Origin of the sequence: Micromonospora mangrovicola, from assembly GCF_047200535.1 — a bacterium.
Classification (GTDB): Bacteria; Actinomycetota; Actinomycetes; order Mycobacteriales; family Micromonosporaceae; genus Micromonospora.
On sequence record NZ_JBJZOG010000025.1, the window covers coordinates 1 to 56,134 of the forward strand.

The 56,134-nt window shown below is 72.5% G+C and carries 53 protein-coding genes (1 of these 53 cut by a window edge); 24 read left to right on the forward strand and 29 right to left on the reverse strand.

The features are described from left to right. Window positions 1–167: 167 nt before the first annotated feature. Both ACL02O_RS12775 and ACL02O_RS12780 read right to left on the reverse strand, forming a co-directional pair. Window positions 168–608: a hypothetical protein gene (locus tag ACL02O_RS12775; protein WP_412818248.1), complete on the reverse strand. Its 441-nt coding sequence runs from the start codon at window positions 606–608 to the stop codon at window positions 168–170. A gap of 34 nt (window positions 609–642) precedes the next feature. Then, complete coding sequence (locus tag ACL02O_RS12780) at window positions 643–984, reverse strand: hypothetical protein (protein WP_412818249.1); 342 nt, start codon at window positions 982–984, stop codon at window positions 643–645. Between the two features lie 264 nt (window positions 985–1,248). Between ACL02O_RS12780 and ACL02O_RS12785 the strand changes: the two genes are divergently transcribed. The 3 genes from ACL02O_RS12785 (at window position 1,249) to otsB (ending at window position 3,101) form a co-directional block, all read left to right on the forward strand. Continuing rightward, complete coding sequence (locus tag ACL02O_RS12785; RefSeq protein WP_412818250.1) at window positions 1,249–1,689, forward strand: helix-turn-helix domain-containing protein; 441 nt, start codon at window positions 1,249–1,251, stop codon at window positions 1,687–1,689. A gap of 163 nt (window positions 1,690–1,852) precedes the next feature. Beyond that, the gene (locus ACL02O_RS12790) at window positions 1,853–2,206 is read left to right on the forward strand and encodes a hypothetical protein (protein WP_412818251.1); all 354 of its coding nucleotides are present in this window, start codon (window positions 1,853–1,855) and stop codon (window positions 2,204–2,206) included. 70 nt (window positions 2,207–2,276) lie between these two features. Further along, window positions 2,277–3,101, forward strand: coding sequence for a trehalose-phosphatase (gene otsB, locus ACL02O_RS12795; RefSeq protein WP_412818252.1), 825 nt, complete (start codon window positions 2,277–2,279; stop codon window positions 3,099–3,101). Window positions 3,102–3,130: 29 nt separating this feature from the next. On the opposite strand, the gene ACL02O_RS12800 is transcribed toward otsB, so the two are convergent. From ACL02O_RS12800 to ACL02O_RS12815, 4 genes are read right to left on the reverse strand one after another with little or no spacing between them, the layout of a single operon-like run. After that, entirely contained in the window at window positions 3,131–3,901 is a 771-nt protein-coding gene (locus ACL02O_RS12800) for an isoprenyl transferase (RefSeq protein WP_412818253.1), read from the reverse strand. Window positions 3,902–3,932: 31 nt separating this feature from the next. Continuing rightward, window positions 3,933–5,072 carry a geranylgeranyl reductase family protein gene (locus tag ACL02O_RS12805; protein WP_412818254.1) on the reverse strand — a complete coding sequence of 380 codons (1,140 nt, stop codon included), beginning with the start codon at window positions 5,070–5,072 and terminating at the stop codon, window positions 3,933–3,935. Continuing rightward, window positions 5,054–5,938, reverse strand: a complete 885-nt coding sequence (locus ACL02O_RS12810; RefSeq protein WP_412818255.1) for a hypothetical protein — start codon at window positions 5,936–5,938, stop codon at window positions 5,054–5,056. The genes ACL02O_RS12805 and ACL02O_RS12810 overlap by 19 nt, the downstream gene beginning before the upstream one ends. Before the next feature lie 39 nt (window positions 5,939–5,977). Continuing rightward, the gene (locus tag ACL02O_RS12815; protein WP_412818256.1) at window positions 5,978–7,819 is read right to left on the reverse strand and encodes a phosphoenolpyruvate carboxykinase (GTP); all 1,842 of its coding nucleotides are present in this window, start codon (window positions 7,817–7,819) and stop codon (window positions 5,978–5,980) included. Between the two features lie 479 nt (window positions 7,820–8,298). On the opposite strand from ACL02O_RS12815, the gene ACL02O_RS12820 reads away from it, so the two are divergent. Together ACL02O_RS12820 and ACL02O_RS12825 are read left to right on the forward strand one after the other, a co-directional pair. After that, complete coding sequence (locus ACL02O_RS12820; protein WP_412818310.1) at window positions 8,299–8,835, forward strand: GtrA family protein; 537 nt, start codon at window positions 8,299–8,301, stop codon at window positions 8,833–8,835. Window positions 8,836–8,898: 63 nt separating this feature from the next. Then, window positions 8,899–9,609 carry a GtrA family protein gene (locus tag ACL02O_RS12825; RefSeq protein ID WP_412818257.1) on the forward strand — a complete coding sequence of 237 codons (711 nt, stop codon included), beginning with the start codon at window positions 8,899–8,901 and terminating at the stop codon, window positions 9,607–9,609. 100 nt (window positions 9,610–9,709) lie between these two features. Here ACL02O_RS12825 and ACL02O_RS12830 read toward each other — a convergent pair whose 3' ends face one another. Next, window positions 9,710–10,285: a PH domain-containing protein gene (locus ACL02O_RS12830; protein WP_412818258.1), complete on the reverse strand. Its 576-nt coding sequence runs from the start codon at window positions 10,283–10,285 to the stop codon at window positions 9,710–9,712. 79 nt (window positions 10,286–10,364) lie between these two features. After that, entirely contained in the window at window positions 10,365–11,240 is an 876-nt protein-coding gene (locus tag ACL02O_RS12835) for a biotin--[acetyl-CoA-carboxylase] ligase (protein ID WP_412818259.1), read from the reverse strand. Between the two features lie 105 nt (window positions 11,241–11,345). On the opposite strand from ACL02O_RS12835, the gene ACL02O_RS12840 reads away from it, so the two are divergent. Further along, entirely contained in the window at window positions 11,346–12,929 is a 1,584-nt protein-coding gene (locus tag ACL02O_RS12840) for an acyl-CoA carboxylase subunit beta (protein WP_412818260.1), read from the forward strand. 47 nt (window positions 12,930–12,976) lie between these two features. On the opposite strand, the gene ACL02O_RS12845 is transcribed toward ACL02O_RS12840, so the two are convergent. From ACL02O_RS12845 to ACL02O_RS12865, 5 genes are all read right to left on the reverse strand, one after another. After that, window positions 12,977–13,894, reverse strand: a complete 918-nt coding sequence (locus ACL02O_RS12845; RefSeq protein WP_412818261.1) for a hypothetical protein — start codon at window positions 13,892–13,894, stop codon at window positions 12,977–12,979. Then, complete coding sequence (locus ACL02O_RS12850) at window positions 13,887–14,387, reverse strand: SigE family RNA polymerase sigma factor (protein ID WP_412818262.1); 501 nt, start codon at window positions 14,385–14,387, stop codon at window positions 13,887–13,889. Before ACL02O_RS12850 ends, ACL02O_RS12845 begins: the two co-directional genes overlap by 8 nt. Before the next feature lie 63 nt (window positions 14,388–14,450). Next, the gene (locus ACL02O_RS12855; RefSeq protein ID WP_412818263.1) at window positions 14,451–15,434 is read right to left on the reverse strand and encodes a ketopantoate reductase family protein; all 984 of its coding nucleotides are present in this window, start codon (window positions 15,432–15,434) and stop codon (window positions 14,451–14,453) included. A gap of 25 nt (window positions 15,435–15,459) precedes the next feature. Beyond that, window positions 15,460–16,062, reverse strand: coding sequence for a class I SAM-dependent methyltransferase (locus ACL02O_RS12860; protein WP_412818264.1), 603 nt, complete (start codon window positions 16,060–16,062; stop codon window positions 15,460–15,462). Between the two features lie 60 nt (window positions 16,063–16,122). After that, complete coding sequence (locus ACL02O_RS12865; protein WP_412818265.1) at window positions 16,123–16,866, reverse strand: M50 family metallopeptidase; 744 nt, start codon at window positions 16,864–16,866, stop codon at window positions 16,123–16,125. A 313-nt stretch (window positions 16,867–17,179) separates the two neighbouring features. On the opposite strand from ACL02O_RS12865, the gene ACL02O_RS12870 reads away from it, so the two are divergent. Continuing rightward, entirely contained in the window at window positions 17,180–17,932 is a 753-nt protein-coding gene (locus ACL02O_RS12870; RefSeq protein ID WP_412818266.1) for a GH25 family lysozyme, read from the forward strand. 71 nt (window positions 17,933–18,003) lie between these two features. Here ACL02O_RS12870 and ACL02O_RS12875 read toward each other — a convergent pair whose 3' ends face one another. Beyond that, a complete protein-coding gene (locus tag ACL02O_RS12875) occupies window positions 18,004–18,234 on the reverse strand; it encodes a hypothetical protein (protein ID WP_412818267.1) in 231 nt (76 codons plus the stop codon). Between the two features lie 89 nt (window positions 18,235–18,323). Continuing rightward, window positions 18,324–20,285 (reverse strand): serine/threonine-protein kinase, encoded by a 1,962-nt coding sequence (locus ACL02O_RS12880; RefSeq protein ID WP_412818268.1) that lies wholly within the window; start codon window positions 20,283–20,285, stop codon window positions 18,324–18,326. A gap of 91 nt (window positions 20,286–20,376) precedes the next feature. On the opposite strand from ACL02O_RS12880, the gene ACL02O_RS12885 reads away from it, so the two are divergent. From ACL02O_RS12885 to ACL02O_RS12905, 5 genes are all read left to right on the forward strand, one after another. Then, window positions 20,377–20,589, forward strand: coding sequence for an acyl-CoA carboxylase subunit epsilon (locus ACL02O_RS12885; RefSeq protein ID WP_412818269.1), 213 nt, complete (start codon window positions 20,377–20,379; stop codon window positions 20,587–20,589). Window positions 20,590–20,705: 116 nt separating this feature from the next. Beyond that, window positions 20,706–21,158, forward strand: coding sequence for a hypothetical protein (locus ACL02O_RS12890; protein ID WP_412818270.1), 453 nt, complete (start codon window positions 20,706–20,708; stop codon window positions 21,156–21,158). A gap of 1,387 nt (window positions 21,159–22,545) precedes the next feature. Continuing rightward, window positions 22,546–23,661, forward strand: a complete 1,116-nt coding sequence (gene mycP / locus ACL02O_RS12895; RefSeq protein WP_412818311.1) for a type VII secretion-associated serine protease mycosin — start codon at window positions 22,546–22,548, stop codon at window positions 23,659–23,661. 10 nt (window positions 23,662–23,671) lie between these two features. After that, window positions 23,672–24,328 (forward strand): Maf family protein, encoded by a 657-nt coding sequence (locus ACL02O_RS12900; protein ID WP_412818271.1) that lies wholly within the window; start codon window positions 23,672–23,674, stop codon window positions 24,326–24,328. A gap of 9 nt (window positions 24,329–24,337) precedes the next feature. Further along, window positions 24,338–24,991: an O-methyltransferase gene (locus ACL02O_RS12905; RefSeq protein WP_412818272.1), complete on the forward strand. Its 654-nt coding sequence runs from the start codon at window positions 24,338–24,340 to the stop codon at window positions 24,989–24,991. Between the two features lie 155 nt (window positions 24,992–25,146). Here the strand turns inward: ACL02O_RS12905 and ACL02O_RS12910 are convergent, their stop codons facing one another. From ACL02O_RS12910 to ACL02O_RS12925, 4 genes are all read right to left on the reverse strand, one after another. Continuing rightward, entirely contained in the window at window positions 25,147–26,364 is a 1,218-nt protein-coding gene (locus tag ACL02O_RS12910; protein ID WP_412818273.1) for an MFS transporter, read from the reverse strand. A gap of 63 nt (window positions 26,365–26,427) precedes the next feature. Further along, window positions 26,428–27,183, reverse strand: coding sequence for an ABC transporter permease (locus ACL02O_RS12915; RefSeq protein ID WP_412818274.1), 756 nt, complete (start codon window positions 27,181–27,183; stop codon window positions 26,428–26,430). A 23-nt stretch (window positions 27,184–27,206) separates the two neighbouring features. Continuing rightward, window positions 27,207–28,166, reverse strand: coding sequence for an ATP-binding cassette domain-containing protein (locus tag ACL02O_RS12920; RefSeq protein ID WP_412818275.1), 960 nt, complete (start codon window positions 28,164–28,166; stop codon window positions 27,207–27,209). Window positions 28,167–28,287: 121 nt separating this feature from the next. Continuing rightward, on the reverse strand, window positions 28,288–28,899 hold the full coding sequence (locus ACL02O_RS12925; RefSeq protein ID WP_412818312.1) for a PadR family transcriptional regulator: 612 nt from the start codon (window positions 28,897–28,899) through the stop codon (window positions 28,288–28,290). Between the two features lie 145 nt (window positions 28,900–29,044). Here ACL02O_RS12925 and ACL02O_RS12930 point away from each other — a divergent pair, with 145 nt between their 5' ends. Together ACL02O_RS12930 and ACL02O_RS12935 are read left to right on the forward strand one after the other, a co-directional pair. Further along, window positions 29,045–30,796, forward strand: a complete 1,752-nt coding sequence (locus tag ACL02O_RS12930; RefSeq protein WP_412818276.1) for an acetyl/propionyl/methylcrotonyl-CoA carboxylase subunit alpha — start codon at window positions 29,045–29,047, stop codon at window positions 30,794–30,796. Between the two features lie 326 nt (window positions 30,797–31,122). Then, window positions 31,123–32,562, forward strand: a complete 1,440-nt coding sequence (locus ACL02O_RS12935) for a GuaB1 family IMP dehydrogenase-related protein (protein ID WP_412818277.1) — start codon at window positions 31,123–31,125, stop codon at window positions 32,560–32,562. Between the two features lie 32 nt (window positions 32,563–32,594). Here the strand turns inward: ACL02O_RS12935 and ACL02O_RS12940 are convergent, their stop codons facing one another. After that, a complete protein-coding gene (locus ACL02O_RS12940; protein ID WP_412818278.1) occupies window positions 32,595–33,149 on the reverse strand; it encodes a TetR/AcrR family transcriptional regulator in 555 nt (184 codons plus the stop codon). A gap of 92 nt (window positions 33,150–33,241) precedes the next feature. Here ACL02O_RS12940 and ACL02O_RS12945 point away from each other — a divergent pair, with 92 nt between their 5' ends. The 3 genes from ACL02O_RS12945 to ACL02O_RS12955 all read left to right on the forward strand — a co-directional run bounded on the left by ACL02O_RS12945 (window position 33,242) and on the right by ACL02O_RS12955 (window position 37,553). Further along, complete coding sequence (locus ACL02O_RS12945) at window positions 33,242–33,763, forward strand: MarR family winged helix-turn-helix transcriptional regulator (RefSeq protein WP_412818313.1); 522 nt, start codon at window positions 33,242–33,244, stop codon at window positions 33,761–33,763. Then, window positions 33,757–35,490: an ABC transporter ATP-binding protein gene (locus ACL02O_RS12950; RefSeq protein WP_412818279.1), complete on the forward strand. Its 1,734-nt coding sequence runs from the start codon at window positions 33,757–33,759 to the stop codon at window positions 35,488–35,490. Before ACL02O_RS12945 ends, ACL02O_RS12950 begins: the two co-directional genes overlap by 7 nt. Before the next feature lie 116 nt (window positions 35,491–35,606). Then, complete coding sequence (locus ACL02O_RS12955) at window positions 35,607–37,553, forward strand: ABC transporter ATP-binding protein (protein ID WP_412818314.1); 1,947 nt, start codon at window positions 35,607–35,609, stop codon at window positions 37,551–37,553. 103 nt (window positions 37,554–37,656) lie between these two features. On the opposite strand, the gene thrS is transcribed toward ACL02O_RS12955, so the two are convergent. Then, on the reverse strand, window positions 37,657–38,889 hold the full coding sequence (gene thrS / locus ACL02O_RS12960; protein WP_412818315.1) for a threonine--tRNA ligase: 1,233 nt from the start codon (window positions 38,887–38,889) through the stop codon (window positions 37,657–37,659). A 532-nt stretch (window positions 38,890–39,421) separates the two neighbouring features. Here thrS and ACL02O_RS12965 point away from each other — a divergent pair. From ACL02O_RS12965 to ACL02O_RS12975, 3 genes are all read left to right on the forward strand, one after another. After that, window positions 39,422–40,045, forward strand: a complete 624-nt coding sequence (locus ACL02O_RS12965; protein ID WP_412818280.1) for a DedA family protein — start codon at window positions 39,422–39,424, stop codon at window positions 40,043–40,045. 85 nt (window positions 40,046–40,130) lie between these two features. After that, window positions 40,131–40,796 carry a DUF998 domain-containing protein gene (locus ACL02O_RS12970; RefSeq protein WP_412818281.1) on the forward strand — a complete coding sequence of 222 codons (666 nt, stop codon included), beginning with the start codon at window positions 40,131–40,133 and terminating at the stop codon, window positions 40,794–40,796. Between the two features lie 15 nt (window positions 40,797–40,811). Next, window positions 40,812–41,645: an NAD(P)H-binding protein gene (locus ACL02O_RS12975; RefSeq protein WP_412818282.1), complete on the forward strand. Its 834-nt coding sequence runs from the start codon at window positions 40,812–40,814 to the stop codon at window positions 41,643–41,645. Window positions 41,646–41,696: 51 nt separating this feature from the next. On the opposite strand, the gene ACL02O_RS12980 is transcribed toward ACL02O_RS12975, so the two are convergent. After that, complete coding sequence (locus ACL02O_RS12980) at window positions 41,697–43,100, reverse strand: NAD(P)H-quinone dehydrogenase (protein WP_412818283.1); 1,404 nt, start codon at window positions 43,098–43,100, stop codon at window positions 41,697–41,699. 106 nt (window positions 43,101–43,206) lie between these two features. On the opposite strand from ACL02O_RS12980, the gene ACL02O_RS12985 reads away from it, so the two are divergent. Then, window positions 43,207–43,662 carry a gamma-glutamylcyclotransferase gene (locus ACL02O_RS12985; RefSeq protein WP_412818284.1) on the forward strand — a complete coding sequence of 152 codons (456 nt, stop codon included), beginning with the start codon at window positions 43,207–43,209 and terminating at the stop codon, window positions 43,660–43,662. Window positions 43,663–43,734: 72 nt separating this feature from the next. On the opposite strand, the gene ACL02O_RS12990 is transcribed toward ACL02O_RS12985, so the two are convergent. The 4 genes from ACL02O_RS12990 to ACL02O_RS13005 are packed head-to-tail and all read right to left on the reverse strand — an operon-like array spanning window position 43,735 to window position 47,099. Further along, complete coding sequence (locus ACL02O_RS12990) at window positions 43,735–44,697, reverse strand: GNAT family N-acetyltransferase (RefSeq protein ID WP_412818285.1); 963 nt, start codon at window positions 44,695–44,697, stop codon at window positions 43,735–43,737. Between the two features lie 40 nt (window positions 44,698–44,737). Beyond that, window positions 44,738–45,493: an SCO6745 family protein gene (locus ACL02O_RS12995; RefSeq protein ID WP_412818286.1), complete on the reverse strand. Its 756-nt coding sequence runs from the start codon at window positions 45,491–45,493 to the stop codon at window positions 44,738–44,740. A gap of 43 nt (window positions 45,494–45,536) precedes the next feature. Next, a complete protein-coding gene (locus tag ACL02O_RS13000) occupies window positions 45,537–46,466 on the reverse strand; it encodes a hypothetical protein (protein ID WP_412818287.1) in 930 nt (309 codons plus the stop codon). Between the two features lie 3 nt (window positions 46,467–46,469). Next, the gene (locus tag ACL02O_RS13005; protein WP_412818288.1) at window positions 46,470–47,099 is read right to left on the reverse strand and encodes an MBL fold metallo-hydrolase; all 630 of its coding nucleotides are present in this window, start codon (window positions 47,097–47,099) and stop codon (window positions 46,470–46,472) included. A 124-nt stretch (window positions 47,100–47,223) separates the two neighbouring features. Between ACL02O_RS13005 and ACL02O_RS13010 the strand changes: the two genes are divergently transcribed. Further along, window positions 47,224–48,210, forward strand: coding sequence for a DUF4349 domain-containing protein (locus tag ACL02O_RS13010; RefSeq protein WP_412818289.1), 987 nt, complete (start codon window positions 47,224–47,226; stop codon window positions 48,208–48,210). Here the strand turns inward: ACL02O_RS13010 and ACL02O_RS13015 are convergent. Both ACL02O_RS13015 and ACL02O_RS13020 read right to left on the reverse strand, forming a co-directional pair. Continuing rightward, window positions 48,167–49,426: an amidohydrolase gene (locus ACL02O_RS13015; RefSeq protein WP_412818290.1), complete on the reverse strand. Its 1,260-nt coding sequence runs from the start codon at window positions 49,424–49,426 to the stop codon at window positions 48,167–48,169. The two genes, ACL02O_RS13010 and ACL02O_RS13015, sit on opposite strands and share 44 nt — an antisense overlap. A 653-nt stretch (window positions 49,427–50,079) precedes the next feature. Next, entirely contained in the window at window positions 50,080–51,663 is a 1,584-nt protein-coding gene (locus ACL02O_RS13020) for an acyl-CoA mutase large subunit family protein (protein ID WP_412818291.1), read from the reverse strand. A gap of 208 nt (window positions 51,664–51,871) precedes the next feature. On the opposite strand from ACL02O_RS13020, the gene ACL02O_RS13025 reads away from it, so the two are divergent. Both ACL02O_RS13025 and ACL02O_RS13030 read left to right on the forward strand, forming a co-directional pair. After that, a complete protein-coding gene (locus ACL02O_RS13025) occupies window positions 51,872–53,956 on the forward strand; it encodes a serine/threonine-protein kinase (protein ID WP_412818292.1) in 2,085 nt (694 codons plus the stop codon). A gap of 49 nt (window positions 53,957–54,005) precedes the next feature. Beyond that, entirely contained in the window at window positions 54,006–55,685 is a 1,680-nt protein-coding gene (locus tag ACL02O_RS13030) for a phospho-sugar mutase (RefSeq protein WP_412818293.1), read from the forward strand. A 70-nt stretch (window positions 55,686–55,755) separates the two neighbouring features. Here the strand turns inward: ACL02O_RS13030 and ACL02O_RS13035 are convergent, their stop codons facing one another. Continuing rightward, window positions 55,756–56,134, reverse strand: the 3' portion of a protein-coding gene (locus ACL02O_RS13035) for a GOLPH3/VPS74 family protein (RefSeq protein ID WP_412818294.1). It continues 296 nt past the right edge of the window; 379 of the gene's 675 nt are visible here — the last part of the coding sequence; its start codon lies beyond the right edge, outside the window; it ends in the stop codon at window positions 55,756–55,758.

Here is a 56,134-nt window from a genome sequence, read left to right on the forward strand (position 1 = left end):
TGGTCGAAGTGGCTCGCACCCGGCCGGGAGGTGAACGGCGCGGCGAAGCCGGCCGGGATGCATGCCCCCTGCGCGCATCCCGGCCGGCGGGAGCCACCGTCACCGGTCTGACGTGACTCCGACGGTGCGGGTCCGCCGCGGACGCCGCACCGTGTCCAGGTGGGTTGTCAGCCCTGCCGCCGCACCAACGTCCCGGTCTGCGGACCGCCGGCCGACGGGGTGGCGGTGCCGAACGAGGACCCGGTGTAGGTGGTGCCCGTCCGGATGGCCAGCCCGCCGTGCCGCGCGGTCGCGCTGGCCCGCGGGGACGGGCCGGGCGCCGGCCGGGCGGTGACCGCAGCGGGGACCGCCGTACCGGCGAAGGGCGCCGTGGTACGGGTCGCCGGGCTGCTCACCGTCGCTGCGGCGGGACGAACCAGCCCCGAGGCGATCGCGGCCTGCGCGTCACGCCGCCGCCGGTTCCAGGCCCCCCGATCACCGTCGAAGTACCCCTGCCGGTAGCCGAACCGGTAGCCGATCCGGTAGCTGAGCTGCCCGTGCAGCCGACCCGCGGCATAGCAGGTCGAGCCGAGCACGAGCACGAGCACGACGGCGAGGAACGGGCTCATCCGGCCACCCCCGTCGACATGGTGGCCCGCCGGCTCATCGCTCCTCCGGCTCGGCCAGGGGATCGACCACCAGCAGCCGCTCCAGGTCGTCGGTGCTGACCTCCTCGACCAGCTCCACACTGATCCGGCAGCCGTCCAGCATCACCTCGGCGACCGAGGCCCGCCGGATATCGCCGCCGGCGTCGTAGACCCGGACGCTCAGCTCCGGGCAGTTGAGGTGGGTACGCCAGGCGTTCCACTCCGCCCGGTCGCCGACGCTCAGCGACAGGTACCGGCAGCCCCGGGCGAGGTAGAGACGCCACGGGGCGCTGAGTCCTGCGGCCACCCCGTCCGCGATCAGGCCGAATGCCTGGGCACGGGTCGCGAGCTCGGTCACGAGACCCCCTCGGCACCCGCGGAGTGACGCATGTGAGCACTGATCGTCTCATGCACGTGACACACCGTAAGTTGTCTCATGAGCGTGACAGTATCAGCTTTTCGTTTGTTTACCGCCATCCTGGCGTCCATCTATTCTGCCCGGGTGGCACCCCTCAGAAGCAGCGGAGAATCGTTTACCGGAAATCCGGGCCCAGCGTCACGTCAGCGTGACAACAGCGTGCCGGGCCGCCCCGGCGCGGAAGAGTGGTCGTACCGTCACGGGGTGACCGAGACGGCCAACGCACGGAAGATCGCCTTCGCCACCTTCGTCCGGCGCGCCCTGGACGAGGCGCGCGCCATGCGGGCCTGGAGCGGCACCGAGGTCTCCCGGCGCACCGGCGTCTCCCGGCAGACCGTCAACCGTTGGGTACGCGGCGACTGGGCGAGCGATCCCGAGGTCGAACGCGTGGTCGCGTTCTGCGAGGGACTCGGCCTCAACCCGGCGGCGGCGTTCGCCGCGCTGGGCTGGGACCGGGCCACCGCGCCGCGCACCGCCCCCACCCCGCCCCCGATGGACCCGGACGTCGAGGCGCTGCTGCGCCGGCTGGTGGACCCGAACGTTTCCGACGCGGAGAAGTTCCACATCCGGGAAACGATCCGGTATCTCGCCTATCGACCGACCCTTCCGGTTGATGTCCGAAATAGAGGTAAACAAGTCGGGTAGTTCCTCAGATGGCGAAAGAACGGAGGGGCAGACCCGATCGTTTCGCCTCGGGGCCGGATCGGACACGCTAGCGTCCACGTTTGTACTGCTAAGGGCTCGTCATCGGCGGGGGGACGGGACACAGCCGAACTCAGCCCTGCGGGACAGAAGGAGGGGTCTGTCCATGACCCTGAAATGGTGGGCGGTCGTGGTCGCGGTGGTGTCGGTGACATCGTGCGTGACCGGCAACGTGGTGGTCGGCGTGATGAACGGCGGGCAGCTTCCCGTGGTCGCCAATCTCTTCGCCCTCACCACCGCCGGCACCGCGGTGGTTCTCGCCGTCGTCGCCGAGCTGCACGACCGGCTCAACGACCGGGTCAGCGCGCTCACGGAATTCCTGGTGGCGCGGCTCAACGAGATCGAGGCGCAGACCGGCGACCGGAACACCGGCTTCGTGGAGGGCTACCTGCTCAGCCACGGCCAGGATGCGGCCGTGGTGCCGTTCGGGCGTCGGGGACGGGGAGCCGCCGAACGCTGACCCACGCTCTTTGCACGACGTCACATCTCGGCCACGAATACGCCGCCGGGACCGGGGTACGCTGTCGCGCGTGCCGCCGTTGAATCTGGGCAACCAGCAGCCGAAGACCCCGTTGGACGCCGAGCATGCATGGCGTGCCACCGCAACCCGCGCCGCCGACGTGGTGCTCTTCTTCGACTTCGACGGCACGCTCGCGCCGGTCGACGACGACCCCACCGCCGTCCAGCTCGCCCCGAAGGTGCTGGCCGCGCTGGAGGCGCTCGCCCCGCGCGTACGCCGGATCGCCATCGTCTCGGCCCGCCCGGTGGAGTTCCTCCGCGACCACCTCGGCGGCCTCGCCGGGATCGACCTGTACGGGCTCTACGGCCTGGAGCACAGCCACTCCGGCGGCGGGACCGTCACCGAGCCGGCCGCCCTGCCCTGGGTACCCACCATGGCCGAGCTTGCCGAGCAGGCCCGGGCCGAGCTGCCGCCCGGGGCGCTGGTCGAGTTCAAGCGGCTCTCCGTCGCCCTGCACTGGCGGACCGCCCCGCAGCTCGGCGACCTGGTGCAGGAGTGGGGCCGGGCCCAGGCCGACCGGCTGGGCCTGCGCTGCCAGGCCGGGCGGATGGTGCTGGAGCTGAAGCCTCCGGTCGACCGGGACAAGGGCATGGTCATCGGCGAGGTGGTCCGGGATGCCGGCGGCGCCTGGTACTTCGGTGATGACGTCTCCGACATCAAGGCCTTCGCGGCGCTGCGCGCCCGGGCCGCCGCCGATCCGGACTTCTTCGGCGTCTGCGTCGCCGTCGCCAACCCGGAGACCGGGCACGAGGTCGCCGACGCCGCCGACCTCACCCTCGACTCGCCCGCCGCCCTCGCCGCCTTCCTCACCGACGCCCTGCCCCATTTGAGCTGACCCCACGGGTCGGCACGGGAGGCGAGGGATCAGACGCCGTAGCGGCGCTGGCGGGTGGCGTAGGAGCGCAGGGCGCGGAGGAAGTCGACCCGGCGGAAGTCGGGCCAGTTGAGTTCGCAGAAGTAGAACTCGGAATGGGCGCTCTGCCAGAGCATGAAGCCGGAGAGGCGCTGCTCGCCACTGGTCCGGATGATCAGGTCCGGGTCGGGCAGACCCTTGGTGTAGAGGTGCTCGGAGATGTGGTCGACGTCGATCGAGTTGGCCAGCTCCTCGATGGTGCCACCGGCCGCGGCGTGCTCCAGCAGCAGCGAGCGCACCGCGTCCGCGATCTCGCGCCGGCCGCCGTACCCGACGGCGATGTTGACCTGCGCGCCGCCGCTACGGGCGCGGGTGCGTTCCTCGGCCGCCTTGAGGGCGGCGGCGTGCTGCGCGGGCAGCACGTCGAGCGCGCCGACCATCCGCAGTCGCCAGGGGTTGCCCTCCTCGGCGAGCTCGGTGGTGAGGTCCTCGATGATCTGGAGCAGCGGATCCAGCTCGGCGGCCGGCCGGGAGAGGTTGTCGGTGGAGAGCAGCCAGAGCGTCACGTGCCCGACGCCGGCGGCGTCGCACCAGCGCAGCAGCTCCTTGATCCGCTCGGCGCCCATCCGATGGCCGTCGTTCGGGTCGACGAAGCCCATCTCCCGGGCCCATCTGCGGTTGCCGTCGCACATCACGCCGACGTGCCGGGGCACCGGCCTGCCCGCGAGCTTCGCCGTCAGCCGGCGCTCGTACACGGAGTAGAGGAGTTTCCGCAGAGTCATCACCTTGCAGAGTAGCGACCCGGGCTGAAGATCAGTGCCGCGGTGGCCGATCGCGCACCGCGAGTCCCGCTCCGATCCTGGCGAGAGTGCGTGCGTCGAGACGTCCGTCACCCAGTCCCAGCTCCACCACGGTCCGGTAGACCCGGTCGTCCCGATCGGCCGCCCGGACCGCCCCGTCCACCACCCGCCGCCGCCGGGCCAGCCAGGCCGCGACCGAGCTGTGCCGCAGGTGCGTGCCGAGCCGGCCGCGCAGGCCGTCGGCGTACCGGCGGGCGGCCCGGTCCGGCGCGCCCGCGGCCGCGGCGCCGGCCAGCGCGCCGGACCGCAGCGCGTAGAAGATCCCCTCACCGGTGAACGGGTTGATCAACGAGAGCGCGTCGCCGGCCAGCACCACCCGGCCCCGGCCCGGGGCCGGCCGGTGCGTGGAGAGCGGCAGGTGGTGGGCCCGCAGGTCGGTCACCGTGGCCGGGTCGACGCCGGGGAGCAGGGCGGCCAGCCGGTCCAGCAGGTGGGCACGGGTCAACGGTTCGCCGCGCAGCACCTCCCCGTACCCGACGTTCGCCCGGCCGTCGCCGATCGGAAAGGACCAGGCGTACGCCGGCCAGCGCGGCGACGAGGTCACGATGAGCTGCTCGGGCGGCCCGGGGAGGGCCGGGGCGTAGCCCCGGATGGCGAGCGCGAGGTGGCGGTCCGGGTTCACCGGGTGGCCGAGCGCCCGGCGCAGCACCGAGCCGGCCCCGTCCGCCCCGACGACCGCCCGGGCGGCCAGCTCCTCGTCGAGCACCACCCGGTCGGCGCGCAGCTCCACCCGGCGTACGGTGTGCCGCCGCAGCTCCGCGCCGGCCGCGACCGCCGCCGCCACGAGCCGGGCGTCGAACACCCGACGGGGCACCGTGTACGCGGGCCGGGGCAGCGCCCGGGCCACCGAGCCGCCGCCGGGGCCGACGAGGCGCAGCCCGGGCAGCGGGGCGTATCCGTCGACCGCCCCGGTCACCCCCAGCTCGGCGAGGACATCGAGGGCGTGCGCCGCGATCCCGTCACCGCACGCCTTGTCGCGGGGGAAGTCGTACCGGTCCACCAGCAGCACCCGGGCCCCGCCGCGCCGCGCGGCCAACGCCGCCGCGGCCCCGGCCGGCCCGGCCCCGACCACGATCACGTCCCACTCACCCACCCCCTCATCCTCCCCCTCTCCCACCCGTCGGTGGGGCTGGCGCGGTGGAGGGAGAAGAGGGCGAGCAGGGCGGCGGCCAGGAGGGGGCCGCCGTCGCGGATCAGGCCGTCGACGCCGAGGAGCCACCAGCAGAGCGGAAGGTCGACGGCGAGGGTGCCGAGGGTGATGACGACCAGCAGCCGGCGGGCCCAGTGGCGGCCCTGCATCAGGAACGCGGTGCAGAACAGGACCAGCCAGCTGACGGCGATGCCGGCGGCGAACCAGAACAGCACCGCCGGCAGGGCGCCGAGCCGGCCGTCCAGCACGGAGCCGACCGCGATCAGAGCCGGGACCAGCATCAGCGGGCTGTAGGTGAACGCGGCGACCCGGGCGGTGAGCAGCCAGCCGGTCACCGGGCGCTTCGGCGTCACCTCCCGCCAGGAGATCACGCCACCTTCGACGACCAGGCCCTTGCGCTGCCGGACCAGGTGCCCACCGACCGCGTCCGAGCGGTAGAGCAACACCACCACAGCCACGCAGAGCGCGGTGAGCAGCGCGAACCCGAGCAGTCCGGGCAGCGGCGGCACCCCCGCCCGGGGTACCACCAGCCGGCCGATCGCGAAGACCGTGGTGACCGCGAGGATCAACCCGAACGGCTTCGCCACGGCACGGCCACGGTTGACGTGCCCGACCAGCACCAGGAAGCCCAGCGAGCGGAGCATCGCCCAGCCGGTGCGTACCGCGAGCCCGAACTCCTGGGCCGGGGCGTACCAGTAGTTGAGCAGCTCGACCACGACGGTCGCCGCCGCCGTGACGGCGAGCAGGGTGGTGAGCGCCCGGACGGCGGACGGCCGCCGTACCTCGACGGGTTCGGCGGCCGTCCTCATGGGATCCGGTGTTGCCCGGTACGGGCAACCGTCACACCTCTACTTCTGCGGCTCCGCGTCGAGCCGGGCGCGCAGCGCGTCCAGCTCGGCCCAGAGGACGCCGGGGAGCTTGTCCCCGAACTTCTCGAACCACTCGGTGACCAGCGGCAGCTCGTTGCGCCACTCCTCCGGGTCGACCTTGAGCGCGATCCGGACGTCCTCCGGGGTCATGTCCAGGCCCTCGACGTCCAGCGCGTCCTGGGCCGGCACCATGCCGATCGGGGTCTCGACGGCCTCGGCCCGACCCTCGATCCGCTCGATGACCCACTTCAGCACGCGCGAGTTCTCGCCGAAGCCCGGCCAGAGGAAGTTGCCCTCGGCGTCCTTGCGGAACCAGTTGACGTAGTAGATCTTGGGCAGCTTGGCCTCGTCGCCGTCCGCGCCCTTGCCCATCTCGATCCAGTGCCGGAAGTAGTCACCGCCGTGGTAGCCGATGAACGGCAGCATGGCCATCGGGTCGCGGCGGACCACACCGACCGCGCCGGACGCGGCGGCGGTGGTCTCCGACGACAGGGTCGCGCCCATGTAGACGCCGTGCACCCAGTCGCGGGCCTCGGTCACCAGCGGGATGGTGTCCCGGCGACGGCCGCCGAACAGGATCGCGTCGATCGGTACGCCGTTCGGGTCGTAGTAGTCGTCGGCCAGGATCGGGCACTGGGTGATCGGGGTGCAGAACCGGCTGTTCGCGTGCGAGGAGAGGTTCTCGCTCTCCGGCGTCCAGTCGTTGCCCTTCCAGTCGATCAGGTGCGCCGGCGGCTCACCCATGCCCTCCCACCAGATGTCGCCGTCGTCGGTGAGGGCCACGTTGGTGAAGATGGAGTTGCCGCGGTCCAGCGTCCGCATGGCGTTGGCGTTGGTCTTCCAGTCGGTGCCCGGGGCGACGCCGAACAGGCCGTACTCCGGGTTGACCGCGTAGAGCCGGCCGTCCGGGCCGAAGCGCATCCAGGCGATGTCGTCGCCGATGGTCTCGACCTTCCAGCCCGGGATGGTCGGCTCCAGCATGGCGAGGTTGGTCTTGCCGCAGGCGGACGGGAAGGCGCCGGCGACGTGGTAGACCTTGCCCTCGGGCGAGGTGATCTTGAGGATCAGCATGTGCTCGGCGAGCCAGCCCTCGTCCCGACCCATGACGCTGGCGATCCGCAGCGAGTAGCACTTCTTGCCCAGCAGCGAGTTGCCGCCGTAGCCCGAGCCGTACGACCAGATCTCCCGCGTCTCGGGGAAGTGCGAGATGTACTTGGTCTCGTTGCAGGGCCACGCCACGTCCTGCTGGCCCGGGGCGAGCGGGGCGCCGATCGAGTGCAGCGCGTGCACGAAGTCGATGTCGTCGCCCATCGCCTCCAGGACCTTCGACCCCATCCGGGTCATGATCCGCATCGAGGCGACCACGTACGGGCTGTCGGTGATCTCGACGCCGAACATCGGGTTCTCCGCCTCGACCGGGCCCATGCAGAACGGGATGACATACATGGTGCGCCCACGCATGCTGCCGCGGTACAGCTCGGTCATCGTCCGCTTCATCTCGGCCGGCGCCATCCAGTTGTTGGTGGGGCCGGCGTCCGCCTCGTCGACGGAGCAGATGAAGGTGCGCTCCTCGACCCGGGCGACGTCCGTCGGGTCGGTCCGCGCGTAGAACGAGTTGGGCTTCTTCTCGGGGTTCAGCCGGATCAGGGTGCCGCTCTCGACGAGCTCGTCGGTGAGGCGGCGCCACTCCTCATCGGACCCGTCCACCCAGACCACCCGGTCGGGGGTGGTCAGTTCCGCGACCTCACGTACCCAGGCGAGCAGTTTGGGGTGGGACGTCGGGGCCTGATCGATACCCCGAACAGTAGCCGGAGCAACCATGTCACATCTCCTTGTGGTCGACGCTGACCGATGTATGGGATGCACGAGTTCTGGCGAGCGAGTACGTCGCCTTCGTGGAAACCTGGGATTGGGCTCAGCGTAAACCGGGCTGCCTCGCGAGTCAGTGGGACTGGTTGTGAAGAACTGCACAAGGTGCGGCCACGCTGCGGCATCGCGATCTGATACCCGCTTTCGCGCGCAGTTTCACGCAAATCTTGCGGAGAACCTTCGACGAGTCCCGTCGGCGACGACCGCCCACGGGTGCACGATGCGCGGAAGCGAACGCCGGTACCACGAACGACGATTCTGTGATCCCGTCCACAATTCCACGACAGTCGGTTACGCTCCGCTCACCGAGATCGGAAACGGAGGTCGACCACCGGAGGGGGCCGGGGTTGCCGGGCCCGCGCGGTCCCACTCCTTGCTTGTCACCGCTCCCAGGTAGCCGGAACCGGTACTCTCGGCGAGTGGCCGCCACCATGACCCGGGACGCGAAGGGGTCGACGAACACCCGCCCGGGTCCGCTCGGAGGGCTCGTCGACCGCTTCGGGCACCTGATCCACGAGCTGAGCAAGTTCGCCACGGTGGGCGGGTTCGCGTTCCTCGTCGACCTGGTGCTCTTCAACTACCTGGCCAGCGGCCGGCACGTGCCACCGGTGGCGGCGAAGACCATCTCCACGGTCGTCGCGGCGACCCTGGCCTTCCTGGGCAACCGGTTCTGGACCTGGCGGCACCGCCAGCGCTCCCACCCCGCCCGGGAGTACGCGCTCTTCTTCTTCTTCAACGGCGTGGGCCTGGGGATCGCGGTCGCCTGCCTCGCGATCAGCCGCTACGGGCTGGGCGCTGTCTGGCCGGAGGTGTTCCAGACCCCGCTGGCCGACAACGTCGCCAGCTTCGTCGTCGGCACCGGCCTCGGGACGTTGTTCCGATTCTGGTCGTACCGGCGGTTCGTTTTCGTGGAGGCGGGAACTCCCTCCGTTCAGGGAACGAGCCACGACCGAGAGACCGGGGCGTGACCTACCGCCCACCCCGTCCCGCCGGGCCGAGTCGGCCCTGCCCACTGCCCTAAGGTGTTCCGCATGCCTCTTGTCCGTCTACTGCCCGAGCGCTGGCAGAAGTTCGTCCATGAGGCGCTCAAATTCGGCGTCGTCGGCGGCATCAACACCGTCATCAATTACGCGGTGTTCAACGCGCTGGCGCTCACGGCTTTCCGCGACGGCCAGCTCAAGGCGACGGTGATCGCGACCATCGTGGCGACGATCACGTCGTACCTGATGAATCGCCACTGGACGTACCGGGATCGACCCAGTTCGGCACTCAAGCGCGAATATGCCCTGTTTTTCCTGTTCAACGCGACCGGCCTGCTCATCGAACTCGGCGTCCTGGCGGCGGCGAAGTACGGCCTGGGCGTGACGAGCCTGCTGACGCTGAACTTCGCGAAGACCGGCGGCGTCCTGCTGGCCACCCTGTTCCGGTTCTGGTCGTACCGGACCTTCGTCTTCCAGCCGGTCCCGCAGCACGCCGAGGAGAACTGGCACGCCATTCCCCGGGACGAATGGGACAACGTGGCCGAGCTGGACCCAGTGGCCGAGCTGGCCGAGTCGGTCAGCGAGCTGGAGGAGACCGAGCCCCTGCACGGCGAGTGGGCCGGGCAGGCGGCGGACCGGCAGGCCGACTACGCCCCGCCGCAGGGTCGCCCCACGCCGGCGGACGCCGGCCTCGCCAGCAGCCTGGAAGCCGAACTGGCCGCCGAACTCCAGCCCACCCCGCGCCGCTTCCCTCGCCGCTGACCGCACCACGCCCTCGGGCCCGTAGGCGGGTCGAGCGGGGAGTGGGTCGGAACCGGCTCAACGGCCCGCCGCACCCTCCCCGCTCAACCGGGGCCCGGGGTCAGTTGTTGGGCTGGTCGCGGAGCGACTTGCCCTCGGTCATGTCGGCCAGGATCTCGCGCATCTCGTCGTCGCCCAGGCTGTGCTTGTCGTGGTGCGCCTCGACCAGCTCATAGAGCTTCGTCTGCACCTTGTCGACGTGCGGCACGTCGCTGAGCACCGACTGGCCGCGCTCACCCGCCGACTCGATGGTCAGGGTGCCGCAGCCGAGCAGCCGCTCGACGAACTTCTGGTGCATGGAGTGGTCGTTGATCCGGGTCAGCGGCAGGTCCCGGCGGTTGCGGGAGAAGACGCCCTCCTGGAGCAGCACCCGCTCGTTGGTGAAGAGGTAGTGGGTGGTGCGCCAGATCAGGAACGGCCACAGGCCCAGCCAGAGCACCAGCGCCAGGCCGAGCGCGGCGATCACGTAGAGCGCGATGGTGCCGCCGCCGCCTTCGGGCAGCAGGACCCAGCCCGCGACCACCGCCGCGACGGCGAGCACCAGCACCAGGATCGGCCGGATCAGGGCCTTCCAGTGCGGATGCAGGTGCAGCACGACGTGCTCGTCTTCGGTGAGCACGTCTTCGGGGAACGCCACGGGAACCTCCTCGCAGAACAGGACGCGCTGACCGTAACCGGTCGGCGCACCTCTGCGGGATCGGCCGCGCGGAGGGTGCTCAACGGACGTGCAGCACGTCTCCGGCCGCGAGGCGCAGCGGGCCGTCCGCCGCGTCGACCAGGAGTTGGCCGTCGGCGTCCACCCCGGTGGCGGTGCCCCGCACCTCCCGGCCGTCGGGTAGCAGCACCCGAACCTGGCGACCCACGGTCGCGCAGGCCGCCAAGTACGCGTCCCGCAGGCCGCTGGCCACCGCGTCGCCGCCGGCCGAGCGCCACCGGTCGTACCAGTCGGCGAGGGCCCGCAGCAGGGCGCGCAGCAGCGGGTCCCGGTCGGTGGCGGTGGCCCCGGCGAGCTGGAGCGAGGTGGCCGGCAGCCCGGTCGGGTTCTCCGGCAGCTCGTCCGCGCGGAGGGTGACGTTGAGACCGATGCCGACCACGATCGCCGGTGGTTGGGCCGGCCCGTCGGCCGGCACCGCCTCGGCCAGCACCCCGGCACACTTGGCCCCGTCGACCAGCAGGTCGTTGGGCCACTTGAGGCCGGCGTCCAGCTCGGCCAGCCGCGCCACCGCCTCGACCAGGGCGACCCCGGCGAGCAGCGGCAGCCACCCGTACCCCGCGGGCGGCACGGGCGACCAGCCGCGCTCCGCGACGGCCTCCCCGGGCCGGAGCAGGACGCTGGCCGCGATGCCGGCCCGGGGCGGCGACTGCCAGACCCGGCCGCGGCGGCCCCGCCCGGCGGTCTGCCGCTCGGCGACCACGACGAGGCCCTCCGGCTCGCCGGTCCGCGCGGCCTCGGCCACGTCCGCGTTGGTGGAGCCGGTCTCGGCGCGCAGCTCCAGCCGGCGCCACGGGCCGTGCGGGGCGACCAGCGCGCGCCGCAGCCGGGCCGCCGACAGCGGCGGGCGGTCGAGATCGGTGTACGGCGAGCCGGGCATCCCGTCAGCCTACGGCCCGCCACCGCGCCGTCCGCCGGGAAGCCGGTGAGCCGGTGAGGCGCACTGCACAGCCGCGCCGACCTGAACCATCGTTATATTCCCTGGGTGACTACCGAGACCGGGATCAACATCCACACGACCGCCGGCAAGCTGGCGGACCTGGACCGGCGGCTCGACGAGGCGGTGCACGCCGGGTCGGCGCGGGCGGTCGAGAAGCAGCACGCGCGGGGCAAGAAGACCGCCCGGGAGCGGATCGAGATGCTCCTCGACGAGGGCTCGTTCGTCGAGATGGACGAGTTCGCCCGGCACCGCTCCACCAACTTCGGGCTGGAGAGGAGCCGGCCGTACGGCGACGGCGTGATCACCGGCTACGGCACCATCGACGGCCGGCAGGTGTGCGTCTTCGCGCAGGACTTCACCGTCTTCGGCGGCTCGCTCGGCGAGGTCTTCGGCGAGAAGATCGTCAAGGTGATGGACCTGGCCATGAAGATCGGCTGCCCGGTCATCGGCATCAACGACTCCGGCGGGGCGCGGATCCAGGAGGGCGTCGCCTCACTCGGCCTCTACGGCGAGATCTTCTTCCGCAACGTCCGGGCCAGCGGCGTCATCCCGCAGATCTCGCTGATCATGGGCCCGTGCGCGGGTGGCGCGGTCTACTCCCCGGCGGTCACCGACTTCACCGTGATGGTCGACCAGACCTCCCACATGTTCATCACCGGCCCCGACGTGATCAAGACGGTCACCGGCGAGGACGTCGGCATGGAGGAGCTGGGCGGCGCGCGGACCCACAACGCGCGTAGCGGCAACGCGCACTACCTCGGCACCGACGAGGAGGACGCGGTCGAGTACGTCAAGGCGCTGCTGTCGTACCTGCCGTCGAACAACCTGGACGAGCCGGTCGTCTACGACGCCCCGGCGATCCTCGACATCACCGACGAGGACCGGGAGCTGGACACCCTGATCCCGGACTCGGCGAACCAGCCGTACGACATGCACCGGGTCATCGAGCACGTCCTCGACGACGGCGAGTTCCTCGAGGTCCAGCCGCTGTACGCGCAGAACATCGTGGTCGGCTTCGGCCGGGTCGAGGGGCGTCCGGTGGGCGTGGTCGCCAACCAGCCGATGCAGTTCGCCGGCACCCTGGACATCGCCGCCTCGGAGAAGGCCGCCCGGTTCGTGCGGACCTGCGACGCCTTCAACGTCCCGGTGCTGACCTTCGTGGACGTGCCCGGCTTCCTGCCCGGCACCGGCCAGGAGTGGGACGGCATCATCCGCCGCGGCGCCAAGCTCATCTACGCGTACGCCGAGGCCACCGTCCCGAAGGTCACCGTGATCACCCGCAAGGCGTACGGCGGCGCGTACGACGTGATGGGCTCCAAGCACCTCGGCGCCGACCTGAACTTCGCCTGGCCGACCGCGCAGATCGCGGTGATGGGCGCGCAGGGCGCGGTGAACATCCTCTACCGCTCCGAGCTGGCCGCCGCGGACGACCCGGCCGCGGTCCGGGCCGAGAAGATCGCCGAGTACGAGGACACCCTCGCCAACCCGTACATCGCCGCCGAGCGCGGGTACGTCGACGGGGTGATCCCGCCGCACGAGACCCGCACCCAGATCGTCCGGGCGCTGCGGGTGCTGCGCACCAAGCGCGAGACCCTGCCCCCGAAGAAGCACGGCAACATCCCGCTGTAACGGTCGCTTGCGGGGCCCCGCCAGACGTCCGGCGGGGCCCCGACGCGTCAGCAGCCCGGTTCGGCCGCCCCGCACAGCCGCCGGGCGGCCCGGCTGCCGAGGGCCTCGAGCTGGGGATAGCTCAGCCCCGGGCCGGAGCCGTCGACCCGATCGGCGATCGTCCCCGGGCCGGGCACGATCACGGTCACCAGGTCGCCGACCCGGATCACCAGCGTCACCTCGACGGATGCCGCCGGGCCGAGCGCCTTCCCACCGATCCGTTCGCGGGACTGGCCGGTGACGTGCCGCAACATCATCGACTGGTCGCCGGCGAAACCGGACACGGGCGGTTCCCAGCGGTGCACGGTTTCCGCCGGCACGGTGCGCCCTGCCTGGGACACGAGCGAGCTGGTCCGCCACTGCGGGCAGGCCTGGAGCATCCGGTCGATGTCACCGAAGAGGCTCAGCCCCCACGGGGGGTCGACCCGGTACACGTCCTGGCTGAGCACCGGGGCGGCGCCGCGCGCCCCGCCGGTCGCTCGCAGCAGCGTCCGGGAACGGGAGTAGCGGGAGCGGATCGGTTCCAGCCCGACTCCGTGCTCGCGTGCGCAGGCCTCCAACTGCCTGTCGACCCGTACCGGCTCGTCCAAGCCGGTGTCGCCCAGCCGTACCGCCGTGGCGACGGTGAGGTCACGCGGCTCCAGCAGTACCGCTTCCGGTATCTCGGCTCGACCGGACGGTGCCGGCGCGGTCGGTGGGGCCGGCGTGCTCGGCGGCACCGCCAGCGTGGCCGTGGGACCGGAGGCGCGGCCGGCCGTCACCATCCCAACGGCCGAGGCGACGAGGAGCACGGCCAGTGCCGCCGACACCGCCGTACGCCGACTGCGGCGCCGGGCGCGGGCGCGGATCTCGGTCGGTTCGGGCCAGCGGACGTTGCGCAGGTCCCGCCGCACCAGTTCCACAAACGTCAGGTCGTCGTCAGGCATCGGCGGCCTCCTCCAGATCCACGACCGCGAGCAGTCCGGCGAGCGCGGCCCGGCCCCGGGAGAGCCGTGCCTTGACCGTGCCGACCGGGGCTTCCGTCTGCCGGGCGACCTCGGCGACCGGCATACCGAGCAGGTAGTAGAGCGCGATGGCGGTGCGCTGCTCCTCGGGCAGCCGGCGCAGGGCCGCCACCACCTCGACGGTGTCGGTGCCGGGGGCGGGGATGCTCTCCTCCGCCCCGTGCCGCAGGTACGCGCGGGCCCGGCTGCGGAGGCTGCGCCACCGGCTCACCGCGATCCGGCTGGCCACCACCCGCACCCAGGCCTCCGGGTCGTCGTACCCGCCCACCGTCGACCAGCGCTGCCAGGCCCGGATGTACGCCTCCTGCACGGCGTCCTGGGCCTCCGCCAGGTTGCCGGTGAGCACGTAGACGACGCCGAGCAACCGTTGCCGGCTGCCCCGGTAGAACTCGTCGAACCCGTCGACGTCCGGCACGCTGTTTCCTCCCCCGTGTCGGTCGCAGGGGACACGCCTGGCGCGCGGGGTCCGGTTGCCCGGTCAGCCGACCATTTTCTCCAGCTCGGCGAGGGGGAAGCCGCCGGCCGGGATCCGCTCACGCACCGCGCGCCGGACGGCGGCCTGGACGGCGGCGTTGGCCGGGGTGGGTACGCCGTGCAGCCGGCCGAGCAGCACGATCTCGCCGTTGAGGTGGTCGGCCTCGGCGGAGCCCGCGCCCCGGGCCAGGCTCTGCCAGGTGGAGCCGCCGGCCCGCTCCTCCCCGTCGACCGGCCGGTGCCGGACCCGGTCGCCCCGCTCGGCGGCCTCCTCGTCGCGGGTGGTGTGCGGGATGCCGGCGGCGGCGAGGGCGGCCTCGCCCTCGGCGCGTACCCGGGTGGCGAGCGACTCGGGGATGTCCCGGCCGAGCAGCGCCTGGAGGCCGTTGCCGAGGTTGCCGAGCAGCTTGCCGTACTTCCAGCGCATCACGTCGTCGCGGACCGGGGCGACGAACCCGGCGGCGGTCAGGTCGGCGGCGACCACCCGGCTGGTGTGGTCCGATCCGGACGGGTAGCGGCCGAGGTGCAGCATCCCCGGGTGCGGGTACCCGTTGGCGACCACCACGCCCGGTTCCAGGTGGGTGGCGGGCAGCCAGACGCAGACCGGGTGCACCCGGGCGAAGAGCCGCAACGCGGCCCGCTCGTTGGCGACGCCGTTCTGGGCGAGCACGATCGGCAGCCGCTCACCCGCCGCGCCGCCGCCCTCGACCGGAGTGTCCACCCAGGCCCGCAGCGCGGCCCCGGTGTCCTGCGACTTGACCGTCAGCACCAGCACGGTGTCGGCGGGCAGCGGCCGTTCGTCGGGCCCGGCCACCGCGGGCGGCCGGCTGGTCACGGTGCCGTCGGGCGTCCGCAGGGTCAGGCCCCGCTCCTGCAAGGCGGCCAGGTGCGCGCCGCGGGCCACCAGCGTCACGTCCCGGCCGGCCTCCGCCAGCCGTACGCCGATGGTGCCGCCGACCGCGCCCGCTCCGATGATCACGTACCGCATCTGTCCGATTCTGCCCCGCCCCGGGTCAGGCCGCCTCGGCGAGGTGGCAGAGCCAGCGCTGCCCGATGTCCGAGACGTCGGTGAGCAGCCGCAGCGGCGCGAACCCGGCCGCCCGGAGCAGTCCCTCGACCTCGTCGGGGCGATACCAGGCGAAGAACCGGTCCGCGTCCTCGCCCGGCCAGCGTGCCCAGCTCTCCCCCTCGCCCTCCTTGACGCTGAGCAGCAGCGGGCCGCCCGGCCGTAGCACCCGCCGGAAGCCGGCCAGCGCCGCCGGCGCGACGGCCTTCGGCAGGTGCAGCAGGGCGGCCGAGCACCAGACTCCGCCGACCGCGCCGGTGCACAGCGGCAGCCGCAGCAGGTCGCCCTGCACCAGCGGCGCCCCCACCCGGCCGGCCTCGCGCAGCATCGCCGCGGACAGGTCGAGACCGACCGGTGTCGCGCCCCGCTCGACCCAGAAGGCGAGGTCCCGGCCGGGCCCGCAGCCCAGGTCGAGCAGCGGCCCGTCGAGCCGGTCCTGGAACTCGCCGGCCAGCGCCCGGTACGTGGCGGGCATTGCCGGGTTACGCGCCGCGAAGTCCGCCGCGATCCGGTCGTACGCGGCCCGGTTCCGGGTGGTCACCTCGTCCATGCCGGGGCAGCCTAGCCGGGCCGCGCCTTCCGGGCGGCCCGGCTAACCTGCCGGTGGCCGTCAGACGGTGAGGCCGGCGTCGGTGAGGATCGGGCCGGCGAGCAGCAGCGCGCCGGCGGCGAGCGCGGCCAGGCTGACCAGCATGAAGACGCCCACCCAGAACAGCGGCGGGAACGGGGTGAGCCGGGCGAGCTGGTCGGCGTCGGACTCCGGCATTCGGCCGCGGCTGCGCATCCGCTGCAGCTCCACCACCGGGCGCACCCCGCCGAACAGCAGGAACCACACCGACGTCCAGGCAAAGGCGGCCTGCACCTGCGGGGACGCGTACCAGGAGACGGCGAGCACCGCGCCGCCGGTGGCCAGCAGCGACAGCACGCCGAACACGTTGCGGATCATCACCAGCATGGCCAGCAGCAGCGCCACGGCCACCCAGAGCAGCAGGGTGATCCGGTTGCCGGCGAGCAGCCAGGCTCCGGCGAGCCCGATCAGCGCCGGGGCGACGTATCCGGCGAGCAGGGTGAGAATCATCCCCGGGCCGGTCGGCCGGCCGGCCGACAGGGTCAGCCCGGAGGTGTCCGAGTGCAACCGGATGCCGCGCAGCTTCCGGCCGGTGAGCAGGGCGACCAGCGCGTGGCCGCCCTCGTGGGCGATGGTCACCGCGTTGCGGGCGATCCGCCAGGGCAGGCGGGTGGCGACAACCGCAAGCGCGACGACGGCGGTGAGCAGGACCAGCAGCGGCGGCGGGTCCGGCTGCGCGCTCATCAGCTTGTCCCAGATGGTCGTCAGGCCGTCGATCAGGGGCATGGCCGGGGAGCCTACTCCGCTGTCGAGCGTCACTTCCGGTTCGGCGGCCCGTGTGGGGTGAAACTGAGCGGCACCGCCACCTGCGACCCCCCACCAACCTGGCGGTGGGACCCGCGACCGACTACTTCGCCACGGGCGAGAGCACCAACTGAGAGCTGGACCCGGCTACGCTCCGCTGACGCCCCGGAGCGGGCGTCGAGGTGACGTCGAGGCGATGACGTCCGTCGATGAAAATTTCTTTAAGACCCCTTGTGATCTTAGGTGGTTACCTCCAAGTATGGTCGTCAATAGATTGACGTCCATGGAGGCTTCAATGGTCCGCAGACTGTCCGTACGCCGGCTGCTCGCCGCCGGTCTCACCGTCGTCGCCACCGCGGCGGTGGCCCTCTTCGCCACCGCCGGACCGGCCGCGGCGGCCACCACCCCCGGCGTCGACGTGTCGCACTACCAGGGCACGATCAACTGGACCAGCGTGAAGAACGCCGGCATCCAGTTCGCCTACATCAAGGCCACCGAGGGCACCAGCTACAAGGACCCGGCCTTCAACACCAACTACGTCAACGCGTACTACGCGGGCGTGATCCGCGGGGCGTACCACTTCGCCCGGCCGAACATCTCCGGCGGCGCGACCCAGGCCGACTACCTGGCCAACAACGGTGGCGCCTGGTCCGCCGACAGCCGCACCCTGCCGGCCGCCCTCGACCTGGAGGCGAACCCGTACAGCGGCGGCTACTGCTACGGCAAGACCACCTCGGGCATGCGTACCTGGATCAGCGACTTCCTCAACCGCTACAAGGCCCGCACCACCCGGTACGCGGTCATCTACACCACCACCAGCTGGTGGAACCAGTGCACCGGCAACTGGACCGCCCCCTGGGCCAACCACCCGCTCTGGGTCGCCCGCTGGTCCAGCAGCGTGGGCACCCTGCCGGCCGGCGCCCCGGTCTGGAGCTTCTGGCAGTACACCGCGAGCGGCTCGGTCTCCGGGATCAGCGGCAGCGTCGACCGCGACTACTGGAACGGTGACCGCACCCGCCTGGTCGCCCTGGCCAACAACACCGCCTGACCCACCCGCGACAGCGGTCGGCGGCAGCGGGACCACCTGGTCCGGCTGCCGCCGTCGTCTGTGTCGCCTGGTCAGGCCCTGCGTCGCGTGGCGACCGGTACGGGCACCGCGCGCCGCCCGGCCAGGGTGGTCCGCCGGGCCAGCCGCCACGCCGCCACCCCCGCGACGACGAGGGCCACGACACCGAGCACCGCGACCGGCACGGAGAGGCCGACGCTCACCAGCAGCAGGACCACGTCGCCGAGCGCGACCAGCATCCACAGTGCCAGCCGGGGTCCGGTGTCCTTGTGTCGGTAGCCCATGTCGTACCTCCTTCCGTCGTCGCGGGTCTCAATACCCCGGAAAACGGAAGGCCATGCGAGTCAGTTTCGCGGCGGCGGGATTCCCCCGGTCAGTTCGACCGGTCCGGATGGAAGTGCTTGATGATGATGTCCCAGTTGGCCAGGTTGGCGTCCCAGTCCTTCGCCGGGACCTCCCAGCGCAGCGCGTAGCCCCGGTTGCTCGCGGTCGCCACGCCACGGTTCCGGACGTGAATCCGCGCACCGTCGCGGGTCTCCAGCCAGTCCCAGTCCGCACAGGTGCGGTACCAGTCGCAGCGCTCGATGCCGATGTACTCGTAGTCCTTGACGAAATCCTTGCGGTACGGCTCCTGCTCATGCCAGTCGGCGACCGCGTCCTTCTTGGGCGAGTTGGTCCACTGGATGAACAGCTCGCGCTTGCCGCCGCTGGTGTCGTAGATGGTCACCGAGTTGTTGCCGACGCGGGCCTTCATGCCAGGGGGAATGGGCACCTTGAAGCCGATGGGCCCGGTGTACATGGTCCAGCCGGCCGGCAGGGCGTTCGGGTCGGTGGACGCCGTCGCCGACGGTGTCGTCGGGCTGGGCGCGGCGCTGCTCGACGCTGCCAAGGTGGGCGCGGCACCGGTCGCGGACGGCGGCGCGGCCGACGTGGCGGCGGTCGGCTGCCCGCCGTCGCCCTTCTCGTCGTCGCCGCCGTTGAGCAGCGGCACCGCCACCGCGAGGCCGAGCAGCAGCAGCGCGACCAGCGCGCCGATCAGCAGGTTGCGGCGGCTGCGCTCCGGCTTCGTACCCGGGATGACGGCCGCCCGGCCGCCCGACGGCGCCGGGCTCACCGGCTCCGCCAGGAACGAGGTCGGGTTCTTCGGCGGGGACGGTGGCGCGGCCGGGACCGCCGGCGCGTCGTCGACCCGCGTCTCGTTCAGGGCCGGGGCCGCGTCGTCCCCCCGGGTGTCGTCGGCGGCGGGCAGCGGCGTGGCGTCGAGCTTCGCCGTCGGGTCGGCGGCCGGCGGGCTCACCTTCGCGGTCGGCGTCGCGTCGGCGGTGTCGGGCACCTTCGCCGTGGCGTCCGCGGCGGCAGCCGCGCCGGCGGCAGCCGCCGTACCCGGAGCGAAGGCCCGCGGGGTGGACCGGCCGTCGGCCGGCCGCGGCGCCGGCACCAGCGGTGGGCGTGGCTCACGCGGACCGTTCGGCCCCGGCCGGCGTACGCCGTCCAGCAGCGAGATGCTCTTCGCGCGCCGGCCGGCGGCCTTGCGCAGCAGGCGTTCCGCGACCTCGGCGGTGATCCGCTCCTCGGGGTCCTTGCGCAGCAGGCCCTGGAGGACCGGCTTGAGCGGCCCGGCGTTCTTCGGCGGCGGCATCGGTTCGGTGGCGAGCGCGGCAAGGGTGGCGATCGCCGACGGCCGGGCGTACGGCGACTTGCCCTCCACCGCCGCGTACAGCGTCGCGCCCAGCGACCACAGGTCCGCCTCCGGACCCGCCGTGCCGTCCCGCGCCCGCTCCGGCGCGATGTACGCGGGCGAGCCGAGCACCATGCCGGTGCGGGTGACGTTCGGGTCGCCCGGAATGGTGGCCAGGCCGAAGTCGGTGAGCACCACCCGGCCGTCGTTGCCGAGCAGCACGTTGCCCGGCTTCACGTCGCGGTGCATGATGCCGGCCTTGTGCGCGGCCTTCAGCGCGCCCAGCACCCCGAGGCCGATCTGGACGGCCTTCGCCGGCGACACCGGGCCGTCCTCGGAGATGGCGTCCTGCAACGACTTGGACGGCACGTACTCCATGACGATCCACGGGTCGCCGTCGGTACGCAGCACGTCGAAGATGCGGACCACGTTGATGTTGTTGAGGCGGGCGATCGCCCGCGCCTCGCGCAGCGAACGCTCGCGCATCTCGCGGCGCTCCTCCGGGGTGAGGCTGGGCGGCGGAACGAGTTCCTTGATCGCCACGTCCCGGTGCAGCACCTCGTCACGCGCTTTCCACACCCGACCCATGCCGCCCTGGCCGAGCGGCGACATGAGCCGGTACCGATCGGCGACAAGTTGGGGAAGCGCGTCAGACATCGCTGAGACGGTACCCGTCTACTCCAACCCGTACACCGCCGGCACGCCACTGTGCGGCGAAGGTCAAGTTCTCGACGCGTACCCTGAGGTCATGTCTGCCGAAGAGCCGCTGTTCCGGATCGTCCGCGGCGTGCCCACCGCCGAGGAGTTGGCCGCACTGGTCGGCGCGATCGTCACGCGGACCCGACCGGCCGCAGCCGCCGCGCCGACTCCCGTCTCGCAGTGGGCGCGCAGCGCCCGGCCGGCGGGCGCGGCGATCGTCGCCGGTCCGGGCGCGTGGCGCGCCTCCGGCCTTCCCCGCTGACCCCTCACCGGGTACGCCCCGACCGAGCCGGGGCGGACATACCGGGACTGCCAGGATCCGCCGGAAGCCATTAACCTCACTCAGGGAAACGGCGCGGTGACAGGCAGGGAGGGTCGATGATCCCCGAGGAGAACCAGCCAGCGGGTTGGCTACGCGGCTACGGCGGCATCGAGGCCGACATCCGACAGCTGCGGGAGTTCGCCGACCGGCTCCAGGACGAGGTCACGCGCAACTACGCCCCACACCTGTCGTACATCGCCGACGACCTGAAAGCGGAGATCCCCAACCCGGCCGACGCGTTCGTCGAGCTGGTGCAGTTCCTGCAGGCCCACCACGAGACCCAGACGGCGGCCGCCCAGGTGGTCTGGGGCATGGTGCCCGCCACCGGCCACCTCGCCGAGGCCGCCGGCCTCATCGCCACCAAGTACCAGCACAGCGACGCGTTCACCGCCGCCCGGGTCGCCGACGTCGAACGGGCACTGGCCAGGCCCACCACCACCGTGACCCGACCCACACCGCCACTGCACGATCCCACCGGACCCGAAAACGGGCCGGTGGTGCTGCCGTGATCGAACGGGGCAGCGGCCGCACCTCCGGGCTCACCGACTGGCAGCTGATGGACGTGCACAGCATGTGGGCGTGCCTCCAGGACCAGGACACCACCGGCCAGTGGAGGCAGGTCGCCGGCTGGCGCAAGATCTGCGATCTCGCCCTGGCCCACCTCGGACGCCTGCGCGAGTACCGGCGCGGGCTCGCCGAGGCGTGGCCACCGGAGACCAGCGCCGCCGCCCGGGCGTACCTCGGCGAACTGGACCAGCTCATCGACAAGGTGCAACGCACCCACGACGCCGCCGCCGCGAACTACGACGCGCTCGCCGCCGCCACCCGCGCCATCGGCAGCGCCCGCGCCGAACTCAAGCCGATCCACGACGAGTACGCGGCGAAGCTCCGGCAGAAGCAGGCGTACGAGGAGATCCTCGCCGACCCCAAGGCGGTGGCGGGCAGCCGGCTACCCGCGACATCGCCGGTGACGGAGGCGGAGCTGGAACGGCTGAACGTTCAGGCCCGGAGCTTGATGTCGGGGTTGAGTGGCGAACTCCAACAAGCCCAAGCCATGCTCCGCCAGCCACCGCCAAAGATCTTGCCTGGACGCGATCATCCCACCACGGGCGCGTCCGATGTGCCACCGGCTCCCGTCGTCCCCCCAATCGTGGCTATACCTCTGCCGGCAGCTGGCACGCCGGCCCGCCCCAATCGGTCTGCGCCAGCAGGGCAAGTTGTGCCATCTCCGACAGCGCCGGGCGTCGGGCCGATTTTGGGTGGTACGGGTTTGTCACCGGCTGCGAGCAGCCCTAGCGCTAGCCCGATCGGGCCTGGCGGGCCAATATCTCAACCAAGTCTTGGCAGTCTCCCCACATGGTCGCCTCTTTCCCACTCGCCAGGCCTGGGCGCACTTCAAGAGCCCCCTGGACCGCTGGGTCGACCGCCGGCACAAAGCACCAAAGGGCTTCACGCTAGCCCACCAAAGACGACGCCCTCCAACGGATTGATAGGTGGCGCACCCGGGGCGGGCCCTAGTCAACCGGGCTCTTCTACCCCTCCGCGTCGAGCGAATCCTGTGGGTGGAGTCATCGGTGGCGGAGGCGCAGGTACTGCGCCGATAGGCGCGGCGGGCTCTCGCCCCGGCGCTGGAAGAGCCTCACAGGTTGCTGGATCCCACGGCATATCCCCTATTGGAGGCTCGCCGGCTCATGGAATGTCGAGTGGCACTCCTAGCCGGTCATCGCAAACTTCCCGTGGCGATCGTGGACCACGTCCTTGGGACCGGGATCATCCTTGGGAAACCGACGAGGGGGTACCACCCGTTGTCCGCCCGCCCGACGACAAGGGCCTCAGTGATCCAGGGCCAGCCATTGGCTTTGACAGGTGAAAAGATTTGCACTCACCACTCTGACCCTGTTGGCTATTAGCGCAACCACGTCCCATGCAGCTACAACGACCCTTGTCGCCTCAGTTCCATCCGCAGCCGAGCAAATTCGCAGCAGGCAATGGCACCTTCGATACCTTGAAGCAAAGAGAGCGCAAGGGCTATCCAAGGGAGCAGGTGTCATTGTGGCCGTGCTCGACACGGGCGTGGCACCCCACCCAGATTTGAAGCTGAACCTGCTTCCAGGCATTGATACAACGAGTGGCAACCTGAATGACGAGCGCCAAGATTCGGATGGCCACGGTACAGGCATGGCTGGCTTAATCGCAGCACATGGCAGCGGACCAACAATGGGAGCCCTTGGGATCGCACCCGAAGCTAAAATACTTCCGATCAGGGGAAAGCATCGGAACGAAGATGGCAACACTGATGAGCTAGCTGCCGGAATTGACTTCGCCATCGCCCATAAAGCCGACGTGATAAGCATTTCCGCAGGTGGGTCGGCAGATGTGCAACTACAGCAAGCTATACGGTCAGCGATTCAGGCGGACATCGTGGTCGTGGCAGCAGCCGGAAACGCAGATAGTTCTGGCATCGTGGAGTATCCCGCCAGCGAGCCTGGAGTTATTGCCGTCGGGGGTGTGGACAGGGACGGGAACCACGCCGCCATCTCTGTCACCGGTCCGCAGATTGACGTGGTTGCGCCGGCGGTGGACATCTACAGCACGAGCATCAACGGCACGTATCGCGTCGGTACCGGAACTTCTGACGCCACCGCGATCGTCGCCGGGGCTGCCGCGCTCATCCGGTCGAAGTACCCCGACCTGCCCGCCCAGGAGGTCGCCCACCGCCTGACCGCCACTGCGATCGACAAGGGGCCGCCCGGCCGCGACGACGAGTACGGCTACGGCGTCATCGACCTGGTCGCGGCCCTCACCGCGGATGTGCCTCCGCTGGGCTTCGAGTCGTCGGAAGTGACCGCACCCGCCACGAGCGGGGCGGCCCCGGCCGACGGCAGCGGCGACGGCGGGGCGACCGCCCGGGGGCTGGCGACGCTGGGCGTGTTGGTGGCGGCGGGCGGCGGGTATCTGGTCTGGCGGCGGCGTCGCCGTGCCGACGACCCGCCGCCGCGGATCAGCCGGTAGCGTCGGTGGGGTGTTGACCTCCGTACCGCTGCGCCTCGTGCTCGCCTCGCAGAGTCCCGCCCGCCGCAAGTTGCTCCAGGCTGCCGGGATCGAGCCCGACGTGCTGGTCAGCGGCGTGGACGAGTCGCAGGTGGTCAGTGACCGGGCGGAGGAATTGTGCCTGGAGTTGGCCCGGCTGAAGGCGCAGGCGGTGCTGGGCCGGCTGCGCGCCACCCCGGAGGAGCGGACGCTGGTGCTGGGTTGCGACTCGGTGCTGGCGTTCGACGGGGAGATCCTGGGCAAGCCCGACGACGCGGCGGACGCCACCCAACGGTGGCGGCGGATGCGCGGACGCAGCGGGGTCCTGCACACCGGGCAGTGCCTGATCGACGTGGTCCACGAGTCGCGGGCGGAGGGGGTCGCCTCGACCACGGTGCACTTCGCCGACATCAGCGACGAGGAGATCGCCGCGTACGTGGCGACGGGCGAGCCGTTGGCGGTGGCCGGGGCGTTCACCATCGACGGGTTGGGCGGCGCGTTCCTGACCGGCATCGAGGGGGATCCGGGCACGGTGGTGGGTCTGAGCCTGCCGCTGCTGCGTACTTTGCTCGCCGAGTTGGAGCTGAGCGTCACCGACCTGTGGACGAAGGTCGCGCCCGGGGGCCAGGAGATCGAACATCTCGGCTAGCGTCCGGTCATGAGTACGAAGCCGTTGCCGCTGACCCCGGAACTGCACTCCTACCTCGTGGCGCACGGATCGGCCCCGGACGAGGTCGTCCGGGAGCTGGCCGAGGAGACCCGCGCCGCCCTGCCCGCCGAGGCGGAGATGCAGGTCGCGCCGGAGCAGGCCGCGTTCCTGACCTTCCTCACCCGGCTGCTCGGTGCGCGGCAGGCCGTCGAGGTCGGCACGTTCACCGGGCTCTCGTCGCTGGCGATCGCCCGTGGGCTGGCCGAGGGTGGCCGACTGACCTGCTTCGACATCTCTGCGGAGTACACCGGCGTGGCCCGGCGGTACTGGGCGCGGGCCGGGGTGCAGGACCGCATCGAGCTGCGCATCGGCCCGGCCGCGGAGACGCTGCGGGAGCTGCCCCGGGAGCGGTACCTGGACTTCGCGTTCATCGACGCGGACAAGGTCGGCTACCCGGTCTACTGGGACGAGCTGGTGCCGCGGATCCGCCCGGGCGGGGTCGTCGCGGTGGACAACACGCTGCGCGGTGGGCGGGTGCTCGCTCCCCAGAACGCCGACGACCGGGCAATCGCCGCGTTCAACGACGAGATCCTGTCCGACGTCCGCGTCGACGTGGTCATGCTGCCCATCGCCGACGGCGTGACGCTCGCCCGGGTGCGCTGAGCCTGACGCCAGGGTCCACTCGGAATGCGGCATGGCGGGGCATCGCGTGGAAAGGAAGGCGCGATTTGCCGCAAAGTGAGTCGATCAAGCGAGTCGATCAAGCGTGGCGTGACGTGGCGTGGCGATCGAGCGGGCGGGCGGTCAGCGGACGGCGGTCAGGCGGGGACCGGAGCGGGGTCGTGGGCCGGGTGGGGCGCGCGCAGGGCGCGAGCGAGGCGCCCGGTGAGCAGCAGGGCCACCGCGATGAAGCCGGGCAGCAGCAGGAAGGCCAGGTGGGGACCGACCCCGTCGGCCACCCAACCGAGCGCGACCGGCGCGATCCCGAAGCCCACCCCCATCGAGTACGAGGACCAGCCGGCCGCCTTGTCGGCGGCCGGCCCGGCCACGGCGAGGGCGATGGAGATCGCGAGGGGGTAGTGCAGGGCGTTGCCCAGCCCGAGCACGACCAGGCCGGTGACCGCGAGCCAGCCGACCGGCGCGGACCAGAACAGGGTGAAGCCGGCCAGGGAGACGGTGAGCGCGCCGATCAGCAGCGGGACCGGCGGCCAGCGCAGCGCGAACCGGCCGCCGGCCAGCCGGCCGGCGAACATCCCGCAGACGATCGCCGCAACCGCCGCCGACGCCCCGCCGGGGCTCAGCCCGGCATGGGAACGCAACACGTCGGCGGTCCAGAGCGACAGGCAGACCTCGATCGAGCCGGTCACCGCCATCAGCACCCAGGCGATCCAGTACGCCCGGGGCAGCCGCGCGGTCGCCGCCGGGGCGGTCGCCCCGGCCGGGCCGGCGGCATCCGCGGCAGCGGGGGCGGCCTTCGGCAGGCGTACCCGGAAGGCCAGGGCGGCGAGGGCGACCACTGCGATCAGGCCGACCTCGACGGCCATCACCGGCCGCCAGCCGTGGCCGGTGTCGACGGTGGCGCCGATGACCAGCGGCGCGAGGATGCCCATGGCCGCGCAGGCGGCGTTGGCCTCGGCGAGCGCGGCGGGCGCGGCCGGCCCGTGGTGGCCGACCAGCATGACGTTGACCCCGCTGATCACCATCATGCCGAAGGTGGCGATCACCGCGACGGCGGCGATGGTGGCGGGCAGTGGGCGGAGCAGGCCGAGGGCGGCGACGCCGGCCGCCACTCCGGCGAGGCCGACCCAGCTGGCCGGACCCCGGCCGAGCCGGCGGGCGACGGGCGCGAAGAGCGCCCCGCCGACCAGCGCGCCGATCGCGATGCCGGTGCTGTGCAGGCCGGCGACGGCGGCGCTGGTGCCCTGCTCGTCGCGGAGCAGCGGCACGACGGGACCGAAGCCGTAGAGGAAGAAGCCCCACAAACCCAGCTGGGCGTAGGTCAGCCAGGTGGTCCTGTCACGGGTGAGGCGGGGCACCGGCCTCACGCTACGCGCGGACGACCGGTGCCCCGCCCCTGGTGAGAGGCAGCTCTCTTCCGCTCAGCGGACGCTGCGGGCGAACTGCCGGGCGGACCAGACCACCCCGGCGACGGCGAGCACCGCGATGATGCTCAACCCCTGCCAGACCTTGTCGTTGCCCAGCTCGCCGGCGAAGAGCGCCCGGGTGCCGTCGACCGCCCAGGAGAACGGGTTCCACTTGGCGACCCCCTGCAGCCAGTCGGGGGCGTAGGTGAGCGGCAGCAGGATGCCGGAGAGCAGCAGCACCGGCTGGGCGACGGTGTTCATCAGCGGGGCGAGCGCGTCCTCGCTCTTGACCTTGAGCGCGACGCCGTACGAGACGGCCGAGGTCATCAGCGCGATCAGGGCCAGCATCAGGTACGCCAGTAACAGGTACCCGATGAAGACGCGCAAATCGAACAGGAGCGCCAGCAGGGTGATGATGACCGCCTGCACGACCAGTGAGACGACGTCGCGCAGGGACCGGCCGAGCAGCAGAGCGAGCCGGCTGACCGGGGTGACCCGGGACCGCTCGATCACCCCGGCGCGTAGCTCGGCGATCAGGCCGAAGCCCTGGAACAGGCCGCCGAAGATGGCCAGCAGCACCAGCAGGCCGGGGACGAAGACCTTGTACGCGGCGGCCTGGGTGGGCGCGTTCAGGGCGGGCTTGAGCAGCGGGGCGAAGAGCAGCAGGTACATCACCGGCTGGAAGACCCCGACGAAGACCCAGACCGGGTTGCGCAGCAGCAGCTGGATCTGGCGCTGGAAGATGAGCCAGGTGTCGCGGGCGAATTTCATGAGATGTCTCCGGTTCTCCGTGCTCAGGACTCGCGCAGCGAGCGGCCGGTCTTGGTGAGGAAGACGTCGTCGAGGCTGGGGCGGTGCAGCTCGACGGAGCGCAGCTGCAGCCCGGCGCCGTCGAGGCGGCGCAGCACCTGCGGGATGGCGGTGGCGCCCTCGTCGACGTAGAGGCGCAGGCCGCCCTCGTCGACGGTTTCCAGCTTGTTGACGTACGACTCGGTGTCGAGCAGCTCGGCGGCGCGCGGGGTGGTGGCGGCGTCCAGGCCGACCAGCACCACCTCGCCGGAGATCTCCCGCTTCAGCTCGGCCGGGGTGCCCTCCGCGACCACCTCACCGTGGTCCATGATCGCGATCCGGTCGCAGAGCGCGTCCGCCTCGTCCAGGTAGTGCGTGGTGATGAAGACGGTCATCCCCTCGGCACGCAGCCGCCGGATCTCGTCCCACATGTGTGCCCGGCTCTGCGGGTCGAGGCCGGTGGTCGGCTCGTCCAGGAAGACGATCCTCGGTTCGTGGATGATGCCGAGCGCGATCTCCACCCGACGCCGCTGGCCACCGGAGTAGGTCTTGCACTTGCGGTCGGCGTACTCGCTGAGCTGGAAGGCGTCCAGCGAGCGGGTGGCGCGGCGGTGCGCCTCGGCCTTGCCGATGCCGTAGAGCCGGGCCTGGAGCACCAGCTCCTCGCGGGCGGTGGACTCGTCCCAGGTGCTGCCGCCCTGGGCCACGTACCCGATCCGGCGGCGCACCCCGGCGGGATCCTTGCGCAGGTCCGCCCCGGCGATGGTGGCCTCACCGCCGTCCGGCTCGATGAGGGTGGCGAGCATCCGCAGGGTGGTGGTCTTGCCGGCGCCGTTGGGGCCGAGGAAGCCGAAGATCTCCCCCTCGACGACCTCGAGGTTGACCCCCCGGACCGCGTCCACGGTCTTCGTCTCGCGACCCGCCCGGGAGCGGAACGACTTCCGCAGCCCTCTGGTCTCGATCATGTCTGCTCCTGGTCGTCCGGGCCGGACGTGACCGGCCGCCGATCGTCCGCGACGGGGACGCACCTCGCCCGCGCGGCTCGCCCCAAGGCTATCGCGATATATCTCTTGTGGTCAACGTTGATTAATCCGCGTCTTCGCCGCGCGGCGGGGCGCCGTCCTGCCACCCCGGCCACCCCTCGGCCCGCTCCATTCCAGCGGGCAGGTACGACACCCCGGACTCGATCCGCTCGGCGATCCGCAGGCACCAGGCCATGTCCGCCTCGGCACGGGCCAGCCAGAGCTCGAACATCCACCCGACGTGCACCGGCTTGCGGTTGCGCACCCAGTCCGAATCCAGCGAGGCGCGCATCGACTCGATGCCGGCGCGGATCAGGTTGGCCCGGTTGCGCAACGCCGCCGCCGCCTCGTCGCGCGGCATCGCGGGCAGGAAGGAGAAGGCCGCCACGAACGGGTCCGGGGTCTCGTTGAGCTGCCACCACTGCGCCCGCAGCAGCGTCTCGAACTCCTCCTCGCCCTTTGCGGTCACCTCGTACGTGGTGCGCGCGGGACGCGCGCCGACCTGCTCGACGGAAACCGTGCGGAGCAGCCCCTCGTCGGTGAGCTTGCGCAGCGCGTGATAGATCGAGCCCGGTTGCACGTTGGCCCACCTGTCCGCGCTCCAACTCAGCAGCTCACGGCGCACGTCGTAGCCGTGCACCGGCTGCATCCACCTGACCAGGCCCAGAATCATCATCCGTGTTGCCGACACCGGACAAGCGTAATAAACAAGTTTGACTAAGGCGCGACGCGACAGTGCCACATCCCACACTGAGCGATCGTTAGGGTCGGAACACCGGCCGATACACTCCCGGCATCGACCTCCGGGGAGGAGCACCAAGGTGCGCAAGGTACTCATCGCCAACCGCGGCGAGATCGCCGTCCGCGTCATCCGGGCCTGCCGCGACGCCGGCCTGGCGAGCGTCGCCGTATACGCGGACTCCGACCGGGACGCACTGCACGCCACCCTGGCCGACGAGGCGTACGCCCTGGGCGGCGACACCGCCGCGGACAGCTACCTGCGGATCGACAAGCTGATCGACGTCGCCGCGAAGGCGGGCGCGGACGCGGTGCACCCCGGCTACGGCTTCCTCTCCGAGAACGCCGACTTCGCCCAGGCCGTCATCGACGCCGGGCTCACCTGGATCGGCCCGACCCCGCAGGCCATCCGCGACCTCGGCGACAAGGTGACCGCCCGGCACATCGCCCAGCGCGCCGGCGCTCCCCTGGTCCCGGGCACCCCGGACCCGGTCGGCAGCGCCGACGAGGTGATGGCCTTCGCGGTCGACCACGGCCTGCCGGTCGCCATCAAGGCGGCCTTCGGCGGCGGCGGGCGCGGCCTGAAGGTGGCCCGCACCATGGAGGAGATCCCGCACCTGTTCGAGTCGGCCACCCGCGAGGCGGTCGCCGCGTTCGGCCGGGGTGAGTGCTTCGTCGAGCGGTACCTGGACAAGCCCCGCCACGTCGAGGCGCAGGTCCTGGCCGACCAGCACGGCAACGTGATCGTGGTGGGCACCCGCGACTGCTCGCTGCAGCGCCGCCACCAGAAGCTGGTCGAGGAGGCCCCGGCGCCGTTCCTCACCGAGGCCCAGCGCCGGCAGATCCACGACAGCGCCAAGGCGATCTGCCGGGAGGCCGGCTACCACGGCGCCGGCACGGTGGAGTACCTGGTCGGTATGGACGGCACCATCTCGTTCCTGGAGGTCAACACCCGGCTCCAGGTCGAGCACCCGGTGACCGAGGAGACCGCCGGCATCGACCTGGTCCGCGAGCAGTTCCGGGTCGCCGACGGCGAGAAGCTGCGCTTCACCGAGGACCCGACCCCGCGCGGGCACTCGATCGAGTTCCGGATCAACGGCGAGGACCCGGGCCGCAACTTCCTGCCCGCCCCGGGCGCCATCACCGCGCTGCGGCTGCCGACCGGCCCGGGCGTCCGGGTCGACACCGGCATCACGGCCGGCGACGTGATCGGCGGCAACTTCGACTCGCTCCTCGCCAAGGTGATCATCACCGGTGAGACGCGTACAGAGGCGCTGGAGCGGGCCCGCCGGGCGCTGGACGAGATGGTCGTCGAGGGGATGGCCACCGCGCTGCCCTTCCACCGCCTGGTGGTCCGGGACGAGGCGTTCACCGCCGAGCCGTTCACCGTGCACACCCGGTGGATCGAGACCGAGTTCGACAACACCGTACCGGCCTTCACCGCCACGCCCGGCGCCGCCGAGGGCCCGGCCGAGCGCGAGACCGTCGTGGTCGAGGTGGGCGGCAAGCGGCTGGAGGTCGTCCTGCCCGCCGGCCTGGGCGCGGGTACGGCCGCAGCCGGGCCTGCCGCGAAGAAGCCGGCCCGCCGAGGCGGTGGCGCCAAGGCCGGCGCCGCGGTCAGCGGCGACACGCTCACCTCGCCGATGCAGGGCACCATCGTCAAGATCGCCGTGGCCGACGGGGACACGGTCGCCGAAGGCGACCTGGTCGTCGTCCTGGAGGCGATGAAGATGGAGCAGCCGCTGCACGCCCACAAGGCGGGCACGGTGAGCGGTCTCTCCGCCGAGGTGGGCGCCGTGATCACCGCCGGCGCGGCGATCTGCACCATCGCCTGACCCCGCTCAGCACCCCGACCGACCCGGTACCCGCACCGGGTCGGTCGTCGTTTCGACCCCTGTCGCGAGCGGCCCAGCGGCGACTCGGGATCGGTATGACTCCGAGGCATATCTATGCCGCAGAGTCATATCAATCTCAGGCAGATGAGCCCCTCCGCGCGACCCGACCGCCCGCACGGCGAGGGCCCCGCCGACCGACGAGACGAGGATGGGCAGCGCGCTTCGTCCCTGGCGCGGCGCGGCGCCGGGTCCGGCCGGGCCGGCCGGCGGGGTGGTTTGGGCCACCAGCGGCGGCGGGACCGGCCGCGAGCAGGAATGATGTTCGGGTGCGGTTCCTTCATGGCGCGGTCCCCGCGCACGACCTGACCTACAACGACGTCTTCATGGCGCCCAACCGCTCCGAGGTGGGCTCCCGGCTCGACGTCGACCTGGCCACGGCCGACGGCACGGGCACCACCATCCCCCTGGTGGTGGCGAACATGACGGCCGTCGCGGGCCGCCGGATGGCCGAGACGGTGGCCCGGCGCGGCGCCATCGCGGTGATCCCGCAGGACATCCCGATCGAGGTGGTGGCGAACGTCGTCGCCTGGGTCAAGCAGCGGCACCTGGTGCACGACACGGCGATCACCCTCGGCCCGACCGACACCGTCGGCGACGCGATCCACCTGCTGCCGAAGCGCTCGCACGGCGCGGTGATCGTGTTGGACGATGCCGGCCGGCCGCTCGGCGTGGTCACCGAGGCGGACACCGTGGGCGTGGACCGCTTCGCCCAGCTCCGGCACGTGATGTCGACCGAGCTGCACACGGTGCCGGCGGACGCGGACCCACGTACCGGCTTCGACCGGCTCTCCGCGGGCCGGCGCCGGCTCGCCCCGGTGGTGGACGCCGAGGGACGGCTGGTCGGCGTGCTGACCCGGCAGGGCGCGCTGCGCGCCACCCTCTACAAGCCCGCCGTGGACGACCGGAACCGGCTGCGGATCGCCGCGGCGGTGGGCATCAACGGTGACGTGACCGGCAAGGCCGCCGCCCTGCTGGAGGCCGGGGTGGACACCCTGGTGGTGGACACCGCGCACGGCCACCAGGACCGGATGATCTCCGCGCTGCGGGCGGTCCGCAAGCTCGACCCCGGGGTCCCGGTCGCGGCCGGCAACGTGGTCACCGCCGACGGCGTACGCGACCTGGTGGAGGCGGGTGCCGACATCATCAAGGTCGGCGTCGGGCCGGGCGCGATGTGCACCACCCGGATGATGACCGGCGTCGGCCGCCCGCAGTTCTCCGCGGTGCTCGACTGCGCCGCGGAGGCCCGGGCGCTGGGCCGGCACGTGTGGGCCGACGGCGGCGTACGACACCCGCGGGACGTGGCGCTGGCCCTGGCCGCGGGCGCCTCGAACGTGATGATCGGCTCCTGGTTCGCCGGCACCTACGAGTCCCCGGGCGACCTGTACACCGACGCGGACGGCCGGCGGTACAAGGAAAGCTTCGGCATGGCCTCGGCCCGGGCGGTCAGCGCCCGTACGGCGGAGGACAGCGCCTTCGACCGGGCCCGCAAGGCGATCTTCGAAGAGGGCATCTCCTCGGCGCGGATGTACCTGGACCCCGCACGTCCCGGCGTGGAGGACCTGATCGACGAGATCATCAGCGGGGTCCGCAGCGCCTTCACCTACGCGGGGGCGCGCAGCCTGGAGGAGTTCCACGAGCGCGCACTGGTCGGCGTGCAGAGCACCGCCGGCTACACCGAGGGCATGCCCCTGCCGACGAGCTGGTGAGCGCCCCGACCCGCGCCGGGCGGCACGGTGGCTCACTCGAATAGGCGGCGGATCACGGTGCGCGCGGCGGTGTCCGGGTCGGCGCCCACCGACGGCGGGAGCGCGCCGGCCAGCCAGAGGGTGGCGAACCCGTGCACGATCGACCAGGCGGCGAGCGCGTCCCGGTCCGGCTCGCGGGGCGGCCCGGGCAGGGCGGCGACGCCGCCGCGCAGGGCCGCGCCGGCCCGGGTACGGGCGGCCACCAGGGCCGGGTCGTCGGCGCGGTAGAGGTCCGGCGAGAACATCACCTCGAAGTGCGCCCGGTGCCCGACGGCGAAGTGGACGTACGCCACCCCGGCCTCCAGCAGGTCGCCGCCGGCCCGGTCGAGCGCCGCGCCGAGAAGGTCGAAACCCTCGACGGCCAGGGCGGTGAGCAGGCCGGCCTTGTCCCCGAAGTGGTGGGCGGGGGCGGCGTGCGAGACGCCGGCCCGGCGGGCCAGGTCCCGGAGGCTGAGCGCGGCGGGGCCGGACTCCCCGATCGCCTGGACCGCCGCTTCCAGCAGCGCCCGCCGCAGGTCACCGTGGTGGTAGCCGCGCGTCGTGGTCACCGTCGCAGCATATCTTGCCAATGGCAAGATGTCAGGATCCGGAAATTAGTTTGGGCCCTGACGATCCGGAGGCTAATCTGACGGTCGTGAAGATGGGTCCGCTCGTCACCTTCCCCGAGGTCCTGCGACAGGCACCGCTCGGCCGGCTGATCTCCATCGCCGGCCACATCGTCGAACAGCACTGGGGGCGATACCTCGCCGAACATCACGGCCTCACGTCGGCCGGGATGCGCGTACTGCTCGTCCTGGTCCGGGCCGGCGACAGCACGCACCGGGAAATGGCCGAGCGGTGCTTCGTCCGGCCCGCCACCCTCACCGGCATCGTCGACACGCTGGAACGCGACGGCTTCGTCACCCGGAAGCGGGACCCCAACGACCGGCGCAGCGTCCAACTCACCCTTACCGACAAGGGCCGGGAACACGCCCTCGCCATCATCGACCTGATCCACAGCGACCGCCCGCTCACCTCGGTCGACGCCGACCCGGCGAAAAAAGAGGTCGTCCGGCAGTTCCTCACCGAACTCATCACGACCATGTCCGACGGGGACATCCGCCGGTTGAACCCGGACAGGGAGCCCGTCACCGACAACCCAACGGGGAGCCGTCCGTGCTGATCCGCCTGCTCCGCACCCACCTGCGCCCGTACCGGCGGTTGCTGGCCGCGGTGGTGGCGTTCCAGTTCGTCGGCACGATGGCCTCGCTCTACCTGCCGAGCCTCAACGCCGACATCATCGACCGGGGCGTGGCCGTCGGCGACACCGACCGGATCCTGCGTACGGGCGGCTGGATGCTGCTCGTCAGCCTGCTCCAGATCACCTGCTCGATCATCGCCGTCTATCTCGGCGCGAAGACCGCGATGGGCTTCGGCCGAGATGTCCGGGCCGGCATCTTCGGCCACGTCAACCGCTTCTCCGCCCGCGAGGTGGCCCGGTTCGGGGCGCCCTCGCTGATCACCCGCAACACCAACGACGTGCAGCAGGTGCAGATGCTCGTGCTGATGAGCTGCACCATGCTGGTGGCCGCGCCGATCATGAGTGTCGGCGGCGTGGTGATGGCGCTGCAGGAGGACGTGGGGCTCTCCTGGCTGATGCTGGTCAGCGTGCCGGTCCTGGCGGTCGCGCTGGGTTTGGTCACCCGGCGGATGGTGCCGGGCTTCCGGCTCATGCAGACCCGGATCGACACGGTCAACCGGGTGCTGCGCGAGCAGATCTCCGGAATCCGCGTGGTCCGGGCGTTCGTCCGCGAGCCGTACGAGACGAAGCGCTTCGGTGCCGCCAACGCCGACCTCACCGCGACCGCCCTTCGGGTCGGCCGCCTCCAGGCGCTGATCTTCCCACTGGTGATGCTGGTGCTCAACGTCTCCAGCGTCGCGGTGCTCTGGTTCGGCGCCGGCCGGGTGGACTCCAATCAGATCCAGGTCGGCGCGCTGACCGCCTTCCTGCAGTACCTGATGCAGATCCTGATGGCGGTCATGATGGCCACCTTCATGCTGATGATGGTGCCGCGCGCGGCGGTGTGCGCCGAGCGGATCGTCGAGGTGCTGGACACCGAATCGTCGGTGGTGCCGCCGGAGGAGCCGGTGATCGCGATGACCAGGCGCGCCGAGCTGGAGTTCCGCGGCGTCTCCTTCCAGCACCCCGGGGCGAGCGCGCCGGTGCTGCACGACATCTCGTTCCGCGCCAGCCCCGGCCGGACCACGGCCATCATCGGGTCCACCGGCGCGGGCAAGACCACCCTGCTCACGCTGATCCCCCGGCTGGTCGACCCGACGGACGGCGCGGTGCTGGTCGACGGGGTCGACGTGCGGCTGCTGGAACCGGACGAGGTGTGGCGCCGGATCGGGCTGGTGCCGCAGCGGCCGTACCTGTTCAGCGGCACGGTCGCCAGCAACCTCCGGTACGGCAACCCCGACGCGACCGACGCCGAACTGTGGGCGGCGCTGGAAGTCGCCCAGGCCCGGGACTTCGTCGCGGAGATGCCGGGCGGGCTGGACGCGCCGATCGCGCAGGGCGGCACGAACGTCTCCGGCGGCCAGCGGCAACGGCTGGCCATCGCCCGGGCACTGGTCCGCAAGCCGGAAATCTATCTCTTCGACGACTCGTTCTCCGCGCTCGACCTCGGCACGGACGCCCGGCTGCGGGCCGCGCTGAAGCCGGTCACCGCGAACGCGGTGGTGGTGATCGTGGCCCAACGGGTCTCCACGATCGTCGACGCCGACCAGATCGTCGTGCTCGAGGACGGGGGCGTCGTCGGCATGGGACGGCATGAGGAACTGCTGGAGAACTGCCCGACGTACGCCGAGATCGTGGCGTCCCAGCAGACGGCGGAGGTGACCGCGTGAGCGGCGTTCCCGGGCAGAAGCCGGTCCCCGGCTCGAAGGCCACCGACGCGCGGACGCCGAACCGGCTGCCCGCGGTCGGGCGGCGCGGCCAGGGACCGCCGTGGATGGGCGCCGCGATGCCGGCGGAGAAGTCGATGAACTTCGGGGCGTCCGCCCGGCGGCTGCTGGGCCGCCTCCGGCCGCACCGGCCGCACCTGGCGGCGATCGTCACCCTGGCCCTGGCGAGCGTCGCGGCGAGCGTGACCGGCCCGAAGATCCTCGGCCGCGCCACCGACATCATCTTCACCGGGGTGGTCGGCCGGCAGATCCCCGCCGGCACCACCGTGGAGCAGGCCGTGGCCGGGGCTCGGGCCGCCGGCAACGACACCTTCGCCGACATGCTGGCCCGGATGCACGTGGTGCCCGGGGCGGGCATCGACTTCACCGCGCTGGGCCGCACGCTCACCCTGGCACTCGCCCTCTACCTGGGCGCCAGCCTGCTGATGTGGTGGCAGGGCTGGCTGCTCAACGGGGTGGTGCAGCGGACCGTGCTGCGGCTGCGCGCCGACGTGGAGGACAAGCTCAACCGGCTGCCGCTGCCCTACTTCGACCGGCAACCGCGCGGCGAGCTGCTCAGCCGGGTGACCAACGACATCGACAACATCTCCCAGACGCTGCAGCAGACGCTCAGCCAGCTGCTCACCGCGCTGCTCACCGTGGTCGGCGTACTGGCCATGATGGTCTGGATCTCGCCACTGCTGGCCCTGGTCGCCCTGGTGGCGGTGCCACTGTCGGTGGTCGTCACCCAGCAGATCGCCAAGCGGTCGCAGCGCAGGTTCATCGCCCAGTGGCGGCACACCGGTGAGCTGAACGGCCTGATCGAGGAGGCGTACACCGGCCACGAGCTGGTCAAGGTCTTCGGCCGGCAGCGCGAGGTGCAGGCCGACTTCGCGGCCAAGAACGAGGAGCTGTTCCGGGCCGGCTTCGCGGCCCAGTTCATCTCCGGGATCATCATGCCGGCGATGATGTTCGTCGGGAACCTCAGCTACGTCGCGATCGCCGTGGTCGGCGGGCTGCGGGTGGCCTCCGGGTCGATGAGCCTCGGTGACGTGCAGGCGTTCATCCAGTACTCGCGGCAGTTCACCCAGCCGCTCACGCAGATCGCCTCGATGGCGAACCTGCTGCAGTCCGGGGTGGCCTCCGCCGAGCGGGTCTTCGAGGTGCTCGACGCCGAGGAGCAGACCCCGGACCGGCCCGCACCGCCGAAGGTCAGCGGTCGGGTCGAGTTCGAGCACGTCTCGTTCCGGTACGACCCGGACAAGCCGCTGATCGACGACCTCTCGCTGGTGGCCGAGCCGGGACACACGGTGGCCATCGTCGGCCCGACGGGTGCCGGCAAGACCACCCTGGTCAACCTGGTCATGCGGTTCTACGAGCTGGACGCCGGCCGGATCACGCTCGACGGGGTGAACATCAGCTCGATGCCCCGGGAGGAGCTGCGCAGCCGGATCGGCATGGTGCTCCAGGACACCTGGCTCTTCGGCGGCACCATCCGGGACAACATCGCGTACGGGCGGCCGGACGCCACCGAGGAGGAAATCCTCACGGCGGCCCGGGCCACCTTCGTGGACCGGTTCGTACGCAGCCTCCCCGACGGGTACGACACCGTGATCGACGAGGAGGGCAGCAACGTCAGCGCGGGCGAGAGACAGCTCATCACCATCGCCCGGGCGTTCCTCGCCGAACCGTCGCTGCTGATCCTCGACGAGGCGACCAGCTCGGTGGACACCCGGACCGAGGTGCTGCTCCAACGGGCGATGGCGGCGCTGCGCTCGGACCGGACCAGCTTCGTCATCGCGCACCGGCTCTCCACCATCCGCGACGCCGACCTGATCCTGATGATGGAGCGGGGCCGGATCGTCGAGCAGGGCACCCACGACGAGTTGCTGGCCGCCGACGGCGCCTACGCCCGGCTCTACCGCTCGCAGTTCACCGGGGCGGTACTCACCGACGAGATCCCCGCACCGGCTGCGGGACTCGCACCGGCCGGGGCGGGCCCGACGACCACGCCGGCCGGGAACTGACGTGGGCCCCACGACCGGACCGGGTCCGGCCGCCCGCCGCGCGGGCGGGCGACCGGCCCGGGGTGTGGCCGGGCTCCCGGCCGGTGGCCCCGCCGGGCGGGCCTCAGGTGGCCGGGAGCAGGTCGGCCGAGCGGGCGGCCACTGCGGCACCGATCAGCCGCAGCGCGTCGGCCGCCGGCATCGGGTCGAGCCCGCGCCCGTCGCGCAGGCGCAGGGAGACCGAGCCGTCGGCTGCCTCCCGGGCACCGACCACCCCCACGTACGGCACCTTGCGGCGCGCCGCGTCGCGGATCCGGGCACCCAGCGAGCCGGCGTGGTCGACCTCGACCCGCAGCCCGGCCGCCTCAGCCCGGCGGGCCAGGTCCAGGGCGGCGCCCGCCTGGCCGTCGTCGACCGGCAGGAGCACCAGCTGCACCGGGGCGTACCAGGTCGGGAAGGCACCGGCGTGCACCTCGATCAGGTACGCGAAGAGCCGTTCCATGCTCCCGACCAGGCTCCGGTGCACCATCACCGGCCGTTTCCGGCTGCCGTCCGCGTCGGTGTACGACAGGTCGAACTTCTCCGGCTTGTCGAAGTCGAGTTGGACGGTGGAGATGGTCGACTCCCGGCCGGCGGCGTCCACGACCTGAATGTCGATCTTCGGGCCGTAGAAGGCCGCCTCGCCGGGGCCCTCGGTGAAGTCGACCCCGTCGAGCGCGACCCGGAGCAGCTCCTCGGCCCGCGCCCACCGGGCGTCGTCGCCGATGTACTTCTCCCCCGGCCCGCGCAGCGACAGCCGAATCCCGGCCGGGCGCACGCCGAGCGCCGCGTGCGCCTCGCGGATCAGCCGGAGGATGTCGCGTACCTCGTCGCCGACCTGCTCCAGCGCGCAGAAGTTGTGCGAGTCGTTCAGCGAGATGGCGCGCACCCGGGACAGCCCGCCGAGCACCCCGGACCGCTCCGCCCGGTACATCCCACCGATCTCGGCGATCCGCAGCGGCAGCTCCCGGTAGGAGCGACCGCGGGCCCGGTAGACCAGCGCGTGGTGCGGGCAGAGCGCCGGACGCAGCACGAACTCGTCGTCGGCGCTCAGCCGCATCGGCGGGAACATGTCGTCGGCGAAGTAGCCCAGGTGGCCAGAGATCTCGAACAGCTCCCGTTTGCCCAGCGGCGGCGAGTAGACGTGCCGGTAGCCGGCCCGGCGCTCCAGGTCCCGTACGTACTCCTCGACGGCGTGCCGGGCGGCGGCGCCGGCCGGCAGCCAGATGGGCAGCCCGGCCCCCGCAAGGGGGTCGGAGACGAACAGCTCCAGCTCCCGGCCCAGCCTGCGATGGTCGATCATGTCGCTCTCCTTGATCGGGTACGACCCGGAGGCGAGCTGGCCCGGAACGCCGCGAGGCCCCGGGGCGGTTCGCCCCGGGGCCTCGTCGACGGATACGTCAGTGCGGCGCGCCGGGGATTCCCGGCGTCGTGGTCACTGCCGCGCTGTACATGCCATGACGGTAGGCGCGACGGCTCGGACGGCGCATCCGGTTTTCGGGGAGCGGGTGCGGGGCCCCGGCCGGGGGCCTGCCGCCTGCGGTGGGAGGGTGCGGGCCGCCGGCTCGGGACCCGCCGGCGACCCGCCGCGACCCGGTCGCCAGGAACGGGGGACCCGGCGTCCACGCGGTCGCGTCCCGTCAACGGTACGCCGCGATTCGGCGATCCGCCGCCCGCCCTGACGAGCGGCGCCACGTCGCCGGGGCGTCACATCCGGCGACGCCAGGTCGTTCCCTATCGGTGGCCAGGCCGTGTCAGCGGTCACCACCGGGCGGGGGCGTCGGCGCTGGCGCCGCGCACCCGGGCAGGCTCGGAACGGTTCATCGGGGGATTCCGGCGAGGTGGCGGTCGTGCCCGAACTCATCTCTGACGTCGCGTCGCCGACGTGGGCGTACGTCGTGCTGCTCGCGCTGCTGGCCGCGGACGCGTTCGTACCGGTGGTGCCGACCCAGGTCGTCATGATCACCAGCGGCGCGCTGACGGTTTACGGTGGGCTGAGCCTGCCGCTCACCATCGCGGTCGGAGCGCTGGGTGTCTTCGCCGGTGACCTCGCCTGCTACCTGCTGGGCCGGACCGCCCCGGACCGCCGGCAGGCACGGCACGTCATGCCGGGCCGGGCCCGCCGGGCCGCCGCCCGGGTCACCCGGGGGCTGCGCGAGCCGGGCCCGCTGGTGATCCTGCTCTGCCGCTTCGTGCCCGGCGGCCGGATGGCCGCCTGCTTCTCGGCCGGCCGCAGCCGCTACCCGTACCGACTCTTCCTGCTCTACGAGGCGGCCGCCGCCACCGGCTGGGCCAGCTACGGGACGTTGGTCGGCCACCTGGGCGGCGCGGCGTTGACCGAGTCGGCGTGGCGGCTCGCGGTGATCGGCGCGGTGGCGGCGGCCGGGTTCGCCGCCGCCGGCTGGGCGATGACCGCGATCAGCGCCCGCAACACCGCCCGCACCGAGCCCCCGGTCAAGGTCCCGGCCGACTGAGGCGGGCATCTAGGGGGCGTCCCGGGGATCGAGGTGGGTGGTCGGCCCGGATCCGTTTCGGGTGGCGACGGCGACAGGCTGAGGCATGCCCGGAATTCGACGAAGCGGCCTGCTGGCCCTCGGCGGGATCGCCCTGGCGGCGGTGCTCGCCGTGGTCGGTCACCTGGAGGTGAACGACAACCTGGATCCCTGGTCGCTGACCGTCAGCGACTTCGCCGTCTCCGACCGGGGCGGCGTCATCGACGCGGCCATGGTGGTGCTCGCCGCGGCCACCGTCCTACTCCTGTCGGCGCTGGGCCGGGCGGGCGGGTACCGGCCGGCGCGGGCCCTGCTCGCCGCCTGGGCGGCCGGCCTGGTCGTCTCAGCGGTGGTGCCGACCAACCAGCCCGGTTCGCCGATGGGCACCGGCGCCTACCTGCACCGGTACGCCTCGGTGGTGGCCTTCCTGGTCCTGCCGGTGGCCGGCTGGCTGCTCGCCGCCCCGCTGGGCGGGCGGGCCACCGGCTGGCTGCGCGGCCTCGCCCTGACCAGCCTGCTGCTGGCCGGGGCGATGGTCTGGTCGGCGTATCCGGGGGACCGGCTGCTGATCGGGCTGGCCGAGCGGCTGCTCATCCTCGCGGAGGTCGGGCTGCTCGCCGTGGTCGCGGCGACCGTGGTGCGTCGGCACGGATCGGACGGGCGACGCGATCTTGACCTGAACGCTGCTTCAACTCTTAGCGTCGTCGGGGGCGGGTCGACTGCGGCCCGGTGAGTCGAGGAGGCGGAGATGATCCTGGTGACGGGGGCGACCGGCACGGTCGGCCGGGAGGTCGTGTCGATCCTGGCGGAGCGGGGCGAGAAGGTTCGGGCGGTCAGTCGCAACCCGGCGACCGCCGGGCTGCCGGCGGAGGTCGAGGTGGTGGCCGCCGACCTCGCCGACCCGGCCTCGCTCGCGCCGCACCTTGCCGGCGTGGACGCGGTCTTCCTGATCTGGCCGTTCACCGACCCGGCGGTGGCCCGGACGACCGCCCCGGAGGTGGCCCGGGTGATCGCCGCCCGGGTGCCCCGGATCGTGTACCTCTCCGCGCCCGGCGCCGACCAGCCGGAGTCGTTCTGGGGGCTCGTGGAACGGGCCGTCGAGACGTCCGGTGCGGAGTGGACCTTCCTGCGCCCGGTCGGCTTCGCCGCGAACACGCTCGGTTGGGCGGATCAGATCCGGGCCGGTGACGTGGTGCGCTGGCCGTACGGGGACGCCGCCCGCTCGCTCATCCACGAGCGGGACCTCGCCGAGGCGGCGGTGGCCGCCTTGACGTCGAACGGGCACGCCGGTGCCCGCTACCTGCTGAGCGGACCGACGACCGTGACCCAGGAGGAGCAGGTACGCATCATCGGCCGGACGATCGGCCGGAATCTGCGCTGGTCGGAGATGCCGGTCGAGGAGGCCCGGGCGATGCTCTCCGTCGCCTTCGGCGACCCGGCCTTCGCCGACGTCGCCCTGGCCGGCTGGGCCGGCTTCGTCAACGAGCCCGAGCAGGTCACCGACACCGTCGCCCGGCTGACCGGCCACCCGGCCCGGACGTACGCGGAATGGGCCGCCGACCACGCCGCCGCCTTCCGCTGACCGGCGCGTCCCGCCGGGCCGGCGCGCACGGTCGGCCGGCTGCGCGGCGGGTCACTCCAGTTCGTGCAACATGAGCTGGCGGGCCGCCTCGGTGATCGAGCCCGACAGGCTCGGGTAGATCGTGATGGTCTGGGCCAGTTCGTTGACGGTGAGGTTGTTCTCCACCGCCATGGTGATCGGCAGGATCAGCTCGCTGGCCTTCGGCGCCACCACCACGCCGCCGATCACCTGGCCGCTGGCCGGCCGGCAGAACAGCTTGACGAAGCCGTCGGCCAGGTCGTCCATCTTCGCCCGGGCGTTGCCGGACAGCGGCAGCATCACCTGCCGGGCCGGGACCCTGCCCGCGTCCACCTCGTCCTGCGAGACGCCGACGGTGGCCAGCTCCGGGTCGGTGAAGACGTTCCCCGCGACGGTACGCAGCCGCAGCGGCCGGACCGCCTCGCCGAGCGCGTGCCACATCCCGATCCGGCCCTGCATGGCGGCGACGCTGGCCAGCGGCAGGACGCCGGTGCAGTCGCCGGCGGCGTAGATGCCGGGGACGTTGGTCCGGGACACCCGGTCGACGGTGACGTACCCGCCGCGGGCCAGTTGGACGCCGTACTCGGCGAGGCCCAGGTCTGCGGTGTTGGGGATCGAGCCGACCGCGATCAGCGCGTGCGAGCCGACCACCACCCGGCCGTCGGCGAGCACCACCTCGACGCCGTCGCCGATCCGGCGGACCGCCTCGGCGCGGGAGTTGCCGAGGATGGCCATGCCGCGGTTGCGGAACACCCGCTCGATCGCCATGGCGGCGTCGGCGTCCTCGTGCGGCATGACCCGGTCCCGGCTGGAGACGAGGGTGACCTGGACACCCATCGCCAGGTACGCGCTGGCGAACTCGGCGCCGGTGACGCCGGAGCCGACCACGATCAGGTGCTCGGGCAGCTCCGGCAGGTCGTACACCTGACGCCAGGTCAGGATGCGCTCGCCGTCCGGGACGGCGGTGGGGAGCTGGCGCGGGGTGGCGCCGGTGGCGATCAGGACGGTGGACGCCTCGACGGAGTGGGCCGCGCGACCGTCGGTCGGGGTGACCAGCACGCGGTGGGTGTGACCGAGCGTGTCCTCACCCATCCGGGCGGTGCCCGCGACGAACTCGACCCCGGCCTTGACCAGCTTGTCGTGGATGTCCGCGGACTGGGCCAGCGCGAGCCGCTTCACCCGCTCGTGCACCGCGCCGGCGTCGACGGTGACCGCCTCCAGCCCGTCGGAGTGCACCCCGAACTCCTCGGTGTCCCGGTAGCCGGTGACCACCTGGGAGCTGGCGATGAAGGTCTTCGACGGGACGCAGTCGGAGAGCACGCAGGCGCCGCCGGCCCCCTCCGCCTCGACCACGGTGACATCAGCGTCCAGCTGGGCGGCGACCAGCGCCGCCTCGTAGCCGGCCGGTCCCCCGCCGATGATCACGATCTGGCTCACAGCGCTCGCCCCTCGTCAGTGCTCACAGTGACTTTCTTCTCCCCGTCGCGCTCGACACGCACCGTCGTATTCTCCCCCACCCGCCCACCGGGCTATCGTCATCGCCGTGCGTCTGTACGCCGCTTACGGCTCAAACCTGGACCCCGCTCGCATGCGCGCCTACTGCCCGCATTCGCCGATGGTGGGCACCGGCTGGCTGGAGGGGTGGCGGTTCACGTTCGCCGGCGAAGGCGTCATCGGCTGGGAGGGCTCGGTCAGCACGGTGGTCGAGTCCCCGGGCGACCGGGTCTTCGTGGCGCTCTACGACATCCACCCGTACGACGCCGCCCAGCTCGACGAGATCGAGGGCGTGACCGCCGACACGTACCGCAAGCTCACCGTACGCATCTCGACGCTGGACGGGGACGTGACCGCGTGGGTCTACGTCTTCGACGGCTACGAGGGCGGCCTGCCGACGTCGTGGTACCTGTCGGAGATCGCGAACGCGGCGGAGAAGGCGGGCGCGCCGGATGACTACGTCACCGAGCTGCGGTCCCGCCCCACCGGCACCGCGTCGGCCTAGAGGCTCTCCCACTCGTCCAGTCTGCTCCGGCCGGTCCTCCCACCGCCCGGCGACCCCGCAGCGGGTCGCGTATCACACACCCGTGGCGGTGACCGTCCGCTCGTACATGTCCACCGAGCGCTCCTCACGCAGCCCGACCGAGCGGTAGAGGGTCACCGGGACGGTCGGGTTGGCCAGGTCGACGCCGAGCCCCGCACCGGTGCGTCCCTTGGCCGCGTAGACCGCGAAGGCCCGCCGCAGCAGCGCCGCCCCCACCCCGCGCCGCCGGTACGCCGGCAGCACCGACAGCGTCCGGACCCAGCCCATGTTCTGCTCCAGCGCCTGGTTCGTGGACTGGAGGGCACCGGCCGGCTCGCCGTCGACCTCGGCGACGAACCACTCGTCCCAGACCTTCCCGTTCGAGGGGAGCAGCTCCCGCCACTGGTCGAAGCCGAGCGGCTCGTGGTCGAGGGTGTCCCGGAAGGCGGTGTCGAAGATCCGGTGGAACTCGCGCAGGTCGGCCTCGTCGTCGGGGCGCAGCGTGCGGACGGTCACCCCGGGCGGGGGTGGCGGCTCGGCCGGCAGGTCGGCCAGGGAGCCGCTCATCCGCAGGTACCGCTTGATCCGGGCGAAGCCCGCCTCGGTCAGCTCGGCCGCCCAGCGGGTCTCGGGAGGGTAGACCGCGCAGCGGACGGTGAGCGTGGGCAGCCCTCGTTCGCCGGCCCGCTCGGCCACCCGGTCCAGCTGTCGGGTGAGCAGCGGGGCGCGCACCGCCGTGCCCCGGTCGGGGTCGACGTAGACCTCGACGAACTCCCGGCCCACCCCGGTCGGGTTGTCCAGCGTCGCCCAGGCGATCACCGCGCCGTCCGGGTCGAGGGCCAGCCAGGAGTCCCGCCCGGGGTCGAAGAAGGGTGCGGTCAGGCACTCCACCACGTCCTCGGCGGAGAAGTCCGGGTAGCCGATGGCGAAGGTGTCGGCGGCGTGCACCACCGCCAGGATCGCCGGTACGTCGTCGAGGGTGGGGCGGCGGGCCGTCCAGCCGGCGGGAAGCGTCACGACGGCGATCCTGGCAGGCCACCGGCGGGCGCGCCGCTCATTATCCGCCGCCCAGTTGTCCACCGGGCAGGTGCAGCCGCGCGGCGGCGAGCAGGTTGAGCAGCTCCGCCCCCTCGCCGGGGCCGAGCGTCCGGAACGCGGTCGACGCGAGCCGGTCGGTCACCGCCTCGGCCCACAACCGCCGCCGGACCAGCGGCCCCACCGGCGGGTACGGGGGTGACCAGCCGCAGGCGGCGGCCCCCGCCTCCCCCTCCGGGCTGGCCAGCACCGCCTCCAGCGGGGTCATCCCGGCGGCCCGCACGGCCAGCAGGTACGCCCCGGCGAAGTGCTCCCGGAGCAGCAGCAGCGCGACCGCGACCCGGGCCCCCGACGAGCGGTCCGGGACCGGCATGGCCCGCCAGGCGGCGAAGAGCGGCATCCCGCTGCCCTCGGCGGCGTCCACCGCCCGCTCCAGCAGGTCGGCCAGGCGGGGCGCCTCGGGGGCGTCACCCAACCGCTCGGCGCCCCACCGGCAGCACTCGGCCAGGTTCGCGCCGGCCACCTCCAGCGGCCGGACCGTACGCACGGCCGCGTCCCAGCCGTCGGCGACCGCGTCGGAAGCGATGAAGCCGAGCGCGGCGGCCACCGTCGCGGCGTGTACGTCCCCGAGCGCACCGGCCCGCCCGGTGATGTAGAAGGCCCACCCGGAGATGCCGAGCAGCCGGGCCCGGCGCAGCGTCGACGGGCAGCGGGCGAACGCCTCCCCCAGCTCCAGCACCAGCGGCTTACTGGCGGCGGCGACCTGTTCCGGGGTCATCGGCGCGGCCCCACCGTCCGTCCACCATGGTCGTCCATCACGGTCAGTCTGCCCGGTGGCCACCCTCTGCGGCATCCCCCTCTTCGGCGTCCAGCGCCTCCAGCGCGCCCTCCACCTCCCCGGTCCGCCGACGGGCCGCGGCGGCGGAGCGTTCCGCGCCCCGGCGGGCCAGTTTGGCCTGGCTCTGCTCCTGCTCGGCGGCGGACCGCCGGCGTTCCAGCTCGGCCAGTTCGGTCTCGATCCGGTCCAGCGCCGCGGCGCCGTCCTGCTCGGCCCGGGTGGCCTCGGCCAGCTCACGCTCGACCCGGTCCTGGTCGTCCCGGGCCTTCGCCAGCTCGCGTTCCAGGGCGCGGCGGCGCCCGGCCCGCTCCGCGCGTTCGGCGGCCCGCTCGTCGCGCGCCCGGCGGGCCTCGGCCCGCTCGGCCGTCCGGTCCGCTGCGGGCGGCTCCTCGCCGCCCCCGGTGACCAGCCGCAGCTGCGGCCGGGGCACCTCGCCGAAGCCGGCGTAGTGGACCGACCGGAGCAGCCGACCGGCCCGCACCTGCTCGGCCACCTCGATGTCGGACAGGGCGGCGTTGAGGGTGGCTTCCACCTCGGCCAGCGGCAGCTTCCCGGCTGGCGGGGCCGCCGGCTCGGCGGCGGCCAGCCTGCGGATCTCGGTGACGAGGGCGCCGACCACGGCGCGGCGCTGCGCGGACAGCTCACGCAGCTTGGCGCCGCGCAGCTCCCGCTGGGCGGTGCGCAGCGACTCGGCGAGCTGGGCCAGGTCGGCGACCAGCTCGGGCCGGCGGATGGCCAGCAGATTGACCAGCCAGGCGGCCACGGTGGGTCGGCGCAGGCGACCGATCTCCCGGGCGGCCTTCGGGTCGCCGGCCCGGCGCGCCTCCGCCACCGCAGTGTCCCGGGCCGCGACGAACCGGTCCGGCGGGGTCGCGTAGAGCCGCTGGACCAGCTCGCGGGACGGACCGGGCATCGCTCAGGCGTCGATCCGGGTGCCCGGTTCCAGGCGCTGGTACTCGATCTTCGAGAGCGCGGTGTACTGCCGGCCGAGCACGCCGAGGCCGTTGGCGTTGAGCAGCCCGTCGTGCAGGGCGAAGGCGCGGCGCGGGGCGACCGCCCGGATGAAGTCGACCACCTCGGAGAACTTGTTCCAGGGTGCGTGGATCGGGGCGAAGAGCGTGTCGATCTGGACGTCGTCGGGGACGACCAGCGAGTCGCCCGGGTGGTAGACCACGTCGTTGATGAGGTAGCCCAGGTTCTGGATCACCGGGATGTCCGGGTGGATGACGGCGTGCTGCCCGCCGTACGCCCGCACGGCCACGCCGGCGGCGGTGAACGACTCGCCCGGCGCGACCACGACCAGCGCCTCCGCCGCGTCGCCGAGGACACCGGCGAGCGATGCCGGTCCGTTGACCGGCATCGGCCGGCGCTCCAGCGCGCGGGTCAGTCTCCCGACGTCCACGTGGTCCGGATGCTCGTGGGTGATCAGCACCGCGTCCGCCCCGTCCAGCGCCTCGGGTTCGCTGTAGACACCGGGATCCACGACGAGCACTCCCCCGTCGTGCTCGATCCGGAGGCAGGAGTGGGCGTACTTGGTGACCTGCATCGTGACTCCTCGATTATCGAATCGTGACGTCCTGAGCGCAGTCTGCCGGAACCGGCGCCACGACGCGTCGCGTCCGAAGTATCGATCCCGGCGCGGGGTCGTGTCGACAGAGCGGAGCGGGGACATGAGCGGACGGGGAGGACGCCGAAGGGGCGTGCTGCTGGCGGCGATGGGGCTGGCCGCGGTGCTGGTCGTGGGGGGCTGCGGCGCGGACGGCGGTAACAGCAGCTCGGACTCGGCCGCGCCCGCCGCCGGTGGGGCCGCCGACGCCGGCGCGGGGACCGCGCGGGACAAGGCCGCGCCCGCCGCGACGGGCTCGGGCGACGCCGACCTGCGGGTGGACCAGCGGTCGATCATCTACACCGGAACCATGCAGGTCCGGGTGGAGGACGTGGACCGGGCCGCCCGCGAGGCGACCACCACGACGCAGGCGGCGGGCGGCTTCGTCGGCGGCGATCAGCGCAGCAGCGAGTCGGCCGACGCCCGGGCGGAGCTGACCCTGCGGGTGCCGGCGGACCGGTTCAGCACGGTCATCGACGAGCTGGCCGGGCTCGGCGAGCAGGAGCGCCGGGAGATCCGGACGCAGGACGTCACCGAGGAGACCGTCGACCTGGACGCCCGGATCGCCACCCAGCGCGCCCGGGTGGACAGCGCCCGGAAACTGCTCGCCCGGGCCACCACCATCAACGAGCTGGTCACGTTGGAGAACGAGGTGGGCCGGCGGGAGGCCGATTTGGCGTCGCTGGAGGCGAAGAAGCGCCGGCTGGCCGACCTGACCGCGCTCTCCACCATCACCGTGACCTTCCTCGGCCCGGACGACACCACCGCGGACGAGGGTCCCGAACTCGGCTTCCTGGTCGGGCTGCGGGGTGGCTGGGACGTCTTCGTCACCACGTTCTTCGTGCTGCTCACGGTGCTCGGCGCGCTGCTGCCGTTCGCGCTGGTGATCGGGGTGCCGGTGGGGCTGCTGGTCCGGCGGGCCCGGCGTGCGCGGGCCCGCCGGGGACCGCCGGCCGGTCCGGCCCCGGCGATGCCGGGACCGGCCGGTCCGGTGGGTGGTCCGGCGCCTAGCGGGCCGCCGCCAGTGCCCGCAACGCGGTCTGCACCATGAGGCGTACGCCGACCGGGATGGCGCGCTCGTCCACGTCGAACGAGGCCCGGTGCAGGTCCACGTTGGGACCGTTCCGGCCGACGCCGAGGCGGGCGAGCGCGCCCGGCACGTGCTCCAGGTACCAGGAGAAGTCCTCACCGCCCATGCTCTGCGGGGTCTCCGCGATCCCCTCGGGGCCCAGCGCCGCCGCGGTGGCGGCGGTGAGCACGCCGATGGCCCGGGCGTCGTTGGTGACCGGCGGCCGGCCGCGCAGGTACTCCAGGTCGACGGTGGCCCCGGTGGGGGCGATGACGTCCCGGACCACCTGAGCCACGATCTTCGGGGCCTGGTCCCAGGTGTCGCGGTCCATCACCCGCAGGGTGCCGGCGGCGCACGCCTCGGACGGGATGACGTTGTACCGGGTACCGGCCGACGCGTGGCCGAACACCAGCAGCAGCCCGCTGTTGGCCGGCACCCGGCGGCTGACCAGGGTCGGCACCTCGGTGACCAGCCGGCCGAGCGCGTCGACCAGGTCCACGGTCAGGTGCGGGCGGGCGGTGTGACCACCCGGGCCGGTGAGCCGGACGGTGACGTTGTCGGCGGCGGCGGTGATCGGGCCGACCCGCAGGCCGACCTTGCCGACCGGCAGGTTCGGGTCGCAGTGCACGGCGAAGATCTGCACCACGTCGTCCAGGCCGCCGGCCTCGATGACCTCCAGCGAGCCGCAGGGCAGGATCTCCTCGGCCGGCTGGAAGATGAGCCGGACCCGGCCGTCGAGCTGGCCGAGGTCGGCGAGCTGGGCCAGCAGCATGCCGACCCCGAGCATCACCGTGGTGTGCACGTCGTGCCCGCAGGCGTGGCAGACCCCGTCCATGGTGGACCGGTACGGCACGTCCTTCGGGTCGCTCAGCGGCAGCGCGTCGATGTCGGCGCGGAGCGCGATCACCGGGCCGTCCGGGCGCCCGTCGATGTCGCAGATGACGCCGTTGCCCTTGGGCAGCAGTCGCGGGCTCAACCCGGCGAGGGAGAGCTCCCGGTGGATCAGGGCGGCCGTCTCGAACTCCTCACCCGACAGCTCCGGGTGGGAGTGGATGTGACGGCGGGTGGCGATGAGCCCCGGTACCCGGAGGGCGAGCAGGTGGTCCAGCTCGAACGGCAGGGCTTGGGACCCGGATGGCGCCTCCGGCCAGGACGACGCCAGTGGGCTGCCGGAGGGCAGCGTCAACGCACTCGTCACGTCGAATTCTCGATCACTAGAGATGGATGGATCATCAGGGAGAACAGCAGACAGCCTAGACCTTCGACGGTGACGCTGTGCAACATCGTTCGCGTAGCGATCGGACCGCGCAGCGTCACGAATGTCCTGGTGGGAGGGCTCGAATATCTGCGGGACAGCAGGTAGATCGGGGTTGAGCGCCGTCATCTGTCCCACACCTCCTACAACGCGTAACCGTTCCAGCGGTCACAAAATCCCGGGCCATCGTTCCGAATTGTCGCATTAGTCGCGGCAATTAACTGCCGCTCGGACAATTGCGCGGCAACGGTCGGCCGCCGGACGACTCCCGACGGTGACATGCCGGCCCGAACTGCGACCGCACACGCTGTCCGTCCCGATCACCCGATCGGGTTACCCGCATTCCCGATCCGCACACGCCCGGCGGCAGGCCCCACTGCCCCGCGGCCGGAGGGCCGGGCCGGGCGACGCCGCCCGGGAGGTCCGCACCGAGCCGTCACCGCCCCCGCCCGTGTGCGGGGAGACCTTCGACTGTACGCCCGCACCGCCCCTCGTGACGAGAGCGTCCGCGCAGCTCAGGGGTATCCCCTAGACAAGAACGGCGGCCCGCGCCGGGCACCGTCGGGGGTGCCGGCACGGGCCGCCGTCGAAGCGGGTCAGAACCGGTCGCTCGGCCGGTACGTCCCCCACACGTCGCGCAGCGTCCCGCAGACCTCGCCGACCGTGGCCTTGGCGCGCAGCGCCTCCTTCATCGGGTAGAGCACGTTCTGGTTACCCTCGGCGGCCGCGCGCAGCTCGGCCAGGGCCCGCTCGACGGCGCCGCCGTCCCGCTCGGCGCGCAGCTTGGCCAGCCGCTCGGCCTGCGCGGCCTCGATCGCCGGGTCCACCCGCAGCGGCTCGTACGGCTCCTCCTCGTCGACCTGGAACCGGTTGAGCCCGACCACCACCCGCTCGCCGGAGTCGATCTCCTGCGCGATCCGGTACGCGGACTGCTCGATCTCCCGCTTCTGGAAGCCGGCCTCGATCGCGTCCACCGCCGAGCCGTGGTCGAAGACCCGCTGCATCAGCTCGTCGGCCGCCGCCTCGATCTCGGCGGTCATCGCCTCCACCACGTACGACCCGGCGAACGGGTCGACGGTGGCGGTCAGGTCCGTCTCGTACGCCAGCACCTGCTGGGTGCGCAGGGCCAGCCGGGCCGCCTTCTCGGTCGGCAGCGCGATCGCCTCGTCGAAGCTGTTCGTGTGCAGCGACTGGGTGCCACCGAGGACCGCGCCGAGGCCCTGGACCGCCACCCGGACCAGGTTCACCTCCGGCTGCTGCGCGGTGAGCTGCACCCCGGCGGTCTGGGTGTGGAACCGCAGCATCATCGACTTCGGGTTCTTCGCCCCGAACTCGTCGCGCATCAGCCGGGCCCAGAGGCGCCGGGCCGCCCGGAACTTGGCGACCTCCTCGAGCAGCGTGGTACGGGCGACGAAGAAGAACGACAGCCGGGGGGCGAAGTCGTCCACGGCCAGCCCGGCGGCGAGCGCCGCGCGGACGTACTCCACGCCGTTGGCCAGCGTGAACGCGATCTCCTGCGCGGGCGTCGCGCCGGCCTCCGCCATGTGGTAGCCGGAGATGGAGATGGTGTTCCACTTCGGCACCTCCTTGCGGCAGTACGCGAAGGTGTCGGCGACCAGCCGCAGCGACGGCTTCGGCGGGAAGATGTACGTCCCCCGGGCGATGTACTCCTTGAGGATGTCGTTCTGGATGGTGCCGTTGAGCGCGGAGCCCGGCACCCCGGACTCCTCCGCGACCAGCTGGTAGAGCAGCAGCAGCACGGAGCCGGGCGCGTTGATGGTCATCGACGTGGAGACCTTGTCCAGCGGGATGCGGTCGAAGAGCAGCCGCATGTCCTCGATGGAGTCGATCGCGACGCCGACCTTGCCCACCTCGCCGTGCGCGATCGGGTCGTCGGAGTCGTACCCCATCTGGGTGGGCAGGTCGAAGGCGACGGAGAGGCCCATGGTGCCGGCGCGCAGCAGCTGGTGGTAGCGCGCGTTGGACTCGGTGGCCGTGCCGAAGCCGGCGTACTGCCGCATGGTCCACGGGCGGGAGGTGTACATCGTCGGGTAGACCCCGCGGGTGTACGGGTACTCGCCCGGGGCCCCCAGCCGCTCCGCCAGTTCCCCGGGCAGGTCCTCCGCCGTGTAGACGCCCTTGATCGGGAAACCGGACTCGCTCGACCGCCGTTCACTCATCCCCGGATGGTAGGACGCGAGGAGACATCGATGCGTGAGGGATTCCGCACAATCGGGGCCGGCCTGGGGCTCCCCGGCCCGTGAGCAGGCCGCCACGTACGGTCGAGTTGGTAAAGGTCCGCCGCGTCGGGTTTCGCATCGGCCGTCGGAACAAGCAAGATAGGGGGGTTGTGTCCCAGCCCCCTCGATATCCCCCGGTGGCTTTTCTGTGACTCAGATCCCGACGTGGAGCAGCGGACCAGTCAGTCCCCCCACTGGACGCGCGGCACCCGGCACCACCATCGGTGGTCGCTACTCACTGCGGTCGCCGGTGGGCAACGGCGGCATGGGCACGGTCTGGCGTGCGGCGGACACGCTGCTGCGCCGCGACGTGGCGGTGAAGGAGGTCATCCTCCCGCCAGGTCTGGCCCCCAGTGACCGCGACGCGATGTACGAACGGACCCTCCGCGAGGCCCGTGCCGCCGCCGCGATCCAGCACCCGGCCGTGGTCCAGGTGTACGACGTGGTGACCGAGGGCGGTCGCCCGTGGATCGTGATGGAGCTGCTGGACGCCCGCAGCCTCGCCGACATGGTGATCGAGGACGGGCCGGTCGCGCCCCGGGCGGTCGCCAAGATCGGCATCGCGCTGCTCGGCGCCCTTGAGGTGGCGCACGCGATCGGCGTGCTGCACCGGGACGTCAAGCCGGCCAACGTGCTGATCTGCTCCGACGGCCGCTGCGTGCTGACCGACTTCGGCGTCGCCCGGATGCCCACCGACGTGCAGCTGACCACGCCCGGGATGGTCCTCGGCTCGCCGCACTTCATCTCGCCCGAGCGGGCCATGGGCCAGGACTTCGGGCCGCCGAGTGACCTGTTCTCGCTGGGCGTCACCCTCTACACGGCGGTCGAGGGGCGGCCCCCGTTCGACAAGGGCGACCCGATCGAGACCATGCACGCCGTGGTCGAGGATCCGCCGGCCACCCCGCAGCGCAGCGGCCCGCTGACCCGGGTCCTGATGGGCCTGCTGGAGAAGGACCCGGCCCGCCGGCTGGACGTGCACACCGCCCGGGCGATGCTGCGCGAGCTGCTCGCCGGCCCGCTGACCAGCACCGCCACCGCGGTCAACTCGGTCACCGACCCGTACGCGGTGGTGCCGGTGCAGCGGCCGTCCGCGCCGCCGGTCGCCCCGGAGCCGAAGCCGACCGGGCAGATCGGCGGCCGGGCGATGATCGGCCCCGGCGAGTCGCTGACCGACCGCCTCGCCGCCCTGCGCCGGGGCGAGCGTCCCGAGTCGCGGGCCGCCGGCGGCGCCGCGCTCGACGAGACCAGCGCCGACGCGCTGGCCGGCCCGCTGCACACCCCCACCGGCGCGATGCCGGCCGGCACGCCGGACACGATCCAGCGGATCACGCCCGGCGTCAGGCCGGAGCCCAGCCAGCGGATCGGCGGCGGGTACCCGGAGGCCAGCCAGCGGATCGGCGGCGGGTACCCGGAGGCCACCCAGCGGATCGGCGGCGGGTACCCGGAGGCCACCCAGCGGATCGGCACCGGACACCCCGATGCCACCCAGCCCGTCTACGGCCGGGGCGTCGAGGCCACCCAGCCGGTGTACGGCGGCAACCAGTGGTCGGTGCCGGGCACCGGCCAGCCGTGGGCCGCCCCGGCGCCCGCCGGCGGGTCGGGCGGGGCCAAGGGCGTCGGCCAGCTCGTCGGCACGGTCAAGCGGTGGCCGCGCAAGGTGCAGCTCGCGGCGGCCGGCGGGGTGGCGGTGCTGCTGCTGGTCGGCGTGATCGCCTTCTCCGGTGGCGACGACCCGGGGCCACCGCCGATCGTCACCTCGCTGCCCACCGCGTCCGCGGCGGCTCCTCCGGTGGACATGGAAGAGCAGTCCGTCAAGGGCATCACCCTCCAGGTGCCGAAGGGCTGGGACAAGAACAGCGGCGGCGTCTTCGTCGACTTCGTCGACCCGGAGCAGGACGGCCGGAAGGTGCGGGTCCTCGCCGAGAAGTGGGGTGGCACCTCGACCAGCTGGGCCGAGTTCGCCTCCCGCAACCTGCGCGACAAGAGCAAGTCCTGCGACAAGCCGTACGCCGAGCTCAACATGACCGAGACGACGCTGGCCGGCAAGCCGGCGGCCGAGTTCGAGTACACCTGCGGCGACGGCGACACCAAGCGGCACGGGGTGTGGCGGGGTGCCGTGCAGGACGGCAAGGTCTACTCGTTCTACCTGACCGCCAACGACGCCGACTTCGCCGCCAGCAAGCCGATCTTCGACGCGATGGCGACGTCGTTCAAGCTCGACGGGGGCAGCTGAACCGAGGCCGACGGACCGTGGTGATCCGCCGCCGTGCTATCAAGAGGCAATGGCGGCGGATACCACTGACCTTGACGAACTTCGCGAGCAGGCCCGGCGGTGGCTCGACGACGACCCCGACCCGGCCAGCCGCGACGAGCTGCGCGCCGTCCTGGACGGGCTGCCGGGCAGCGGGCCCGAGCTGGCCGACCGGTTCGCCGGGCCGCTGACCTTCGGCACCGCCGGGCTGCGCGGTCCGCTGCGGGCCGGCCCGAACGGCATGAACCTCGCGGTGGTCACCCAGGCCGCCGCCGGGCTGGTCGCCTGGCTCGCCGCCGAGGGCGGCGAGGGTCCGCTGGTGATCGGCTACGACGCCCGGCACGGCTCACGGGCCTTCGCCGAGCGCACCGCCCAGGTCGCCACCGGCGCGGGCCGCCCGGCGCTGCTGCTCCCCCGCCCGCTGCCCACCCCGGTGCTCGCGTACGCGGTGCGGCACCTCGACGCGGTGGCCGGCGTGATGGTCACCGCCAGCCACAACCCGCCGCAGGACAACGGCTACAAGGTCTACCTGGGTGCCCGCCTCGGCGGGGAACTCGGCGCGGGCGCACAGATCGTGCCGCCGGCCGACGCCGGCATCGAGGCGGCCATCCGGGCGGTCGGCCCCCTGGCCCGGGTGCCGCTCGGCCCGGCCGGCGAGGTGCTCGGCGACGACCTGGTCGCCGCGTACGTGCGGCGGGCCGCCGAGGTGATCGACCCGACCGGTCCGCGCGACCTGAAGGTGGCGTACACGCCGCTGCACGGGGTCGGGGCCGCGGTGCTCACCGCCGCCTTCGCCCAGGCCGGGTTCGCGGTGCCGGGCGTGGTGCCCGACCAGGCCGAACCGGACCCGGCCTTCCCGACGGTGAACTTCCCCAACCCGGAGGAGCCGGGCGCGGTCGACAAGCTCGTCGCGCTGGCCGGCACGACGGGGGCGGACATCGCGATCGCCAACGACCCGGACGCGGACCGCTGCGCGGTGGTCGTCCCGGACGAGGCGACCGCGCGCGGCTGGCGGATGCTGCGCGGGGACGAGGTGGGCGCGCTGCTCGCCGACCACCTGATGCGGCGCGGGGTCACCGGCCTGTACGCCACCACCATCGTGTCGTCGTCCCTGCTCCGGGCCATGTGCGCGGCGCGGGGCCTGCCGTACGACGAGACGCTGACCGGGTTCAAGTGGATCGTGCGGGCCGGCGGCGGGGCGGAGCCGCTGGTCTTCGGCTACGAGGAGGCGCTCGGCTACTGCGTCGCCCCGGAGCACGTCCGCGACAAGGACGGCATCACCGCCGCGCTGACCGTCGCCGAGCTGGCCGCCGGCCTCAAGGCCGAGGGCCGCACCCTCGCCGACCGGCTGGACGAGCTGGCCGCCGAGTTCGGTGTGCACCACACCGACCAGCTCTCGGTCCGGGTGGAGGACCTGCGGGTGATCGCCGAGATGATGGCCCGCGTCCGGGCGGCCACCCCGCGGACGCTGCTCGGGCACCCGGTGGGCGAGGTGTCCGACCTGCTGCCCGGGGCGGACGTGATGATCCTGCGCACCGACGCGGCCCGGGTGGTGATCCGCCCCTCCGGCACCGAGCCGAAGCTCAAGGCGTACCTCGAGGTGGTGGAGGCGGTCACGGACGGCGACGTCCCGGCGGCCCGGCGGCGCGCCCAGGCCGCGGTCACCGCGCTGCGCGCCGAGATCGCCACCGCCCTCGGCCACCAGGCCTAGACAGGGATCTGCCCCTCCTGGCACCCGCTGGTCAGGAGGGGGCCCGGCGCACGTCAGGAAGGACCTTTCGTCACCGCTTGCCCAGAGCGGCGTCCACCGCCTCGGCCAGCGCGGCGACGACCAGGCTGATCGACGGGCGGACGACGCTGTCGTCCAGGCTCACCTCGCCGGAGAAGCCGGCGCTGCTGGCGATCTCCTCCAGCCGCCTGCGGGCCGCCTCGGCGGCGTTCCCGGTCAGGCCGAGCGCCGGCTCCATCCGCAGCACCGCCACCAGCGTGGCGAGCGCGGCGGTCCGCTCGTCGGGGCGCTGCCCGCTGGTCAGCGCCGCGGCGAGCCGGCGCCGGATGTCCGCCTCCACCGAGGCGTCGGCCACCGGGTACCGGTGCACGTGGATGAAGCCGAGCTCGGTCTCGTCGATGTCCCGGACCACGCCCCGGCCGCACAGGTCG

What these genes read in the sequence shown, in the direction of transcription:
- ACL02O_RS12820 (WP_412818310.1), top strand. Translation starts at nt 8,299, where the DNA reads ATGACCCGGGACGCGAAGGGGTCGACGAACACCCGCCCGGGTCCGCTC.
- ACL02O_RS12875 (WP_412818267.1), bottom strand. Translation starts at nt 18,234, where the DNA reads ATGGGCTACCGACACAAGGACACCGGACCCCGGCTGGCACTGTGGATG.
- ACL02O_RS12915 (WP_412818274.1), bottom strand. Translation starts at nt 27,183, where the DNA reads ATGAAATTCGCCCGCGACACCTGGCTCATCTTCCAGCGCCAGATCCAG.
- ACL02O_RS12825 (WP_412818257.1), top strand. Translation starts at nt 8,899, where the DNA reads ATGCCTCTTGTCCGTCTACTGCCCGAGCGCTGGCAGAAGTTCGTCCAT.
- ACL02O_RS12955 (WP_412818314.1), top strand. Translation starts at nt 35,607, where the DNA reads ATGCCGGCGGAGAAGTCGATGAACTTCGGGGCGTCCGCCCGGCGGCTG.
- ACL02O_RS12835 (WP_412818259.1), bottom strand. Translation starts at nt 11,240, where the DNA reads ATGCCCGGCTCGCCGTACACCGATCTCGACCGCCCGCCGCTGTCGGCG.
- ACL02O_RS12920 (WP_412818275.1), bottom strand. Translation starts at nt 28,166, where the DNA reads ATGATCGAGACCAGAGGGCTGCGGAAGTCGTTCCGCTCCCGGGCGGGT.
- ACL02O_RS13030 (WP_412818293.1), top strand. Translation starts at nt 54,006, where the DNA reads ATGGCGGCGGATACCACTGACCTTGACGAACTTCGCGAGCAGGCCCGG.
- ACL02O_RS12815 (WP_412818256.1), bottom strand. Translation starts at nt 7,819, where the DNA reads ATGGTTGCTCCGGCTACTGTTCGGGGTATCGATCAGGCCCCGACGTCC.
- ACL02O_RS12810 (WP_412818255.1), bottom strand. Translation starts at nt 5,938, where the DNA reads ATGAGGACGGCCGCCGAACCCGTCGAGGTACGGCGGCCGTCCGCCGTC.
- ACL02O_RS12975 (WP_412818282.1), top strand. Translation starts at nt 40,812, where the DNA reads ATGATCCTGGTGACGGGGGCGACCGGCACGGTCGGCCGGGAGGTCGTG.
- ACL02O_RS13000 (WP_412818287.1), bottom strand. Translation starts at nt 46,466, where the DNA reads ATGCCCGGTCCGTCCCGCGAGCTGGTCCAGCGGCTCTACGCGACCCCG.
- ACL02O_RS12865 (WP_412818265.1), bottom strand. Translation starts at nt 16,866, where the DNA reads ATGCCCCTGATCGACGGCCTGACGACCATCTGGGACAAGCTGATGAGC.
- ACL02O_RS13005 (WP_412818288.1), bottom strand. Translation starts at nt 47,099, where the DNA reads ATGCAGGTCACCAAGTACGCCCACTCCTGCCTCCGGATCGAGCACGAC.
- ACL02O_RS12845 (WP_412818261.1), bottom strand. Translation starts at nt 13,894, where the DNA reads ATGCCTGACGACGACCTGACGTTTGTGGAACTGGTGCGGCGGGACCTG.
- ACL02O_RS12790 (WP_412818251.1), top strand. Translation starts at nt 1,853, where the DNA reads ATGACCCTGAAATGGTGGGCGGTCGTGGTCGCGGTGGTGTCGGTGACA.
- ACL02O_RS12945 (WP_412818313.1), top strand. Translation starts at nt 33,242, where the DNA reads ATGGGTCCGCTCGTCACCTTCCCCGAGGTCCTGCGACAGGCACCGCTC.
- ACL02O_RS12925 (WP_412818312.1), bottom strand. Translation starts at nt 28,899, where the DNA reads ATGATGATTCTGGGCCTGGTCAGGTGGATGCAGCCGGTGCACGGCTAC.
- ACL02O_RS12970 (WP_412818281.1), top strand. Translation starts at nt 40,131, where the DNA reads ATGCCCGGAATTCGACGAAGCGGCCTGCTGGCCCTCGGCGGGATCGCC.
- ACL02O_RS12995 (WP_412818286.1), bottom strand. Translation starts at nt 45,493, where the DNA reads ATGACCCCGGAACAGGTCGCCGCCGCCAGTAAGCCGCTGGTGCTGGAG.
- ACL02O_RS12860 (WP_412818264.1), bottom strand. Translation starts at nt 16,062, where the DNA reads ATGGACGAGGTGACCACCCGGAACCGGGCCGCGTACGACCGGATCGCG.
- ACL02O_RS12880 (WP_412818268.1), bottom strand. Translation starts at nt 20,285, where the DNA reads ATGTCTGACGCGCTTCCCCAACTTGTCGCCGATCGGTACCGGCTCATG.
- ACL02O_RS12855 (WP_412818263.1), bottom strand. Translation starts at nt 15,434, where the DNA reads ATGCGGTACGTGATCATCGGAGCGGGCGCGGTCGGCGGCACCATCGGC.
- ACL02O_RS12890 (WP_412818270.1), top strand. Translation starts at nt 20,706, where the DNA reads ATGATCCCCGAGGAGAACCAGCCAGCGGGTTGGCTACGCGGCTACGGC.
- ACL02O_RS12775 (WP_412818248.1), bottom strand. Translation starts at nt 608, where the DNA reads ATGAGCCCGTTCCTCGCCGTCGTGCTCGTGCTCGTGCTCGGCTCGACC.
- ACL02O_RS12870 (WP_412818266.1), top strand. Translation starts at nt 17,180, where the DNA reads ATGGTCCGCAGACTGTCCGTACGCCGGCTGCTCGCCGCCGGTCTCACC.
- ACL02O_RS13020 (WP_412818291.1), bottom strand. Translation starts at nt 51,663, where the DNA reads ATGAGTGAACGGCGGTCGAGCGAGTCCGGTTTCCCGATCAAGGGCGTC.
- ACL02O_RS12885 (WP_412818269.1), top strand. Translation starts at nt 20,377, where the DNA reads ATGTCTGCCGAAGAGCCGCTGTTCCGGATCGTCCGCGGCGTGCCCACC.
- ACL02O_RS12800 (WP_412818253.1), bottom strand. Translation starts at nt 3,901, where the DNA reads ATGACTCTGCGGAAACTCCTCTACTCCGTGTACGAGCGCCGGCTGACG.
- ACL02O_RS12905 (WP_412818272.1), top strand. Translation starts at nt 24,338, where the DNA reads ATGAGTACGAAGCCGTTGCCGCTGACCCCGGAACTGCACTCCTACCTC.
- ACL02O_RS13010 (WP_412818289.1), top strand. Translation starts at nt 47,224, where the DNA reads ATGAGCGGACGGGGAGGACGCCGAAGGGGCGTGCTGCTGGCGGCGATG.